Here is a 57,671-nt window from a genome sequence, read left to right as displayed (position 1 = left end):
TCAATACAATGTAAGCTTTATAAGGTTTACTAACCCTTTTTGATTAAACAATTAGCTTAGCTAACGGTCTTGAAGTGATGAATGGCTCAATATTGGATAGATAGTAGACGTTAGTATGGATTTTTAGTGACTTGGAGGCATACTAGATGAATAAGCCAGAAATGAGCCGTTATAAGGCAGTATGTAGAACAAAAGTGTTAGAGGTTCGTAAATGCCAAGTGGTTCTAGCAAGCAGTGGTCTGCCAAAGTAATATCTTTTCTTTTTTTCCTTACGATAGTGAGTGCTATAGAGTTCTTTCACGCCAAGCAATTAACTTTTCTTAAAAATGAATCGTATTCAGAGGCAAAAAAGCAACTATCTATCATCCGTTCTCGTATCGAAGCTGCAATCGTGTCAGATATGTATATCCTCAATAACTTCTCAACCTTAGTGACCATAAACCCCGATGGTGACGTAAAAAATTGGGATAAGATCGCTGAGAATATTATTCAAGATGGCTTCCATATTAGGCTTATTGGATTAGCCAAAGACGACATTCTGAACTTTGTTTACCCTATGGAAGGTAATGAACAGATTCTTGGTATTGATTATCGTGATCACCCAATACAGTGGGAGTCCGTCGAAATCGCCCGTAGTATTGGCAACACGTTTATCGCTGGTCCTTTTGAATTATTTCAAGGAGGCCAAGCTCTCATTACACGAACCCCTATCTTTCGAGACCCGCCTTTTAATCAAAATTACTGGGGGGTTTCCAGTGCCGCGATTGATTTAGATGAGTTGTTTGAAGATGTCGGAATCGGGAAAATCGAGAACAAGTACGAACTCGCGATTCGCGGTGCCAACAGTTCGGGTAAAGATGGTGATGTCTTTTATGGTTCTCAGGATGTGTTTGATAATGCATTTGCGACCGAACAGGTGAGCTTCCCTTACGGCGGCTGGTACCTTGCTCTCTCGGGGAATGAGCATGTATTGATGGACGTACCTTGGTATCGAGTTCAAGTGGTAAGGCTGGTGGGTTACACCATAATGTTAGTGCTTGCGATTGCTTTCATTACTATCTATCGCCTGTACCGCATTGCAGATAGCCGTTCTATGCATGATGAGTTAACGATGTTACCTAATCGTCGATACTTCATGTACAGCCTCAATCAGGCATTTAAAACTACCCAAAAACAGAGAGCGAGAACCTTTGCCGTTGTAAACATCGACCTCGATGGGTTTAAAGCGATTAACGACACGTTTGGTCATGCGGCCGGTGATCAGGTATTGGTCGAATGTGCTAGACGTATTAAGAGGGAGTTACGTGTTTCAGATATCGTCGCAAGGATTGGGGGGGATGAGTTTTTAGTCTTGTTACCGCGTATTATTGACAAACAACATGTTTCTTCGATTGTGGATAAACTTAGAGGTGCGATATGTACCACACCAGTTGTCTATGAGACACACTCGATTTATCTTCGAATTAGCGTTGGTTGGGTGATTCATAATAATAACTACAATGATGTCGATGCACTCTTGAAAGCCGCTGATGAAAAAATGTACGAACAGAAGCGACAAGTTATGTAGGTTGAATTTGAGCTGAGTTTAGAATTTAGTTGCTGAATGTAGGGAAAAGCCTCAGAATACCGCGCTTTGCTCCATATCAATGTATTTAGCGAGCAAAAGCTGAAGCAACGGACTTTTTAACGCGTTGCTCATACTAAATGTTATTCAACTGAGAAAATAATCTATGAGTTTTACCTCCCTTGGCCTTTCTGAACCGATCCTTAAAGCTATTGAAGCACAAGGTTACGATAAGCCATCACCAATACAAGAGAAAGCCGTACCAGCTGTCCTAACGGGCAAAGATGTGATGGCCGCTGCTCAAACAGGTACAGGTAAAACTGCAGGCTTCACGCTACCTATTCTTGAAATGTTATCAAAAGGCTCTCGTGTACGTCAGAACCAAGTTCGTGCGCTAGTGTTAACGCCAACTCGTGAGCTTGCTGCGCAAGTAAATGGCAGTGTAGTTAAGTACGGTATTAACTTACCACTTACTTCTACAGTCGTGTTTGGTGGCGTGAAAATTAACCCTCAGATGCAAAAGCTGCGTAAAGGTAGTGATGTACTGGTGGCAACACCAGGTCGTCTGCTTGACTTATACAACCAAAATGCAGTGCGATTCGATCAACTAGAAATTCTAGTGCTAGATGAAGCGGACCGTATGTTAGATATGGGCTTCATCCGTGACATCCGTAAGATCTTGGCTTTCCTACCGAAGAAGCGTCAGAACCTATTGTTTTCAGCGACGTTCTCTGATGATATCCGTAGCTTAGCAAAAGGCTTGGTGAACAATCCTGTTGAGATCTCGGTAAGTCCTGCAAACTCGACAGCAAAAACGGTTGAGCAAAGCATCTACCCAGTAGATAAAAAGAAAAAGAGCGCAATGCTAGCGAAGCTAATCAAAGATAACGATTGGCGACAAGTCTTGGTATTTAGCAAAACAAAACACGGTGCAAACAAGCTTGCTCGTTTCCTTGAAGAGCAAGACATCACAGCAGCGCCTATCCATGGAAACAAGAGCCAAGGTGCACGTACTAAAGCCTTAGAGAACTTTAAAACAGGTAAGGTACGAGTACTTGTAGCGACTGATATTGCTGCTCGTGGTATTGATATCCCACAACTGCCCCAAGTAGTTAACTTCGATCTTCCGCATGTATCAGAAGACTATGTACACCGTATCGGTCGTACTGGCCGCGCTGGTGAAGTAGGTAAAGCGATTTCACTGGTTTGTGCTGATGAAGTGGGCGAGTTGTTCGGTATTGAACGTCTTATTCAACAAGTACTAGAGCGTCGCGAGCTTGAAGGCTTCTCGCCAGTAAACAAGCTACCAGAATCTCGTTTAGATACACGTCCAATCAAGCCTAAGAAGCCGAAAAAAGCAAAACAGCCACGTGAGCATGCTGATGGTCAACGCTCTGGTGATAACGCTCGTGGACACAAGCCAGCAGGTAAGAATAAGCGTCATGTAGCAGGTAATGGCTCAGCGCCAAAACGTAAGCCAACGTCTGGAAAGAAGCCTACTGAAAACAATTCAGCCGCGACTGGTGAAGATAAATCAGTAAGAAACAACGGCAGTAACTTTAAACGCGGTAATGCGGGCAATAAACCTGCTGCAAATAACGCGGGTTCTCAGAACACTCTGAGCAAGCCAAGCGGTGCGGGTAAATCCAACGGTACAGGTAAGCCTAAGAAGTCTGGTTACGGTGGTAGCTACGGTCCGAGCAAGTCGTCAAATAAGCCGACAGGCAACAAACCGTCACCGTCTAGAAGCCGCTCTAAGCCAGCTCCTCAGAAGTAGAGTCTCTTAGATAGATCATAAAGGTCCAATAACGAGAGTGCTTTTTAGGAGAGTTCTCGTTGATTCGGGACTTTCTGCTATCTAACTCAAATAAGCGTGAATATTGAATTTCAATGTTCGCGTTTTTTTATGGGCGTTGATTTGTAACTCAGGAGAGGTTTATTGCTGTTTAAAGTGATTGAACACAAGGGAAATTCGGCAATTTGGGGAAGGGGAATGAATCTTTAATAATTTATTAATAACAACATAATCACTAGCGTTTTTGTTGTTTTTTGCAATTTGCAATTTCAGTTTGCAAAACAAATAAGTATTTACGACTAATACGTGTCCAGATGCGTAGTAAATACGTGTTTTTAAAGTTGGCACGCATACTGCATTAGTAAAGGTGACCCTTCTTAAGCCGAGGGTCACCTAGCCAACTGACGTTGTTAGTGAACCTTTTTTGTTCACACAAAATATATGACCAATCACCCTTATTGTGATTGGTTTTTTTTTGCCTGGATTCTAGGTTCTACTTGTTGGTTTTACTTTTTATTAATTGTTATTAAGTGCAGCTAACCAAAGCAAAAATAAGCGAGCACGATAATGCACTTATCATGCTCCCACCAGTATTGCTTCTAACACTCACCACACTTCGAGTAACAGCTTGGTTGGCGTGGGCATTCTCCCCCTCTGGAGCAGATAAGCCTAGCCTCTGTCTCTATCCCACGTTCAATCCAATTTATATTTAGAATCTTGGCTATTGTCGTGAGATCTTTCTTGATGTTGCGCGGGATAGCCACAGAGCCACCATTGTTAACACATGATGCTTTTAGCTGCTCTGCTATGTCTCTTGAATTACCGCCTTGAGCATCAATCGCAGGGTTGAGATCTATACCAGCACACAACACACGATTGTTACCCGCAGGATCCGTCATATTGATGGATTCACAGCAGTAGATTCTTGGCTCGTCTCCCACATTTAAAATGGAGATTTGAGCCGAGCTTCCCGCTCGAGGCTCCGATAATCGACGGAACACAGCCCAATGTTGACATGGGTCAGCGACCGTTCTCATATTTCCCCAAGGCAGTGGAATCCCATTCCCGCGGTATACCGCCTTGAGCTTCCCAGGCCCGTAAGCATCAAAGTAGTGCCAGTGAGGATAGGGCGATACTACTGTCATTCGGCGCATTGCAACAGAGGGGGAAACCCCTGCTCTTTTGTGAACGTCGATTTCGTAACCAGTGCGGTCGAGTAACTGTCTAAATGGGACTTTTGGACACAGCAGTGCTCCAGCAAAGAAGCTAGATTCGAAGTCTCGCCATGCTTGAAGAATGTCTTGGGAGTTCAGCTGAGAAGAGCCTGAAACCTGGTTGTCGTCCCATGTATTGTTGTTACCTACCGACAACACACTTTTTAATCCTTCTTTGCTATGCAAAATGCAATGGCCGATATAAACCGAGAGGTCGTATTTCAGGCGAGTTGGATACTCTTTAAGAATCTCGTTTAAGAAGATTGTACCCGGAGGCTCAAAGAATGAAGTAACCAGTTGCTTGGCATTAATACCGAGCTCATCAACTACGTCTTGCGGTGTTCGCGTTACCCAACGGATGTTGATTCCTAGGCTTCTAGCGATGTCTATGAGGTCTTCGACGCTGAGGTTAAGACGTTTTAGACCAACTTCTTCTGCAGCTCGCTCAAGGTCAGGGAAGTGGTTCTGGTTGCTCTCTTGGTGTGCCCGAATCAATAGATGCGCAAACTGGCGACCGGAGATTCCCGTTTGCGAAAGCATCTCAGGAATCGCGATTTGAAGAATGTCGTTGGAGAAAAGGAAGCTCGGTTCAAGTGCCATGCCACTTATTCCCCCCCGATTCCCTTTATCAGGTGCAATGGCTTGTTGTTCCGATTCATCGTCGAGGAACCACGTTGGGTTCTTCTGAAAGACCTGGGCAATCACTTCTAGCATATCGATGCTTGGGACCCGCTTTCCACGTTCAATCATTGAAAGGTAAGAAACGGAAGGTGCGTATTCTGGGTTGATCCTAATACAACGCGCAGACAGGTCTTCCATCGTTAAATGGTTACGTTTTCTAAGGTTACGTATTTTCGTACCTAGGAAATGTGACTGACGAACTAAACTTTTTGACAAGGCCATATTTGTAAAATTCACATTGTAAAATTTTTGTTGTGAAATTGTATGAAAAAAAGCGCTAATCTACAAACTAAGCAATTCACAAAATGACAAATAAATTAAACGTTAGTTTGGAATAATTGCTCTAGGACACATTTTCGCTGTAGAAATCGGTGAGTTTCACCGGACTGGTCAAGAGGGAAAGACTATGAATATGCTGACATTCGATAAAACAGAAATCCAAAAACAATCAAAGCCATTTATCGCTGAAGCTGTCTTTGCCGTGGAGACAATCAGTGCCAACCAACAAACTGAGAAGCAAGTTAAAGCAAAACAGCTGCTTGATCGACTATTCCCACTGGAGAATGGCTCACACCAAGACGTAACCAGCTATGTAGTCGATTACCGTCATATCATGGCTTACTTTAAAGATGGCCAGCATAGTGGCCTAAAGCACCCTAAACAGTTTGTAGCGTACATGGGGGAGAAGAATGACCCAGATTCAATCTTATTCCGAGATGGCAGTGGCAGCCACTTAGAGGTGATGTTTGGCTGCCATAAAGGGACGGGTTGCATCGAGTTGGTGGAGATTGATGATATTCAGTTAGAATCATGCACCACATTCGGCCAATCACCAATGGAAGCTACGACTACAATGCGCGAAGAGACCATTGCAGCAATGCGCCACTGGATCAGTTTGATTCAAGGTGACGCAAAGGGTAAACCAAAGGCATGCAGCGAAGATAAAGAGTTCAGAGCAAAAAGTGGTGAAGACTACTGCCTGAATTACTGCTATCAGCTTTAGTGCCACAAAGTAGGTTTTCGCTCGCTGTAGAGTCTTAACCCTTTAAGTAATAAGTCAATACATATAGCTGACAAAAAAGCCCCCAAGATTAACGTACTAGTTAGTCTTGGGCGCTTTTTGTTGTTCTTTTTAAACGTATGTCGATGAATGCTTCACTGCCTTTAGTTAAGTCGTGTCAGTAATAAAGCTAAAGAGGCATGACTCGATTGCGACCAAGTGATTTTGCTTCGTAAAGCAGTTTATCCGCACGTTCGATCAACGATTGTGCTGATTCGCCGGGTTCAAGTTCAGCAACCCCAAACGATGCGGTGATGCTGCCGACTTGTTCACCACTGCGGCGATCTTTAATTGACAGCTTTTCAAAAGATCGACGATTGGTATCTGCGAGCTGACGGGCAATACGCAAAGACTTGTTTGGCACTATGAGTGCGAACTCCTCACCGCCAAATCGATAAGCAGAGATACCTTCTCGGCAACTTAGCTTCAGCTTACGAGCAATTCCTTTAAGAACCATATCGCCAAACAAGTGGCCATAGGTGTCGTTGAAGTTTTTAAAGTGGTCGATATCGAGAAGAATCAAACACAAAGATTGCTGCGCTTCGCACAAGGTTTCAATATCTCGATCGAAAGAGCGTCGGTTATAGAGTGTCGTAGTGCTATCAAAGAGTGCGTCTTTCTGTACTTCTACCAGCTGGCTTTTAAGCTTGGTGATTTCTGACGTTGCAGAGTTTAGCTGAGAGTTTAAAAACTGAGTGGAGTGACGAATGTGACGTGATTCAGAAACCAGTTGACGAACCAAAGACATGACTTCATCGATCGATAAACTCTCATTATCAACACGAGCTAAATCTTCAAAGCTTTTATCGATCATGTCAGAAAATGCAGAGGTGTCGGTCAGGGTGTCGTTCATCGAATTCGAAACTTCAGAAACTAACAGTTCCAAATTAGCGCGAAGGTCATTGATATTTGTTTCGGATTTACTAGCAACATAATTGTTATATAGCTGCTCACCAACGGCTGGAGGGCAAATACCGTAGTGTTCTAAAACACCGTCCATGTCTTGAGTCAGCTGTGGGATAGCGTTATCGACATAGGTGTACCAAAGTGCGTAATTTGCAGGTGTAGTAGACACCCTGTTTTTCATCATAAGAGGCACCGCTTTTTTTAGATTTGCGGTGGATTTCTGAAATTCGTCTTTGTTCATTATTTTTACTGCAGATACCAAAATAACTAAAGCCACTTGTCGACAAGGTTAGCGGATTTCGCAGGTATTTGCTTTAAAAATTATATGATTAATGGATGAGGATTGGATAAATGACTCATTTTTATTATGAATATCGATTGCGTATTCATATGTAAGAACTAAAGGGTTGTTCTTTAAATATATTTTTGGTTATTCACTTTGTATCATCGATGTAAATATGAACACTAAAGCTTGGCAATGATTTCAGAAAATGACGCTTTAAATTGATGAGTAAAAGTGTAGTTGTTTGAAATAGGGTGGGGCTAGAGATTGAAGAGTGTGGTAGAGGGAGTTATCAACGGAAAGGGAGTATCGAAAACTTTTCGACAGATACAAAAAAGCGCCGATAAAAATCAGCGCTTTAAAATTCTTTTTAGCTAAAAGCTAATTATTGAGCAACAACGTTTGCTGCTTGTAGGCCTTTTTGACCGTTTTCAACTTCGAAAGAAACCTTTTGGCCTTCTTTCAGAGTTTTGAAGCCTTCAGAAGCGATTGCACGGAAGTGTACGAATACGTCAGCACCGCCGTTGTCTTGAGAAATGAAACCGAAACCTTTCTCTTCGTTAAACCATTTTACAGTGCCAGTATTTGTGTTAGACATAATTTGTCCCTTATTCATAAATTTTCTAAATTGTTGATTGCATTACTGCAATGCGCTGATAATTGAATTATTTAATATTGCTAAGAAATAAGGAAAAACTACTTACAAAAACGGGTAACGATTTTACATGTCATTTTTTACTATTCATCTAACTTAAATAACTCCGGCTAACAGAGCGAGTGCATGTTAACACAGTCTTTCCGGTTGTACACTCATTGATTGAGAAATCAGCGAGTTTTTTTGTCATGTTGTGCTGGTTAACAAAAACCACCTAAAATAGCTGATGGTTTTATAAAATCACGCGCCATGACAAACTGAAAAGGAAGCCTAAGCCTCCTTTTCATGATTAGTATAGACGATATTAACGCTTAAAGTTGATATCTTCAGTCTGATCTAAGTTAATTTTTGTTCTAGCTGGTTGAGTCTCTGCAATCACCTTACCGTGACGCACAGAGTACTGCACTGGTACCTGGCGACGTACTGCATCAAAGCCATTGTCAGCAGGAAGAATCAGTAGGCTACCAGGCTTACCTACTTCAATACCGTAGTTGTCTTGGATGTTCAGCGTGCGAGCGGAGTTATTGCTGATCAGATCAAGCGAGTTGTTGATTTGGTCGTAGCCCATCACTTGTGTTACATGCAGCCCCATATGTAGTACCTGAAGCATGTTCGCTGTACCTAGTGGGTACCATGGGTCAAACACATCATCGTGGCCGAAACACACATTGATGTTTGCCGCTAGCATCTCTTTAACTCGTGTTACGCCACGACGTTTTGGGTAATCGTCAAAGCGACCCTGTAAGTGAATGTTCACTAACGGGTTCGCAACAAAGTTGATACCAGACATCTTCAATAGACGGAATAGGCGAGAGGCATAAGCACCGTTGTATGAACCCATCGCAGTAGTGTGGCTAGCGGTGACCTTTTCGCCCATTTCAAATTTATGAGCAAGGGCTGCAAGTGTCTCAACAAAACGAGATTGCTCGTCGTCGATTTCATCACAGTGAACGTCGATCAAGCAGTTGTATTTACGTGCAAGTTCAAATACATAATGCAGCGATTCAACACCGTATTCGCGAGTGAATTCAAAGTGTGGGATAGCGCCAATCACATCAGCTCCGATCTTCACTGCTTCTTCAAGTAACTCTTTGCCATTAGGGTATGAAAGAATGCCTTCTTGAGGGAATGCAACGATCTGAATGTCGACCCACTCCTTCATCTCTTCACGAACTTCAACCATCGCTTTTAATGCAACTAAGGTAGGATCAGACACGTCAACGTGAGTACGAACGTGTTGAACACCATTAGCAATTTGCCATTTCAGTGTTTGCTTCGCACGAGACTTTACGTCTTCAATTGATAGTAGTTCTTTACGCTCAGCCCAACGCTCAATACCTTCAAACAGAGTGCCAGAAATGTTCCAGTTAGGTTCTCCAGCTGTTTGAGTAGTATCTAGGTGGATATGCGGTTCACAGAAAGGAGATACTGCAATGCCACCTTCAGCATCAAGGATGTCACCTTGATGGTTAATTTGTGCGTCATTATCGAGAATGCGAGAAAATTGACCATTTTCAATCAGGATTTGTTTCAAGCCCTCTTGGTCTTGAAGTTTCGCGTTCTTGATTAATAAGGTTGTCATAGTGTGTCCTTAAGCGGCCTGAGATTTCAGAGCTTTTTTATTCAATAGAGGATTTAGCACGAGGTAACTGATTGCACCGCCTAATACTGCGTTTAAAGGAACAACGCCAGGTAGGAAGTGACCAGTGGCTACGCCTGTTGCTACCGCGATAATGCCAGCCCAGTTAACGGTTTGGAACTCTGCATTTGCAAAATCTTTGTAACGTTTACGATTCGCGAAGAAGTCGGCGATGATTACGCCACCAATGGGTGGGATTGCCAGCGAAAGAAAGGTTAACCAACCTACAAAGTTGTTGTATAACCAAAGCGCAAAAATCGTACCGATAATGCCGTTAATGATAGACATTGTAGTACTTGAGCGACCTGTAATGTTAGATAAACCCAGACCTGATGCATAAAGTGCATTTTCATTGGTCGTCCAGATATTCAAGCCAAGCACGATGATAGCTGGAAGAAGTAGACCCTGCGCGATCATGACGTCTGAAATGTCAGCTTGGCCAGTTGCGGCAGCGCCAGCAGCACCAAAGATGAACATCAGTGAGTTACCGATAAAGAATGCGACCATAGTAATCAATACTGCGCTTGCTGGCTTTTTACCAAAGCGAACGAAATCGGCAGTCAACGTACCCGCACTTACAAACGAACCGACAACCATTGCTAGGGCCATAGAGAAGTCCATTGGTGTTTCTGGTTTGATAAGTTGTAGCTGCTCTAAACCGCCAACGCTATCTACTGCTGTTAATACTGAGTAACCACCAAGAATGGCAATGGCAGGAACGGCGACCGCTGAAAGCACCATGAGCGCTTTGATACCGAAGTACACGGTCCCAGTCATTAGTAAGCCAGATACGATAATCAGGGTATTGGTATCAATGCCAGTCGCTTTTTGTACTGGAATCGCGAACATTGCCACACCTACTCCAAACCAACCGACTTGTGTACCGCCAAGTAGAGCAGAAGGGAGCCATGAGCCTTTGGTTCCGAAAGAGAAACGAGCTAGAAGGTGAGTAGAGAGGCCAGTAGATGAGCCGATGTAGCCAAGAAAAGAAGTGTAAATACCGAGAATTAGGTTACCGATGAGAACGGCGAGGAAGAAATCGTTGAATGAAAGGCCTGTCCCGAGTGAACCACCGGTCCACATACTTGCAGAGAAGAAAGTGAGCCCAAGCATTACCATGGTGAGTGAAGCGACTCCTTTCCTAGCCGATGTAGGAACCGGCCCTAGACTGTAGTTATTATCAGCAGCCATTTTTTACCTCCGCAAATGATCAAAATTAAATTTAACGGTCGCCGTATTGCAGGCAAACGTGCGCATTATGGTGATATAAATCACGTAGTCAATGCTAATTTTGTCAATAAAGGTGCTCTAAAATCAGTTATTGCACTAATTGTCTTATATAACATAGGGTTATTTTTTCTATTTATTTCAAAAAAATAAATAGAAAACGTTTTCTATATCGAATTGGGTATCTGCTGCTTAGGGTTGGCTATGAATGTTGATTATTATGCGTTTGAATGGGTGTCTGTATCGAAAGGGGAGCGGTTGACCAAACTGCAGGTAAAAAAATAGCCAATCGCAATAACCGCAATTGGCTTATATATTTCGTGAACAATAATAGGTTCACTAACAACGTCAGTTGGCTAGGTGACCCTCGGCTTAAGAAGGGTCAATAGTTATATTGCAGTTAGTGTGCCAACTCTAATAATCTTGTTTATTGTCTGTTTTATAGCAATTTGGTGCGTATTTGGGCTATTTATTCGCGTTTCAGTACTTCCACTTTGCGTTTTGCAACTGCATTTTGCAATTTGTGGTGGTTTGGTGATGGTTGAAAGAAGAGTTAATTCTTTGGCTATTAGCTATTAGCTTTTCTTTGTGCTTCAAGTCTCTCATTTTAGGTTTAAGTGACGACAAAGCCCGTGTGATACCTGATCACACGGGCTTTGTATTTTTCTACCAATGAAGGTGTTTAGATAGAGTAGAAGAAGTACAACTGAGACTTCATCCGAATGATTATTCCGCGTATTACGTCTAGGAATGCCATAAAACCGATCGGCTTCTCACCGCTTACCCACGCTAACCCGACAGAACCAACTGGAATATCGTAGCCCTCTGTTTCGTCGATTTTTAAACGAACAAAGTGGTGCTTGTTCTGAACGTTTCGACCAGTAGTGACACGTACTTGTTCATCTATACCTAGCAAGCTCGCTTGTGCTTCTCCCGTTGCTTCAACGATACCCTCAACCGTTGCAGAAAATATTTTCCCCGGGTATACCGCTGTTGCAAATTCTGCTGGTTGACCCACCTTAATATTACGAATCGCTTGGTGATTGACTCGCATTAGTACGTACTTTTCTTCGGTATACATCTGAATACGTGGCATTAACGAAACACGCTGTCCTTCACGAAGAATAAAGTTCGTCACAAAGCCGTCAGTTGGTGCAGTGATTTTGGTACTGTTAAGATCCCACTGAGCTTGCGCTAATGTTGCCTTCGCTGAATCGACCTCAGTCTGTTTCTTGTTCACATTGGTTTCAGCTTTGTGGATGTTTAATTTCGCATTCTCGGCATCGACTTCTTTCTTGCTAAGCTGAGATTCTAATGTGGTGACGTTATGTGTCGCTAAGTCTACCTTCGCTGTTTGTTGGTCGATGTCAGTTTCAGTAATCGTATGTTCTACGACACTGTTTTGCTTCTGGTAACGATCAAGCGTCTTTGATTGCAGCACTAAGTCTGTCTTTGCTGATTCTATCTGCGCGACTGAAGCCTTTATGTCTTCAAGTGCCGATTGATAGCTTATTTTAGCAATGCTCACTTCTTGGCGTGCTGTATCGAGCGCAACCTCTGCAGACTCAAGCTGAACGCTAGCTTTGTCTTTTGCGATGACATACTTGGTGTCATCAATTTCATAAATTAGCTGTCCTTCAGTTACATCTTGATTCGGGTGGATGTGGACTTTGGTGGTTTTACCCGACACATTAGTTGAATCTGGACGTAATTGGATATGTGGGGATTGAACGACAGAGCCTCCTGATAAGTCCATCGGAGTGAAGTTGAGTAGGCCAACCCATACAAATAGTAACCACGATGTACCACCGAGATATGCAAATGCCTTGGTGCCTTTATTCCAAGGCATACCAACAAGTCTGAGTAAGTAAATGAACAGTGCCCAAATTGCTAAGCCTTCTAACATGCTTGGCTCTCCTCATCTTGCTTGTCGGAAGTTGCTTTGTCCCTAGGTACTACTGGTGATTTCCAGGTATCTCTTAGATTGATGATGGCTTTTTCCATGTCAACAAAGGCTAAGATAACGGCTAGTACCCATACCCAGTGCCATACAAAACCAATCCATGTTAATGCGGTGATCAAACCGAGTTGTTGATGCTCTTTACTGTGAGCCTTATTGATTGGTAATTCATGCACACGCCAGAAGCCGTAACATGCAGCAGCGATGGTTGCGATTAACACAACGCCTGCCACTACGTGTAGTGCGGTATCTGCGCCGGTTCCGACAAATGGGACACTGACTAAACTCATTGATAAACCCTAGGTTAAATTGAGCGCCGAGTGTGATTGATATCAGATTTAGAGGTTGAAAATTTACCAATTACTTTAATAATGGTGCCAATATGATTTGATCTGTAATGGTGACTTCTAAGTATGGTGGCTAATGAATAATTGTAACTTCTTAAGAGCATTAGGAATTTTGGGTATTTACCAACATGCGATGACCAATAAGCTCGTGAATGTCGAGCAATTAGGCATTCCCAGGTCGGTATTTAATAATCCGATGAATCTTATTCCTGTCAGTGAGGTGGATAAATGGTATGGCTTACTTCAGCACCAAACTGGTGACTCCGATATTATTTTGAAACTCGCTGATAGAGTCGATATTGAAAGGTTAGGTCCTCTTTCTAATTGGTTTTTCTCTGGGCGCGATCTGGCTTCAAGCATACGCCGAGTTAACATTGGACTGCACTGTTTGCAATCTGGCGCCTTTCTCTATGGCACTCAAGTTGGAAAATTTATCAAGTGGTGTTACGACAACCCTGCTTATAACGAGGCGGGCAAAGTCCATGATTCTATTCGAGTCGCCATCTTTATGATGAAGATATTGAGACGTTATTTAGGAGGCGATTTTACCCCGGCAGCTGTGTCTATCGCTGGTTATCGAGAAAACACTCAACTCTATCAAGAGTACTTTGGGTGCAACATTCAATGGGGACAACCACGAACTGAGATTTGGATACCAAGCAATTTGAGATTGTCGATCAACCAATCCCCTTCAGTTGGCAAGATGAGCTTGGCGATGAACTTTCATGACTTAGATCATTACCTTAACATGCCCGATGCCGCTGATGAGCATAAGGTGGCCTATGAGATGATCAATTACAGTCGCCATTTCGGACTCCCAACGCTACATAAAGTATCAAGTTTACTCGGTTTATCTGAGCAGCAATTTCAACGTCGATTACATAAATTAGGTGTCAACTTTTCTACCGTTATGGGGTATGCGTTAAGTAACGTGGCTGTAGAACTTTTGATGTATTCAGTGCCGATAGAAGAAGTCGCGACGAGGCTAGGCTATACCAACGTCGCGAGTTTTAACCGGATGTTTAAGAAATATCGAGGTCTGACGCCTAGACAATATGTGGAGCGCTTGAACAACAGTCTTTGAGTAACAAGGCTTTTCTTAGCCTAAGCGCTCACATTTTTTCTGATCTTGTAGTTTTCGTACCAGTAACCAAGAGTATAGGTACAGATGGTGATGTCTGTAATGGCGAACGGGATGAAACTGGCGTTCAAGTGTGCTGTTTCTGGATTGAAAAAATTCGAAACGAACAGATACACCATAAAGAGCTTTTCGAGAAACGAGTACAGGATGATTGATTCCCTCCAGCGGCGTACGTAGGCTGAAGCTGCAATAAAGAATCCCATTAACCCAACCATGATTCCCCAGTGTCTGAACAAAAACACATAGTTAGAGTCGTAGGGTAGGTTGTTCATATCAAGCAGCGCAGTTTCAGGGTTAATTGCATAAATCCCTGCGTACATTGTAACTAAGCCGCCAATCACAAGGAAAGGTTTGAGAAAACGGTTAAAGAACATATTAAGGCTCCTTTTGGTGATTGATTAATTCAAGGCCAAAATATTGATTTCAACACGGCGATTACAGGCTCGGCCTGCTTTCGTGTCGTTCCCGCAAACAGGGTAACGCTCACCGTAACCTTGTGTTACGACACGACCAGATGCAACTTGCTGACCGATAAGGTAGTGACCAACAGATTGTGCGCGCTGTTCTGAGAGTGTTTGGTTACCTGAGTCGTTGCCTGAACTATCGGTATGTCCTTTGATTTCTAAGCGTGTATCTGGGTATTCACTAAGAACAAGCGCGACACTGTTTAAGGTTGGGTAAATGCCGGATGACAAATGATATGATCCCGAGTCAAAGCCAATGCCATTTTCCATCACCAGCTGAAGCTCTTTGTCGTTGATACGTTTAACCTGTACACCAGAACTTACCAGTTGTTGACGTAGTGCCTGCTCCTGTTTGTCCATGTAGTAGCCTACGCCTCCACCAACAACTCCACCAATAGCAGCGCCTCGTAGTGCGTCAGAGCTATTTCCTGTCGCTGCACCGATTGCCGCACCCGCTAACATGCCGGCTAAAGCACCTTTAGTTGCTGAGTTGGTTTCGGTTTCACCGGTGGTGGCATTTTGTCGTTGAGTTGCCTGGCAGCCCGAAAGCAAAGCCGCGATAGATAGGGTGACGATTACACGTTTCATAGAATTGTTACTCACTAATGGTGGGTGTCTAATTTTATTTATGCCAATGATATAAGCCTTACTGTAGAGCGTAAGATTATGCTCGCTATAATAATTTATATCTGTAAGTCTTATTTTAATGGCGATTAAATAAATACTGTGCAGCAAAAATACTGCACTTAAGAGAGTTTTAAAGGTAATGAGTTTATTTTTCTATGAGTTACATAATTTTAATGAACAATATTATGAGTCTACTACCATTTTATTGACTGTGTGTAATCAGTAAATATACCGAGTGACTATATATTACTCTTAGTCCGTGTTTTTAATATATCTAATTTCTCTTGCAGAGAGTTTCGTACGATGTTGATACAGAATCGGTACAAAGGGTGGTTGTGGTTTCGTTCTAGATAGTAAATAGCATGGCTCATTTGAGCAGGAGCCAGATCGGCTAACCAAATGGGTTGGACGCAATCAATTGTGTTCGGGCACATAGAAGCTGAGAGCGTTTCGGTAATCGCGAGAATGTCTGAGTGCTCAGCGAGGCATGTTAAAACAGACATGCTAGCTGAACGGTATTTGAAATCAAAAAACTCAGGAGATTGGCGTTCAAGTATTGAGTTAAAGTCGGTGAGTCCCGGAACAAGAATTCCACCAGTCGGGTATTTATTGAAATCTTCCAATTTAAAATCACCATCAGACCATGGGTGGTTTTTCCTCATTATAACAATGGGTTCACTTGATGTTAGGGCTATCGTTCGGATCGACTTTGGTGTGTCAATTGGCCCGAAATTCAACCCAATATGGACATCACCATTTTGTATGTCAGTGAGTGTTCGATCTGTCCAGGTAGTGACATTCAGTTTTGCTTTTGGAAATGAGTTAAACACAACGGAGCTCGTTAACTCTGTAGCCATCGCTTCAAGGAATACGCTTGATACTGCGATCGTGAGCTCACCATTGAATTCATTTGGGTCTTCAAAAAGATCGGAAAAAATCCGATTGTCTAGCGCGTCGAGTTGCTCATTTAGGCCTAGCCCTATAGCATCTGCTCTATGGGTTGACTGTAATTTGCCATTGGCTGAGTAAAATAACTTGTCGCCACTATAGTCACGTAATTTCGCTAATGTTTGGCTAACCGCAGATTGGCTAATACCCAATGCCAATGCAGCTAATTTGGTGCTTCTATGAATGTAAATGGCATCAAAAACGCGTAGATAATTTAGGTTCACCTGCTCATTATATTTTTTGTACATAATATTCCTAGCTCTGTTTCGATGATTTATTTCATAAATAGATAGAATAAGCGATGCTTATTTTTTGTATAAGTGGCGTGGAAATAGTCATCTACATATAGTGGCACCATCTTCTTAAGTGTCAGTTTTGGTGTATACAATGGAAAATATTAAGATAGCTTCTCTTTCTTTAATAAGCACAGCATTAGTTTTAGCTTCAACTTCAGTATTTGCAGAGAAAAATTCTGATAAAAACAGTCATGAGTATCATGATGCTGACCCTCGAAACAGCAGCATGAGAGCGGCGGTATTTTCAGATGATGAAGGAGAGCTTAAACTCCTTGCTGGTGGTGGCGCTTCGGGGCTCACTAGCGATATATCTCAGACCGTAGGCTTTGCTGAATATTACACTCAGTCAGAGAATGCTCGATTGAGAGCCGCTCACTTTGATTCTTTTGGTGGTGTTTATGTAGATGTTTACCAACTAAAAGACGCAGCGAACATGTACACAACAGGCTATATGCTGCCGTTAGGTAGTGAAGATGGCACCTTGTTTTTCCCTTCGTTGAACTATACCTATGTCGATGGTGGTGATGCGTACTCAACATTGAACGGATTAGGCGCTCCTCTGCAGGGCAACGAAGAAGCGCATTTGGGTTCTGTTAACATGTACGCATTACACCCTTGGAACGATACTCACTTTTCGGTATTTAATATTAATCTTGGTTCGTCATACGGTGGCGCTGAAATGCAGGTTGCTAACCTAATGTGGCTGCAAGGCATCAAAACCAAAGTAAAAGACAAAGATTTCAACATCATGTTTGAATTTAAATACGATGTGATTTCTGTTCAAAATGAGCGCGGCATTGATGAAACTTCAGAAGAAGTGACCGCCTCGGTTGGTATTGATTACCGCTTCTAATATCGACAACAAAACGCTGAACTTGAGAGTTCAGCGTTTGAAGTTACTGCGGCCAACTTTATAAAGTGATGTTAGCGCCAATAAAGTGAATATGGCCGTCGAATGAACCCGTTACATCAACGTTGGTTCTTTCAACGTTAACAGTGCCTAGGTCAGTAAATTCATAGAACATGTCGATACGAACATCATTCCAGTGCGTGCTAGCGCCCACAGAGTAGCGGTATTGTTCACCAACAGGTAAGTCAACCCATTGCTTGGTTGGGTCATCTTGTGGCGACGTCTCGTAAGAAAAACCTGCTTTTAGAGCCCATTTGGCGTTTAGTTGGTAGTCAGTACCGATGGCGAATTTCCAAACGTCGTCCCAGTCGCGGTCTACAGCTACTGGCGCGCTATCACTGCCGTTGGCATAAAGTGGTGTTTCTGGGTAATCACTCCATTTGTGCCATTGTACTGAGCTTAAAAGCGCTAATTGTGGATTGAGGCTGTAGCTACCACTTAGGTCGACGATAGTTGGAAATATTAGATCAGTACTTAAAGTGTCTAATCTATCTACATCTGAAGTAACATCCACATCAAATTCGTGTTCTAGTTTTGAGCGGTAACTTAAACCTACTGCCCAGTTGTCTTCTTGATACATTGCACCTGCATTAAAGCCCCACGCAAAGTCTCCGTCTAGATCGGTTTCTAGCGTAGAAGTTTTTGCCTCTAGGATACCGTAGTTAAGCTGAGCACCAATGCCCACAGACACTTTCTCGGTAACTCTAAAGCTTAGCGCAGGATTAAACTGTATAGCAGTTACCAAGGCTTCGTCTAAACCAATAGCACCTTCCCACTTGCTTCCATATTTTACGGCTGTACCGCCAATAGAGCCGAACATGAGGCCCAGGTGGACGTGGTCATTGAGTTGAGTTACGTGAAAAACTCCGATTGATGGCATAACGGTGTGTGCACTTCCATCGCCTTGAGCTTTGTCTGTGGCATTTAGAGGGCTGCTATCGTAGGTGTCGGTATAGTCCATATTTAAGTCAAGTACCATGGCATTAACGGTAGTCTTGCTTTGGCCCATATAAGACATAGTTGCCGGGTTCGTATAGCCCGCAGTAGCGGTTTCAGTGTAAACGCCGTCACCGGCACCAGCTGTACCAGCGTTTGCATAAGTCGCTTCTTGCATGAGCGTGCCACTAGCATTGGCTAAGTTTGAAAAGATAAGTAACGCGAGAGCCGTTTTTCTCATGGTGTTTTCCTGCAGGTTAGCCTTAAAAGCTTGGATTAATAAACTGCAGATAGTGTAAGGAAGGAGTAGTTGGAGATATTCAGTATTTTTTCCGTATTGCATAAATTTCAGATGTTCAAACTTCGCGAAAGAATATGAATTAGACACGAGTATTAGCCTAAAGCTCAGCTCGCGTAGTCGGATTTCAGAAGGATGGAAACTCAGCAGCCTATAGGGGAGGCACATCATCCTTGATGTTGCTGAGTTTCCAATATGGTTATATAGCTGTTAGTACACTACTTAGTGCAATGTGAAATGAGGTAAATGAATACTGAAAGTAGAATCAATTGACTCTTTTTTCGATGTGTAATATCTACAAAATCACAAATTTTATGAAATGTATTCATGGCCTTACATGCTATATATGAAGTAAATTTGAGCTTTCATTCGGATGATGATGCCGCGAATGACATTCAAGAAATTCAAGAATGGAATTGGTTTCTCAGCGTTAACCCAAGCTAGTCCAACGGCACCGACTGGAATGTCGTAGCCTTCAGGTTCGGTAATACGCAGACGAACAAAGTGGTGCTTGTTCATCACGTTCTTACCTGTTGTTGCGCGCACGTTGGTTTCACGAGCAAGCAAAGAACCTTGAGACTCACCAGTCGCTTCAACAATTCCTTCTACGTGAGCATTGAATACTTTACCCGGGTAAATGGCGGTAGCAAACTCGGCTTCTTGGCCAACTTTGATGTTTCTAAATGCTTGATGGTTAATTCTCATCAAGACAAACTTCTCATCGCTGTACATTTTTAGTCGAGGCATAGCACCAACAAATTGACCTTCACGAGCCATAAAGTTGGTGACATAACCATTGCTTGGTGCGTAGATCTTTGTTTGTGCCAAATCCCATTCTGATTGAGCGAGAGCTGCTTTCTTGTTTTGAAGATCGGCCTGTTTACTGATCTCGGAAATCTGTGACTTCTCAATTAGGTTTAGGTTTTTATTTGCCGTAATTTCTGACTTCTGATATTGCGACTCAATGATCGTGAGCTGGTTCTTTGCAACTTCAACGGCTGTTCGTTGTTGATCAAGGACGCTTTCTGTAATCGTTTTTTTAACTTTTGCATTCTGGTCGACATAGCGCTTTAGCGTGCGTTGTTTTAGCGTCAGGTCTTGTTTTGCTGCAGATATCTGGTTCTTGATTATCTCAATATCTTCAAGCGAAGCTCGGTAGTTTGTCTTTGCGATATCGATATCTTGTAAAGCTGCTTTATGAGCCATTTCAGCAATCGCTAGTTGCGCTTCTGCTTTGTTAACGGCGATAACGTATGAGTCATCGTCGAGCTCGTAAATCAATTGGCCCTTTTTAATTTCACTGTTCGGTGAGATGTGAAGGGCTTCAATATTGCCCGTTACTCGTGTTGAACCTGGTCGTAATTGAATGTGTGGTGATTGCACAACGGAACCGCCGGATAGATCCATCGGAGCCCACGTAATAAGGCCAACCCATACGAATACAAGCCAGATAGAGCCACCACCATAAGCAAACATTTTAAATGGTTTTGTCCAAGGCACCCCAACAAGGCGAAGTAGATAAATAAACAAAGCCCAAACAGCTAAACCTTCTAACATCGTTATTCTCCTGCCTTTGTAGTTTGAGTTGGTGCGGTGTCATGCCAAATATGACGAATGCGGCGTATGCTCTTTTCCGTGTCGACAAAAGCAATAATAACGGCCAGCACCCAAACCCAGTGCCAGATAAAGCCTATCCAGGTGAGAATGGTGACTAACCCCATTTGACCATGTTTCTTTTTATCTGCGTGATGGATAGGTAGTTCATGGAACTTCCAAAACGCATATAACGCGCCTAAAACAGTACCAACCAGTACCAGTCCTGCTACTACGTGTAAGCCAGTGTCGAATGCAGTGTCGACGAAAGGCATGCTAATTAAACTCATAAAGCTTCCTAAAAGGGGTAATGAAAAAATTAAGCTAGAGCGGGTTCACTCAAGAGTGGTGAACGAGTGGAGAAATGGTACGGAGCTACTAAACAGAGTGAATCAGTAAAAATACGGGTCATGATTTTTAGTCGAGAAAAATATGATCTAGAGCGAATTTAAAGGGTAGGTGAGTGAGTAGAAAGCCAAAAATAAAGCCTGTCGTTTGATGACAGGCTTTCGTTATTCATCGCTTTAAGTCGACGCAGATTCTAGAAGCGTTTAGAAATTACCGCGGTGAGCGCGATAAATGCGATACCCATTAACATGACTTCGCCTTTGCCGCTGTCAAAACCAGCTTTCACGCCCATAAAAGCAACGATTGCGATTGCAAAAGGAATGACGTATTTAACTAAGCCGTACCAAAGGTTAAACAGAGGGAATGAAATTTCACCATTGTTGGTGATCTCATTTTCTAGGTCTTTTTTGTTTAATCTCCAGCCTGCAAAGATACAAATGAACATGCCGCAAACGGCTAAGAATATCTTGTCAGTCAATAGATCGAAGATATCGAACACGCCGGTATCGAATAACTTAGGGCCAATACCTCCCAGCGACAGTGAAGAGAGTACACACATACTGATCATCGTAATGCTGGATACCAGTACCGCTTTAAAGCGTGTCATCTGTTTTTCATCGATTAAGTACGAAACCGCAACCTCTAAAAGAGATACAGAAGAAGTGAGCGCTGCAACACTAAGGCCTACAAAGAAAAGTAGTGCGAATAGTAAGCCGATCACGCCACCCATTTCTGCAAACAGCTGAGGTACAACAACAAAAACTAAGCCAGGGCCAGCAGCAGGCTCCATGCCAAATGCAAACATTGCAGGGAACATTGCGATACCAGCCAGTAGAGCAACGCCACTGTCCATAGCAACGACCATCGCCGTCGTTTGTACTAGGTTCTCTTTTTTCTTTAGGTAGCTACCGTATGTGATCATACAACCTGTTGCTAGGCTTAAAGAGAAGAAGGCTTGTCCGAGTGCTGCAAGCACAACGTTGCTGTCTACTTTAGAAAAGTCAGGGCTAAATAGGAACTTAAGGCCAGCGCTTGAACCCGGTAATGACAATCCTTTTATCGATACGATCACCAAGATCATGAACAACATTGGCATTAGGATCTTACCTGCTTTTTCAATGCCGCCAGAAATACCTTTCATGACGATAAGTACATTCAAAAAGAGATAGACACTCATCCACATTAAAGGCTCTACTGGTGTAGAAATGAAGTCAGTAAAGCTTTCCCCTATTAGTTGGGGAGTGTTGAGTAAGCCTGTGGCAATTTTATAGATGTAAGCGATAGACCAGCCACCGACAACCGGGTAAAACCCCATAATTAGCAGCCCACTTACCACGCTTATTACGCCGGTAAATGTCCAGCGTCGGTCAGTCGCTTTAAATGCACCCACTGCTGATTTTTGTGTATGTCGACCGATAGCAAATTCCGTTAGCATGACACTAAAGCCAATGAAAATGACAAAGGCTAAGTAGATAAGAACGAAGGCGCCGCCACCGCTCTCACCTGCGGTATATGGGAATTTCCAAATATTCCCAAGGCCCACAGCAGAACCTGCCGCTGCCATTACAAAGCCTAGCTTTGATCCCCATGTGTCTCTTGATTGTGAAAGGTTACTCGCCACAACATCTCCGAAAGTGTTCTAAATAAAATGATTGAATTTGATTGCGTTTACTAATGGTCATGAGAGCAATATGCAGTTGTGAACGTTGCACTGCTTCAAACCACCGTGCAGTGTATGGGGCGTGAACGTGAAGCTAAACCGTAGAATTACGGTATAAGTGCGTGTTGGTTTTGCTAAGAGCCAACTTTCTAGAAAAAGGAAAAGAAAAAGACAGGTAAGAGAAATGGAACGGTAGATAACCTTGGGGAGTAGGTTCGAGGATGAATGCGGACATCCGAATATTAGCTGAAGGTAGCTTCATGTTCCCATACAGCTACCAATTTAAGTGTTCAAGCTAAGTGATCAAGTATTATCGAGTCTAAATTGACGTGCGCTTGATCAGTTTTAGAAATATAGAGCCTAGCGCTTTTTCACCGATTACTCGCTGTACGAAAGTCATTAGCTTTGCGTCTAGTGTGGTTTGGTAACTAAGCTTGGGTTTTGAATCAAACCCTGCTTTTAGCATGTGGTTCACAGTTGATTCTGGCGTTGCACCTTTTCTATACGCGTCGTGTAAGAATTGATGAGATTTGTCGACGATCACTTTATAAGCCGAAAGCTGATTGGTTTCTTTCATATCCCGTAGTTGGATTGCATCAAGCTCTGTTTGCACACAACCCGGTTCAATCGTTGAGATTTGAATATTAAAGTCGGCGACTTCTTGAGATAGCCCTTTTGCCATGCCGTTTAATGCATGTTTTGTCGCGGAGTACCAAGAGTTCATGCTGGTGGAGACACGCGCAGCAATAGAGGTAGTAAAAATGATGCGGCCTTGGTTTCTTTCTCGCATGTGAGGTAATACAGCTCTTGCAACACGCGCAGCGCCGTAAACGTTAGTATCGAAGAGGGCGTGTACTTTTTCTATCGGAGTTTCTTCAACAGGTCCTGCAATTGGGTAGCCAGCATTAGAGTAAACAATATCAATATGACCGACTTCTTCAATCATCTTTGCAATGGCTGCATTGATCTGCTCTTCATCTCTAACATCAACTTTTAGAACCGTGGCGCCTAATATTTTTAGATCGAGCATATTATCAACGCGTCTTGCTCCGCAGTAAACAGTATGACCTTCATTGAGAAGTTTAATCACCAGATCTTTACCAATGCCAGACGAAGCACCAGTGACTAATATATTTTTGACGAACATAGACAAACTCCAGATAAATAATCAATAACCAGACCTGAACGGAAATATACATGTGGATACTTGATGGCCTTTATAAAATAGAGCCAATAGCTATAGATATATATTGAAGGGTTCAGTTTGCTGATGTCCTAAATTAAATCCTGTCACCGGCTTTGTAAGCAGTAGTATTACGGCAATAATGCATACCACTATTGCAGTGGTATGCATTATTTTCAGAAAGTAGGCGTGGAACTCATGTGTGTGATGGGACTATTGATCAATTCCAAGGCCGTTGCGTAGTGCAAATTGGATAAGCTCAGTATTATTTTCAAGTTCCAGTATGTCGATCATGCGGTATTTGTGTGACTCGATGGTTCGAGGGCTTAAAAACAACTTTTCTGCACATTGTTTTGCCGTAAAACCTTGTGCAAGTAGAGTCAGAACTGAGCACTGTTTTGGCGACAGTAATAGAAGCTTTTCACTTTCATTCGCATTCGTAGGCTGATCTTGTTTTAAGTTTCTAGACATTGTTGAGTGCTGCCAATAGCAAAGCCAAATGTCACAAATGAGCTTGAGTCGTTTCATGTCTCGATCTGATAGTGGATCTAAGTTGTTGTTAAATCTGGAAAATGACAAAGCACCCCAGTCTTGACCAAATAATTTGAGAGGGATGATGCCATGCCAACGTCCCCCTTCTTTATACAGTGTTCTTATAACTGATATCTTGTGGTCACTCATTTCTTGTTCGTTAAATGTGAGCCAATTTCTTTTGGTCCTTAGCTGTTTTAGATAGTCGAGGTAGTTGCCACTGATAAAACTTTGAGGGTTGAGTTTAGGTACTCCGTCACGAGCGATGGTGACCGTTTTTCCGTCGTTAAGCATAATCATGGAATTGGGAAACAGTGTTACTCTATCTATTTCGAACCAATCCAGTACTGTGTGTGCGATGCTGTGCCAAGTCGCATCAAAGTCTTTAGGTGCCGCTCCAATTAATGCGTTGGACTGCTCTGTCACTAGATCTTCAAAAGACATCTCAACGGTATTTTTCATTGTACACAATCAACCTTATTAACTTAATAGCTACTAATCCTATGTGTAAACTAGCTTTTTATGGGGTTATAAGTCAAATATTTGCCCATATGTCTAGTGGATATCGCTTAGGTTAGATACCTCACTATTATTTAAATCAGTAATACTACTGATTACCCAATTTCTAGTTTCTTAAATAATAGCTCACGGAAAGAAATTACTTTTAAAATTACAAAAGGTCTTGAGCTATGTTCAAAAAGAAAACCTTCCTACAGCTTGCGATGGGTGCTGCACTTGCATCGACTGCAATGGCAAGTTACGCGACCACGGATACGAGCCGCCCTAACATCCTAGCGATCTGGGGTGACGATATTGGTATCGATAATATTTCGGCATACACACGAGGCCAAGCGGGTCACTGGACACCGAATATTGACCGTATCGCGAACGAAGGCGTGCTGTTTACCGATTTTTACGGTGAGAACTCTTGTACAGCGGGTCGTAGTGCATTCATCACAGGTCAACACCCAATGCGTACTGGTTTGACAAAAGTAGGCATGCCAGGTGCTGCTGAAGGTATGCGTCAAGAAGATCCTACAATCGCAACCATGCTCAAGGCTAAAGGTTACATGACAGGTCAGTTCGGTAAGAACCACCTTGGTGACCGCGACGAGCATCTACCAACGGCTAACGGTTTTGATGAGTTCATGGGTAGCCTTTACCATCTGAACGCTGAAGAAGAACCAGAGCATCCAGATTACCCGCAAGCGCCAGGCTTTAAGAAAAGATTTGGCCCGCGTGGTGTTATCCATTCATATGCCGATGGTCGCATTGAAGATACGGGTGCCCTAACGATTAAACGTATGGAAACGGTTGATGAAGAGTTCCTAGAAGGCGCATTAGACTTTATCGATCGTGCTCATAAAGAGAAAAAGCCATTTTTCGTTTGGTTCAACTCAACACGTATGCATGTTTGGACTCACCTGAAAGAAGAATCCAAAGGCCTGTCAAAGCGTGGTGGTTTATACGGTGATGGTCTGGTTGAGCACGACAACATGGTCGGTCAACTACTTGATAAGCTGGACGAACTGAAGATCGCTGATAACACCATCGTTTCGTACACCACTGATAACGGCGCAGAGAAATGGTCTTGGCCAGACGGCGCGACATCTCGTTACTACGGTGAGAAGAACTCAACGTGGGAAGGCGGTTTCCGTGTACCAGCAATGATGCGCTGGCCGAATAAGATTCCAGCAGGTTCTGTTGCAAATGAGATTGCGGCGCACAATGATTGGGCTCCAACATTTCTAGGTGCTGCTGGCGAGAAAAACATTGTCGCTGACCTGAAGAAAGGCAAAAAACTTAACGGTAAAGAGTACAAAGTTCATCTAGATGGCTTTGACTTAATGCCGGCACTTAAGAAAGGCAATAACACAACAGCAGATAATTCTGTTGAGTGGCCTCGTAAAGGTTTCGTTTATGCAGCCGATGATGGTCATATTTCAGCCGTTCGTATGGGCGACTGGAAAGTGATGTTCACTGTGAACGAGTGTCATGGTGTTGAAACTTGGCAGTGTCAGTTTGAAGAGCTGCGTTTCCCTTACATTTTTAATTTGCGTCAAGACCCTTATGAAAATGCACATAAAGATGGTGTAGGCTACCAACAATGGCGTGTAGAGCATCTACCGTACATGTACTTAGGTGCGGCTTACACATTCCAATTCTTGAAAACATTCCAAGAATTCCCACCGCGCCAAGTTCCAGGTTCGTTCTCTATCGACAAGATCGCAGATAAGATGCAAATCTGGCAGCGAGCTCAATACCAATAGTACTAAGCAACAAGCTAATCATATTGAGTAATAAACTCATCTTGTTTGGCTCAGAGGCGAGTTAAATAAGCCTCCGCTAAAAAGCTGACGAACGACTTAAAAGAGCGATCCTTGTGATCGCTCTTTTTGTTTTCGCTTTTTTGATTTCAAGAGCTCTTTTGTTTGCAGCCGCTCTTTGGTTCCCATGATCAATGAATAGAATCCGTAATACTACTGATTACGGCTGACAAGTGCTGTTGAATAATGGCATTAGATAACCGTTATCGGTTTCCATCTTAGGGAAGTAATCGCACAGTGAATGTGAGTGAACGAGAAGAGGAATAACAATGACCCAATCAGCTCAACACAACACCATTATGTTGCCAAAAGCAGCACCCGCGAAACGTATGAATATTATGACCAAGCCTATTGGATCAGCATGTAATATTGATTGCACTTACTGTTACTACCTAAGTAAAGAAGAGTTGCTAGGCCATGAGCGTGGCTGCGCGACTCAAATGAGCGAAGAGATGCTCGACACCTACATCAAAACCTATATTGAGCAGCAAAATTTTCCTGAGATAGTTTTCCATTGGCAAGGCGGAGAACCGACGCTATTAGGCGTGAACTTTTTTCGTGACGTAGTTCGCCTGCAAAAGAAATACTGCCCGAAAGGCGTGAAAATTGAGAACAACCTGCAGACTAACGGGACGTTACTTAATGATGATTGGGGCAAGTTTTTAAGTAAAAACAATTTCATGGTCGGCTTGAGCATTGATGGACCTGAAATGATCCACAACGCTTACCGAACCAACCGCTCGGGGCGAGGCACGTTTAAGCAAACTATGAAAGGTGTTGCCGTTCTTCATAAACACAACGTCAATTTTGCAACGCTGACTTGTGTAAACAACCTCACTGGTTCAAACCCACTCGAAGTCTACCGCTTTCTACGCGATGAGATTCGTTCGCCACAGATGCAATTCATCCCTATCGTCGAACCGAAATCATTCCGAGATACAGCACCACAGAAATGGTCTGAAGAAGAGGTTCTTTTTCAAGGCATGCCCGAAACTGAGCCTAGCCACCCGAACTCAATTGTAGAGTCTTGGTGCGTTTCTGCCCATCAATGGGGGGAGTTCTTATGCACCATTTTCGACGAATGGTTAGAGAACGACATCGGCAAAGTAAATGTGCCGTATTTTGAATCTTGCGTTGAAACTTGGATGGGGCGAGTTAACCCACTTTGTACACTTGCACCTATGTGTGGTAAAGGATTAGCTATTGAGCACAACGGCGATGTATTCGCGTGTGACCACTATGTTTACCCAGAATACAAGCTCGGCAACATCAATAATGCCAAGCTTGAAGACCTGCAATTTTCAAAAGGCCAAGAAGAATTTGGTCGAGCAAAAGAGTCAACGTTACCTAAACAGTGCCGAGAGTGTACTTATCAGTTTGCTTGTTTTGGTGAGTGCCCGAAAAATCGCTTTATCAAAACCCTCGATGGTGAAACAGGGCTGAACTATTTGTGTGCAGGCTGGAAACAGTTCTTCTCACATATTGATCCTTATATCTCAATGGTTGTTGCGACTATGGGCTACCCAGTGAACAAAGGCATCAATAGCGATGCAATGAAGATCAATTTTAAATAGAGGCGTTATCTGATGAAACTAAAAACTGTTGTGTTGCTTGTTGTTGCACTAATTAGCCAAACGGTTATCGCTCAAACCAAAGCGGTATCACCGACAGACACTCTATTTAATCAAGCATCGGTAAAAGTGGTGATTGATATGGCTTTCCAAACTAAAAGCGAACGATATACCGAATTTGCTTCGCTCTTTAATCTTTGTCAGAAGCGCCCTAGTAACCCTCAATGTGGTGAAAAGTACGAACTAAAGCGCACAAACTACGAGATAGCTAAAGCGAATTACGACGTACTTTTAATGACTAATGAGCCGCAATTTATCACTTTGATGATGCCTCCGATTAACTATGATGAGTTGGTTTTAGCTTTAAAAACATTGGGTTATTTAAGCGGAAAGCAAGAAAAGGTCGATCATGCACAAACACTCGATGCTTTGAATGAGTGGCTAGTACTCCATAGCTTTGCAAAAACAGAAGAGATTTACTTTATACATGCGCAAATGGTGCGGGCTGAAGAGTTATCTCAACAACTGTATATCGAGCGCCATCCAATATGAAACATCGGTTAGTTAATTGCTCTGCAGCACTGCGCATTATTGTTGGAATGCTACTTAGCTTTTATTCTTGTGTCACTCTGGCGAATAGTGTTCAACCTTTAGGTAATGTAAGTGTTAGCAAAGGTGTAACTGTTGCGGAACAACGTGAACAGCTTCTAGCTGAGTACTCTCAAAATGAAGCTCTACCCATAGACCAACGTGCTGCAGCGACCGTGAATTTGGGGATGTATTATGGCCCAAACTCGATCATTGCGGTCGCTAGAGCGTCGCGTTCTGAACATCCACAAATGCGTTTGGCAGCAATACAAGCCGCAGAACAGTGGCAGGGTAAAGCAAAGTGGGATGTTGTCTCCCCAATGCTAGATGATGTTGACCGCGATGTTGAAGCTCAGGCTGTCCGAACTTTGATTGTTCTTTGGCCGAAGTTATCCGGTGAGTATCTCGACCGCTTGGCTCCGGCAATCGATAGGCACCTAACCTTACTCTCCAACGATCTTGATGGTGATTTAGAGCGAGCTTGGGTCTACACCTTACAAAGCAAATTTCAACAGGCCGAGCTGATCTACTTAGATCGATATGAAAATCATCAAGAGCCTAGGGTTGCCATTGCTTACGCAGAGTATTTAAAAGGCATTGATGACGATGAACACGCTCAGTCTATTTTAAAGCAAACGTTGATAGAGTTTCCTGAATCGGCGGCATTGCATTATAGCCTTGGCCTGTCTTACTTGCGAATAGGAGAAAGAGTGAAGGCGCTACGTCGCCTGAGAAATGCATATGAACTTGAATCGATGAACGGTTCTTATGGATACACTTACGCGACTTTAGCGCGAGAACATGATGCTGAGGCTGCGATTACTGTCTATCGGGCTATCTATCAAGATCATGAGCAACCAGCCTATCTATACGCTTTGTGCGACACCTTATTAGTTGCAGGACAAGATGCGAACCAGTGCCTTGCTGAACTTGAATCTGTCGCACCTCAAGATGTTGTATCAAAACTAAAAAAACTCTACCAGCCAAATTAAATCAACGCTGATATACCTATTCAGGTACTACAGCTTATTTAGGTAGCCTTACAAGGTAACGTTATGTCTACAGATACTCGTGCAGCCATTTGTCAGTTAATTGAACAGACGAACCAATCCATTATCGGTCAAGCTCATGTCACACAATCAATGATGATTGCGTTGCTGTCGGGTGGGCATATTTTATTGGAAGGGCTTCCTGGCACGGCAAAAACTCGTGCTGCAAAAATATTGGCGGAACAATTGAATATGGCTTTTAGCCGTGTGCAATTCACTCCCGATCTGCTTCCTTCTGATGTAACTGGTACTCAGATTTATCATCAAGAGCAGTCGAAGCTGACGTTCCAACCTGGGCCTATTTTCAGTTCTATGGTGCTGGCTGATGAAATTAACAGAGCACCAGCCAAAGTTCAGGCCGCTCTTTTAGAAGCGATGGCTGAAGGTACAGTGACGGTTGCGGGTGAAACCATGCCACTGCCAGAACCCTTTTTAGTGATAGCAACGCAAAATCCCGTTGAACAAGAGGGCACATACCCGCTACCAGAGGCGCAGATGGATCGCTTCATGATGAAAGTGAATGTTGGCTATCCAGAGCGAGACTCGGAAATGTTGATTATTGATTTGGTGCGTCAGGAAGAACTCGCAGCAATGGATGAGGAAGTGAATAAGAGTATGGATTCAGGAACGCTACAACAAGAACAAAATGAATTGCTAGCTGCGGCATTTGAAGGCGGTGTTGAGCACATTGCAGCTGGTAAGGAGGCGGTAAAGCGTATCCATACCTCGCAGCCCATTAAGCAATATATTGTGGATCTTGTGATGGCAACGCGCTTCCCACACTTGTACCCGGATTCAAATTTAGACAAGTGGATTGATGTTGGCGTAAGTCCTCGCGCATCGATCGCACTAGACAAATGCAGCCGTGCTCATGCTTGGTTAGCGGGGCGTGATTATGTGACTCCAGATGACGTGAGAACGGTCGTGGGCTCGGTATTGGGTCACCGTATTACTCCAAGTTTTGATGCATTGTCGGACTCGGTGACCGCAGAACAGATTGTTGATGAGCTATTGCTCAATGTGCCTCTCTCTTAGGGAACGTTGTTATGAATGTATCTGATGACGTAAGGGTTGTTAGCTCGTTTGAATCTCTGATGGCGACAAAATTGAAGTCGACAGGTTTCTCGTTGCCACCTATAGCTAAAAGCCGTTCTCGACAAGCGGGTAACCATTTATCTCGCTACCGTGGTCGAGGGCTTAATTTTGAAGAGTTTCGTCACTATCAAATGGGCGATGATATTCGTAGTATTGACTGGAATGTCACACAGAGAATGCTTGAACCTCATGTCAGGGTTCAAAGTGAAGAAAAAGATCTGCCCGTGGTGTTGCTCGTCGATCAACGCAGTAGCATGTTCTTTTCATCGGTTGATACCATGAAATCTGTGGCAGCAGCTCAAGTTGCAGCTTGCTGTGCTTGGAAAGTATTAAAAGACAGTGATCGCATTGGAGCGTTAATCTTTTCAAATGAGCAGCTGTACTGGCACAAACCACAACGTCATTCTGCACATGTTGCACGAATTCTTCAGTCTCTGGCGGTTGCGAATCAAGGTTTGTCTCGTAAAGAACAGAAAACTAAAGAGGTTGCAGGTTCTGGGTTATCAGACGCTTTGACTAAGTTAACGCAGCAGAAATTAAAGGGTTGTTTGATCGTGATGATTAGCGACTTCAATGACGCGACAGAACAAGATATCCAACGAATCAAATGGCTAAAGCAACACAATGATTTGATGGGGATTGCAGTGAATGACCCCATGGAACTTGAGCTTCAATTTTCTCAACCGATTCGTATCAGTGATGGTGAGTGGCAGTTATTGGCTGATACTTCATTGAACGAGAAACTTCATCGATACAACCAAGTCACTCAGCAGATCTACCAAGATATCCATCAGTTATTGAGTGCTGGTGGGGTTGATGTGGTTAGATTAGACACGTCTGGAAACCACATCACTGACTTTATTCAAAAAATGAGTGGGGGCTACCGTGTCCGATAATCGAGTTTTACTCAAAGGTTTTATCGATCCCGCTTCTGATATTGATGTCAGTTGGTTGCCAACAACAATTGGTTGGAAAGTCATTTTTATTCTAATTATGGTGTGGGTGGGCTGGAAGTCGTTCCATCTTTTGCATACCTATAAAGCGAACAAATATCGTCGTGTGGCAATAAAAGCGATCAGCAGAAGTGAGCAAGGCGCCATTGATAGTCAGCGCTTACAACAAGAGTTGCGTAGGATAAACAGCGTGTTGAAACAGGTGGCTTGTTGCTCGTTTCCTGGAAGTAAGGTTGCGATGCTCAGCGGCAATGAGTGGAGTGAGTTCCTCACTGTTTCTTCTCCGACCCCCATTTTTGACCGAAAACTCTTGTTGCAATGGCAGCAAGATATCTACAAGCACACATCAGATTATAACTGGACCGAAAGTGAATTAAGTCAGATTCGTTTAAGTGCTATTGCGTGGGTAAAAGGCCATGTGAGGGGAGCTGATGATCGAGTTTGAATACCTTTGGGCTCTTGCCTTATTGCCTCTGCCGATTCTTATTTACTGTTTTGTGCCGAGTCATCAAACTCCACAAATTGCCTTGAAAGTGCCTTTCTTTGATGCATTTGCATCAAGTTTAGGTCTGAATACTGAGAAAGGCTCAAACCAGATCAAGGCGGGTATTTGGCAGCGTTCTTCACTGATTTTAGGTTGGTTTTTAGTCGTACTGGCAGCTGCGAAACCTGTTTGGTTAGGACCTGAAGAGACTAGAGAGCTAGCTGGCCGTGATGTAATGATTGTTCTGGATCTGTCGGGCTCTATGGCGACGGACGATTTCTCGAATCGTGCTGGTAATCAAGTGACTCGTTTGGCGGCTTCAAAAGAGGTGTTGGACACGTTCAGTCAAAAGCGAAGTGGCGATCGATTGGGTCTCATCGTATTTGGTGATTCTGCTTTTTTACAATCGCCATTTACGGCTGATCACGCGGCATGGTTAGCGCTGCTGAATGAAACCGAGCCTGCAATGGCTGGGCAAAGTACCCATTTGGGTGATGCAATTGGACTCGGTATTAAGACATTTCTTTCCGAGAATCACAAAGACAAGCAGGAGCAGTCATCCGACTTACATAGCGCTCAACCTGATCAGCTTTCTTCTGAAAACCTTGCTCCTGAAAAGCATGAGCACGAACACCTTACTCGCGAATATCCTAGCCGAGAGCACTTGATTATAGTGCTTACTGATGGCAATGATACAGACAGTTTAGTGCCACCGATTGATGCCGCGAAAGTTGCTGCTGCACACAATATTAAAATTCATCTTGTGGCAATGGGGAGCCCTAACACTTCAGGTGAGCAAGCGATTGATATGGAAGTCATTGATGCTGTTGCCAAGTTAACGGGGGGGCAGAGCTTTCTAGCGATGTCACCAACTGAGCTAGATAACGTATACGACACCATCAATGAACTCGAACCTAGTGTGTTTGAAAGTTATCGTTATCAGCCGAAACAAAGTCTTCATTATGTGCCTTTACTTATCGCCTTCATCTATCATCTACTGTTTATGGTAGTTCGATCCATTTTGCGATTTCGTATCAAGCCAGAGACTCTTAAAGCGAGGGCTTTATGATGGGAAACTTTCATTTTATTCGCCCCGAATGGCTGCTATTAATCGTGCCACTTGCTGGGGTGCTGACCATGAACTGGCGCCGAAGTCAAAAGCAGGATTCGTGGGTAACCCATTTGCCCAAGCACTTGTCGGATGCTTTGCGTGTTGGTGAGTCGTCTCGAGTGAAGCACCTTCCGATCATTCTACTCAGCGTAATTTGTTTGGCCGTGATAGTGATTGCTTCTGGGCCAAGTTGGTATCGTCAGTCTTCGCCTTTTGCAGAAGACACAACGCCTTTAGTGATTGTGCTTGATGTCTCTGAGTCAATGTTGCAAAAGGATGTTGCGCCAAGTCGTCTGTTTAGAGCGAAACAGAAAATAGCGGAGCTCATCGATCTGCAAGGCAAAGGGAAAACAGCGTTAGTCGTCTACTCGGGTACTGCTCATTTAGCAATGCCTTTAACGCAAGACGTTGCGGTGTTTAAGCCTTTATTAGAGGCTATTCAACCGGGAGTAATGCCAAGAGAGGGTAAGTTTGCGGAATATACCCTTCCTATCATCAACAAACTGGTACCTGAAACGGACAATGCAACGGTATTGCTGGTGACCGATGCCGTTAACCAATTGGCTCACCGTGAGTATCAAGGTTATTTCAAGGAAAAAGGCTACCAACTGCTGATTTATGGTGTGGGCAATCAAGACGTTCCATCCCCTTTACCTATGGAAATTGAGAGTTTGTCGAAACTCGCTAATTCGGTGCATGGTGATTTTGTTGTTTTTACTCAAGATAACCAAGATATACAAAACCTTAGTGGGAAAATAACGTCTTTTGCTGAGCTTTCAGCAGACCAAGCTGAGCCTTGGTTTGATGCGAGTTACCCTTTGGTTTGGGTGGTGCTGGTGCCGTATTTATTATGGTTTAGAAAAGGTTGGCTAGTTCAGTGGTGCGTTGTGGTTTCTCTGTTTTATAGCGCGACTTACAGCTCTAATTTATACGCAGCAGAGTTTTCGTTGGTCGATATTTGGCTGACTAAAGATCAGCAGGGCGCTCTGTATTATCAAGATCAAGAATACCAACAAGCGGCGCAAGTGTTTTCCAATGAGTATTGGAAAGCAACGGCCTATTACCAAGCTGGCGAATACGAAGTAGCGCAACAATTCTACATGCGCAGTGATACCTTACAGGGTCAATTAGGTGCGGCGGCTTCATTGGTGAATCAAAAAGAGTTTGTTGCGGCAAGGTCATTGTATCGAGAGATCTTGGAGCAGTACCCTGATAACCAAGAAGCACTTCATAACTTAAAGATTGTTGAAGATGTGATTGCTTATATTGATAGCTTTACGAAAGAACAATCGAAAAGCAATGAACGTCAGGTGAGCCGAGAAAATGGAGATAAGCCGAAACGCTCGGATGGCGTAAAGCAGCAAGTAGAACAAGATCAAGTGATTCAAGAAGTCTTATCCGCTGAACAAATCTTGAGTGATCCAGGCGCCAACGAAAAATGGATGAAGCGAGTTCAGAGTGACCTATCAAGCTTTATCTCAACCAAGTTTGCATTGCAGTATCAGCAAGGGGTGGCTAACCAAACGGAGTGGAAAGATGAAGTTAAGTAGGTTATTCCAGCTTTTGTGTTTGGTTATTAGCTTAATGAGTCATTTTGCTTTCAGTCAGTCTCATGTTCACAGTCAAAAGCTAACCTCGCTCTATGATCAAGGCAGTGTAAAATTGAATGCCTGGCTGAGTCATGCCAGTTCGGATATTGCCGTGCATGAGCAGATCACTCTCAATATTGAAGTGATGACAGACACCTGGTTCACCAAAGGCACCAAGGTGCACCGTGTCGAGGTTGATAATGCGGTCGTGTTGCCTACGAGTTCTTTTGCTGTGAACTCCACAGAGCGTATTGATGGGAAAGTCTATTCCAAGCAACTCTGGGAAATTGTGCTTTACCCATTACAGAGTGGAGAGTATCAAATCCCTCCTGTCGCGCTTGAGATTGGCGTAAAGCAGGGCAGTAATAATGTTGTTGGGGTGGTGATGACGAAGGCTTTGTCTTTCAATGCGCATAAGCTTTCTGCCAATATGATGTCTAATCAGAAATGGTTAACAGGTACTGAAGCTAACCTAAAAGAAAAGTGGAGGCTTGTCTCTCAAAATGAAAGCTCAGAGGGTTTAGAAAAGCAGCTCAGTGTGGGCGACGCGATTACTCGTGAAATTACGTTATCTGCACACGACACCATCAGCGCACTTTTGCCGGAAATCACGACACTCCCAGATACCTTAACGAGTCAATTTTTGGTATATCCTGAGTTAACTCAGTATCGAGATGATGAGCAAAGGGGTGTGCGTCAGGCTCAAAGGTTAGAAAGGGTGACTTATATAGTGAACAACGCTGGCCGGGTTACGCTTCCTGCGGTTAGCATCTTTTGGTGGGATTCAGAGTTTCAACAGCAAAGAATTCTTGTCTTGCCTGAGCGAAGTTGGCAAGTGTCGCACACCTTCGCTTCTTTTGTGGAGCAGTACAAGGTGCTATTGGGCGGGTCCGCTGTTATCGTTGTTGCTGTGATCTTGAGTACAGCACTGTTGTATCGTCACTTTAAAACAAGGCCTAAAAGCAAATGGCTTTGTTTAGCTCAAGCTATCTATAAGAAAGATATACCTTTGTTCGAGAGTTCGATTTATCTGGTTTTACTGGAGCATTTTCAATCTAGAGTGCTGGTTCCCAGGGTAGAAACGGTCGAAGGTCTTGAGATGATATGGCAAAGATATAAGGAAAGCCCTGAGCATGAAAAACTACGAGAGAGTGAATCTTCCCGATTAGTCTTGTTCAAAGTGCTGGTAGCCTTTCTCTTGTATGCTAAATCGGATGGATTAAACCGTTAACTGTTAACGCGACTGCGTTTCATCAATCTAGACAGATAGACAACTCCCCAAGTACTCAAAATGAAAGGGCCGGTGAGAGGCAGTAGTGATAGTTCATGAAAGCCAAGTGTAATCAGGCTGCTTGCAACAATGCCTAAAACAATCAATGGCCAAGTAACTCCTTTATAGAGAAGTAATGCTAGGGTCACTAGCACGGCATTATAACCATAGAGGCCTTGTTCAACTAATGCGTCAGAAACGCCGATCGCATTGCTAAAATTAGTGCTGATAACAACCGAAGCAACGACCCACAGAGCATGCTTTAGATTGTTTAGTGCGATAGCGACTAAGATAACTATCCCTGACAACGCATTTTCGATAAAGCTGACTTGGCTGATTCCTTTGAGTAGCGGATCGAGAATACTCGGTATGTGAAGCCACTCATCTAAATTAATCCAGTCGCCGATATTCACGTTGATAAGCGGGAAAGGCACAGAAGGTTCAGCGTTAAATGATGACCAATTGAGCGTTGTGTAAAGTGAGTAAATTAGCCAAGAAACCAGTATGAAAGCGCTCGTGTATCCACGATAGGTTTTGAATTGAAACACAATATGCGCAATGGGTACCGTAAGCAGAGCCCCAACAATAGCCAGTAAGGTGAGTACAGGTGTTACACCAAAGATATTGCCAATAAATAGAGCAACTAATGCACCATTCAAGGCATACAATCCGTTTTCAATATCTTGACTAGGCTTGTGGCTATAGCACGCCAGTAAGTGGCTACTTGCTGCTCCAATCAAAGTCATGAATGAAAGCCAAAGTGACTCAATTGAAATTGAGAGAAGAAGTAGGAGTGATGTTGTGGCTGACTGCGTGAAATAGACTTGCCCAATACCATTGAGCAAGCCTTGAAGTGGAAGAATATCCTTATTCGTTCTCATCGTCTGACCACATTAATTTTTCATGTTAAATTTTTGTAAGTCAGATTGTATACAGTTTTATTAAGTTAACCATCTTCGTGTGTTAATTCTGATACCAGCGTTCACCATAGGCTTGTTGGTAATCTGGTGTTTCAATGATGCCTTCTTGCTCTGGAACTGTCTCCAATGGCCCTACGACCGTTCGATAAGGTAATACGCCAGCCCAGACAGGGATATCCATATCAGCCTTATCATCATTCACTCCATGTTTACCAATTTTCACGGATGCTTCGGTTAAAGGGATCGCCAATAGCTCGGTTGCGGTGAGCTCTTTTTCATTACTGAGCCTGACTTCATCGGTTCTTCCCGGTGCGATTTGCTCAATAAAGATATTCAACAAGCGATCCTTTTCTTGATTGTCATCGATGACTGAAAATGAACCCAATACAACAGCAGAACGATAATGCGCACTGTGATGAAATGCCGAACGAGCCAACACCCAACCATCGAATAAAGTGAACGTTAAACAGGTTGGGTCTCCCTTTTTTAGCCCTTTTAGTAGGCGACTGTTTTTGGCCCCATGAATGTAGACCATGTTATCCACTCGCCACGCGAGCATCGGGATAACCATTGGGCCTTGTTCGCCTTGCAATGCAATGTGTGCGATTAAGCTCTCATCAATAATTTGGTGCAATTTCTCTTGTTCAAATACGGCTTTGTGAGCCCCTTTTTTAATCGTGGTTCTTTTCGTGTTAGATAACATAATCGCTCCTTAATCATTGCCTTTTGATTAATGTAGCGATTAACTGGTCTATTAAATAGAGCCACTTTTAAACACTATTTGGATCCAGTTATGCAGCCTATCGATGTCGGTGACCTACAGTTAGACGAACAACACGACACGCGTCAAACCGCCTTGTTTCATGCGATCCGAGAGAAGATCGTCCAAGGTTTATGGAGTAAAGGCAGTAAGTTACCTTCAACACGCAAGCTGGCAGTAGAGCTGACAGTAAGTCGAAATACAGTGATCTATGCGTATGAACAGTTAGTTACGGAAGGCTACATAGAGAGCAGGCAAGGCTCGGGTTTTTACGTGTCGGTTGAACAGCCGGAGCATTTTCTCAGTTTGTCTCAGCCGAAGAGCGTTCAGGATACACAGGTCAAGCTCATACTAAGTAATCCGAGCACAAATATAGCGACACCTAACGACATTAACCGCAGCTTTGCCCCAGGAGTCCCTGACTTAGATGCGTTCCCTTTTGCTAAGTGGCAGAGGCTGTTGCAACGCCACTCTACACGTCAGAACATTGCGGGCAATCAAGAGGTTCAGGGAAGCTTGGCCTTGAGGGAAGCGTTGACCGGGTATCTTGCAAGCAGTCGTTCAGTTCATTGTAGTGCCGATAGAATCATCATTACTGCTGGTGCGCAGCAAGCCATCTCAATTGGTTTGATGGCGACGTTGGCGATGGGCGACAAAATCCTGGTGGAAGAGCCCGGTTATCGACAAGTGCATAAAATTATCGATCTGTTGAGGCTAGAGTTAGATGGCGTAAGTGTCCGAGAAAAGGTCGGTATTGATATTAAAAAAGTGCTCTCCAGTAATGCTAAGGCTCTGTATGTCACGCCGAGTAACCAATACCCAATGGGCACAACACTTAATACCGAGCAACGCCTCAAGCTAATCGATTGGGCCAACAAAAATCAGTCTTGGATTATTGAAGATGACTACGACAGTGAGTTTCAGTTTGCACATAGGCCTTACACCAGTATGCAAGGCTTAGCGGGTAAACTCGGGTTTGATGACCGAATCATTTATGTTGGTTCGCTGAGTAAAGTCATGTTCAACGGACTCCGCTTAGGCTACTTAGTGGTGCCAGAAAGTCTGGTGGCGAAGTGTCTTGAGATTAAAGATGCGCTCACTGGAGACACGGCGTCTCATACACAAGAAGCTTTGGCGGATTTTGTTCGAGAAGGCGACTTGCTGCGTCATATTAGAAAGATGCGTCGTTCATACAAACTCAAGTATGAAGCTATGATAGAAGCGATTGAAAGCGAGTTTAACGGTGATCTTGAAGTGATCAGTCAGGCGGCAGGACTACATGTAACGGTGAAGTGGTACAACGGAATATCTGAACATGAGTGGAGCCGCAGAGCAGAGCTTGAAAATATCATCATTCGTCCGTTTGATTTTTATGAATACGGTTCGAGTGATGCTCGTGATTGGAGTGGGGCGGTGCTGGGTTTTGGAAATATACGTTTGGCTGAGGTAAAGCCGAAGATCAAACAGATCGCTCGGCTTTTTTATCAGTGATATTGGTAGAGTTTGCTTACAACTTGTCTATAGAAACAGTGGGTTTACCCAACCATTTTCGCCAAGGGAGTGACAATGTCACAAAAATAGTCACGGCATAGAGCATCGACCAACTTAAACAGATAAACACTAAGGTACAGATGACCAATGAGAGCATTGCTGTGTATCTAGATGCGCCTGTCAGTAATCGGCAAGCGGCTAACATCGCAAGCAGATAAACCAGAACAAAAATACCGTTGGCGAGCTTGAGAAAGAACTCAAGGTCCAAATTAGATAGTTCACCAATCACACAAGAGAGCAGTGCGACAAAGCCAATTGCTAAGGTTGGGTAAAGTGGTACACCGTGACTGTTCAGTTGAGCCATTCTACTCGTAGGAGCATGTTGGCGAGCTTGAGCCCAGATCATCCGAGACAAGCTTTGCGTATAAAGATTTAGGCTAGCAAAGCAAGCAAAGAAACCTAGCACACTGATGACGGTCTTGAAGCCATTACCAAACAGTTGTTCTGTTACCCACGGGATGGACGCGGCATCAAATTCAGGTGAGCCGTAAGCCCCCAGTTTAAGAATCACCACTGAACAAGCCCAGTACACTAACCCCGCAACAAAACATCCTGCAATGATGGCGATTGGGAAGTCACGTTGTGGATTTTTGAACTCCTCTCCCATGTGAGCAAAAGCTTCTATTCCGACAAAGCACCAAAACATAACAGCCAAAGCAGCGCCGATAGACCATATCGAATCGGACGAGATAGCAGGAAGAGTAACATCGGCTATCGTGATATCGGCTTTCCAAACAAAAGCGCTAACCAAGGCGAAAATCGACAACGCGATTACGGTTTGTAGGCGGCCAGAAGATTTACTGCCCATTAAGTTGACGGCAATCAGCAGGGCTACGGTAAAGGACTGAGCACCAAGCGGTGTGTCGAGAGGTGCGGGTAACAATTGTTGAGCAAAGCCGCCCGCTAATGCAATCGCAGCTGGAATACCGACAGGAATAACACTCACAAACAGCCAAGCGACACTCGTTTCTAAACGCTCGCTGAACGCCTGACGCACAAAGTAAGCAGTACCACCTGCATTCGGGTAGCGTTTTCCTAAGGCAGCAAAGGTCAGGGCGATCGGGCAAATAGCGATAAACAGGATTAACCAAGCGAGCAGTGACAGCTGCCCAGCGATGCCTGCTGCGATCGCAGGGATCATAAATAATCCAGTGCCTAACAAGGTCGTCGAGAGTTGTCCGATTCCTGAAATAAGCGTGATTTCTTGTTTGAGTTGTGTCATTCGCTCTCCTAGCTATTGGCTTATCATATCAGCCTTATTGTGCCTGTCGTTTGATGTTCGGGTGATGCTATGAATGAGAGCATACATTGTCGACATCAATAATACAGCTAGCGAAACGTCGTAAGACACCGTCATTTTAACGGTATTAATCCGATTCTACGTGAAAGTGTCGGCTGTCAGAATGGCTGTTATAAGTCGGAAAGTTGTGTCAAATTAGGCGTTATAAATAGAACAATAAATGGAAAGAATCAGAAGCATGGATAAATTTGATCGCCAGATTTTGGATATTCTAAAAACCAATGCACGATGCTCAGTGAGCGATATCGCCCGAGATGTCAGCCTCTCGCGCTCGGCAGTGAACGCCAGAATCAAGAAACTGGAAAGCGACAAAGTGATTACGGGCTACTGCGCTCAAGTGGCAGAACCCAACCAAACGAAGAATGTGTGCGCTTATATCTTGTTGAAGTTCGACATGTCGAGTAGTGACCATAGCTGTGAGTCTTACGCGAAACAAATCCAGAGTATCGATGAGGTGCAATGGTGCCACTCGATTAGCGGTGAGACAGATATGATGTTGTACGTGGAAGTGGAAAGCATGGAGAGCTTGAACCGAGTTCGCGATCAGCTGCAAAGTTACCCAGATCTTCGCCACTTAATGACTCATACGGTTTTGACCGAGTTTTTCAACAAACAGAATGCGACGGTGCATTCATGTTAGGCAATATCAACTTAAACCTGCTGCGTTCATTGCATGTACTTCTTGAAGAGTGTCATGTAAGCCGCGCCGCTCAACGTCTACATATCACACAATCCGCGGTGAGCCGTCAGCTCAGCCAGTTACGAGATTTGTGTGGTGACCCTTTGCTGGTCCGTGACGGCAATAAACTGGTGCCGACCAACCGTGCATTGCTACTCAAAGACAAACTAGACGATCTACTTGGCGAGTTTGACCACCTGTTAGATGATAAGCCCTTCGAGCCTCAAGACTGGCAAGGTGAATTAGTGTTGTCTTCGAGTGATTATGTGGCTCAGTATATTCTTCCTGTGATTGTTGCAGAGGTGTCCGCTGAAGCACCGAATATCAATTTGGCTTATCGCCTGTGGCAGCCAAACTACCTTGAAGCACTGAACGAGTCGGGTATTCACTTGGCTTCCAGCATGTTTCCCACGAAACCTGAACATGTTTCAAGCATCAAACTTGGCGAAGATAAGTCGGTGTGTTTGATGCGCAAGTCGCACCCATTGGCTCAACAAGCGGTTTTGAGTGCAGAAGATATTGTTCACTACTCTCACATCAAAGTGACGGGTGGTGGAGATAAAGACAGCTACGCGGACATAGCATTGAAGAAGCAAGGGCTGAAGCGAAGAGTGGCTTTACAGGTTCCGTTCTTTTCATCCGCTGGCACTGTGCTAATGCAAGACGACTACTTGATGATCGTGCCAGAACATATCGCTTACAACCTAGGTCGACACCTCGATACTACCTACTTTTCGTTGCCATTTGATACGGAAATGCATACCTATTGGTTAATGTGGCACCCTAAATATGACAACGACTCTGCCCACAAATGGGCGCGAGAAAAAGCATTCCAAGCCATGCAAAAGTCGAGTTACAATATCAGTATGACTTGAAATCATAGGTGTGATGATAATCTTTGATTTCAAATAATACCCCCTGCGAATTATGGTAAGTGCCAAGTATTGAGTATTAAGCGTAGAGCGTTCAACTGGAACGCTTTATTTATTAGGAATGGAATGATGACAGTAACAATTTGGTTTTCTTTATTAGCGATTTGCTTGTTGGGGGCTATGTCTCCAGGCCCAAGTTTGGCGATGATCGCTAAACACAGTTTGGCTGGTGGCCGTATGAACGGGCTTATCGCAGCTTGGTCACATGCCGCTGGTATTGGTATTTATGCCTTCGCAACCATCGTGGGTTTGGCGGTGTTACTAGAACAATCGCCAATGCTATTTAAAGGGATCAGCTTGGCGGGTGCCGCGTATCTGCTTTATCTCGGGGTGAATGCATTGCGTTCGAAAGGCGGGGTAGCGGCGAAATTAGAAGCGGGTGAACAGATGAGCTACATGCAGTCTGCTCGTGAGGCTTTCTTGATCTCTATCTTGAGCCCTAAGATCGCGCTGTTCTTTATCGCTCTATTTAGCCAATTTGTGGCGTTAGGTAACGAACTGAGCAATCAAGTGATTATTGTCTCAACGCCACTGATTGTTGATGGCCTTTGGTATACCTTTATTACTCTGGTGCTCTCTAGCCCGTTGATCGTAGAGCGTATTCGAGCAAAAGCGCAGTTGATTGATCGATTGTCTGGCGTGGTGCTGATTCTGCTTGCTGTGCGTGTGGTGTGGACGATATAGCGATAGTCCAATACTGGTCATTAAAAAGGCTCACTAGACGTTATCTAGTGAGCCTTTTTGATTTCTATGGATTGGCTTTGAAAGACTTGAGCTTGTTAACCTTCAGAGTTCAGCACGGCATCTAACTTCGCCATCGAGTCTGAGAAGTAGGGATTGTAGGTCAAACGCGCATGGTTCTTCCCTTCTTCACGATAGCCCCAAGCTGAGTACCAAACCTCACTGGTTGCATTACATTGTTCTTCAAACCCTTCAGCCTGACCATTGGAGCAGATCTTCTCGCTACCATTGATTCCGTAGTAAGGGTTATTTGGTGAGAACAGTAAGCCCATGTGAGAGCCATTCGAGATACGTTGCTCTGGAATTTTCATGCTGTACTGAACAGCGCGAGGATCCTCGAAAGTCGTTTCTCCTTGCCAAACCAACACATTGTTTGGATTGGGCATAGATTCAGTAAAGGCTTGCTGAGCGTAGTTGGTGTCAATCACGCTGTCGCCTTCACTCATCATAATAAACACTGGTTTGTCGAAGTGCTTATCTTGTAAGTCATCACGTACGACTTCTGATGTCTCGTAGTAAACCGAGGCACCGTTCATAGGCAATGAGTTATAACGCAAAACATTGTCTTCAGGATCTTGATCAGCCCAAGTGACAAAGTAGCTTGCTAGCCCTGCGTATTGAACTGCAGATGAGCTCGGTTGAAACGCAGGTGAGAACAGCAGTAACCCAGAGATCTTTGGATCGTTCATCGCCTGTGAAGTCACGAGGTTCGCGCCGGTCGAATAGCCGCCTAGCCAAACAGAATCATACTCTTGCTCAAGTAACTTAGTATGATGAGCCACCACACCTTGCCAATCTTCTAGGCTCGGCTGCATTAAATCACCCACGCGACTGCCGTGACCTGGAAGTAATACGGTTCTCACTAAGTAACCTTGCTCTGCCAAATGGGTAGCGATGTCTTTAAATGAGTAAGGTGAGTCGCCTAATCCATGAACCAATAACACCGCCTTACCGTTTGGCGAGGTTGGTTGATACTCGGTTGGTGAATTGAGTTGGATCTCGAGTTGCTTGTCTTCCGTCATGAACACACGGTTTTTCAATAGCCAATCTTGGGTGTCATTAACGTAGGCATCGAAGCTGTCTTGCTGATAGTCAGGCAAGTCTGGAGAAGTTTCGTAAGCGGGTATCGTTGTCTCGTTGGAACAACCAACGAGACTTAAAGTCGTTAAGGCCAGCAGTGCTAGGAGGGGCTTTCTTTGCATTATGTAATCTTGTCTCTGTTGTGCTTTCACTATGTCTGAAACTAAAGTTTAGGTTACTTTTTGCTTGAAAGGTCTTCGTATTCACCTTCAATAACACCGGCATCATTGGTTGATGACTGACGAGTGTTCATATGAGCTGCGAAACCTTGTTTCTTCATTTGATTCTGAATGCGCTTGCCAGTAATTAAAGCTGCAATAGCTAAAGGAATAGCAAGGATCAAGCTTGTGAATAACGCCAAAAGGCCAGTAAACAATGCAACAATCGTAACTAATATATTTTTCATATTCATTCCTCTTTTTCTATGTTGTTACTTTATCGCTTCTATTCTGAACGAAACATGAACGCCGTTAATAAATCTCTGAGAGTCACTATGACACGGATGTGTGCTGTTAGGGAGTTTATATGTAGTCATAATCACGCACTAAAAATATGGAATAAAACTAAGTTTAATAAAATCAATAAGTTAAAAGTTGGCACGCTTGATGCTCTATAGGGTTTGGAATAAGTCACTGTAAGCAAAGTACTTACAGTTAATAAAAATTACTGGAGCCCTTATATGTTCTGTATTCAATGTGAACAAACAATTCAAACCCCAACCGTAAAAGGCTGTTCTTTCGCACAAGGTATGTGTGGTAAAACTTCGGAAGTATCCGATCTTCAAGACGTGTTGGTGCATTCTCTTCAAGGTGTTTCTTTTTGGGCCAATTTGGGCCGTGCTTGTGATGTTATTGATACTGAAATCGACGAGTGGGCGCCAAAAGCGTTTTTCGCAACATTAACCAACGTTAACTTCGATCCTGCTCGTATCATTGAATTTGCACAGCAATCTCATGAATTTAAGCAGCGCTTAGAACAACAGGTTCGCGCGGCAGCGACATTGATTGGTTTTGAGATCCCTGCGCTTTCTGCTGCTGCTCAATTCGACCTTCCAACGGACTCTTCAGAGCTATTGGCGCTTGCCCCTCAAGCGGCGGTAAACCGTGGTCACGACTCTCAACACGAAGATGTGATTGGCCTTCGCCTTCTTTGCCTATACGGGCTAAAAGGTGCGGCAGCATACATGGAGCACGCACGTGTTCTTGGTCAAACTGACAATGCTATCTTTGCTGAATATCATGAAATCATGGCGTTCCTAGGTACAGATCCATCAGACCTAAAACAACTGTTAGATACGTCTATGCAGATTGGCTTGATGAACTACAAAGTCATGGAAATGCTGGATAAAGGCGAGACAGATACATTTGGTCACCCTCAACCAACAACCGTGAATGTGAAGACGAAGCAAGGTCACTGTATCCTTGTTTCTGGTCACGACTTGCATGATCTAGAAAAGATCCTTCAACAAACGGAAGGCAAGGGCATTAACGTTTACACCAACGGTGAGATGCTACCTGCACACGGTTACCCTGAACTAAACAAGTACCCACACCTTGCGGGTAACTACGGCAGCGCTTGGCAGAACCAGCAAAAAGAATTTGCGAACTTCCCTGGTGCGATCGTAATGACATCTAACTGTCTGCTTAACCCTGATGTGGGCTCGTACGCTGACCGCCTATTTACGCGTAGCATCGTAGGCTGGCCGGGTGTTGCTCACCTTGAAGGTGACGATTTCAGTGCAGTGATTGATTGTGCTCTTGCGCAAGAAGGCTTTAAGCATGACGAGATCGAGCAAATGATCACTGTCGGTTTTGGTCGTAACGCCTTGATGGAAGCAGCGCCTGCGGTTGTTGAACAAGTGAAAGAAGGCAACATCAAGCACTTCTTCCTAGTGGGTGGTTGTGACGGCGACAAATCTGAGCGTAGCTACTACACAGATTTCACAGCGCAAGCGCCAGAAGATTCAGTAATCCTGACATTGGCATGTGGTAAATTCCGTTTCAACAAAAACCAATTCGGCGACATTAACGGTATTCCACGTCTGCTCGATGTTGGCCAATGTAATGATGCATACTCTGCAATTCAGCTTGCTATCGCACTGTCTCAAGAGTTTGATTGTGGCATCAACGAACTACCACTAACACTTGTTCTTTCTTGGTTCGAGCAAAAAGCGATCGTTATCCTACTTACTCTGTTTGCTCTTGGTGTGAAAGGCATCTACACCGGCCCAACAGCTCCCGCTTTCCTAACAGAGAACCTACTAAAGATTATTCAAGACGAGTTCGACATGCGTTCTATCTCAACGCCAGAGCAAGATCTTAAAACAATCTTAGCGGCTTAATCTAAGCCCACTCTCAAGCCCCGTTGTTGCTGTTCTCTAGGAACGTGCAGCGGCGGGGCTTTCTAGATTTAATTCTTTAGTATCAGTAAGGTGTGTGAACTATGTATGCATGGTCGGATAGCGATTCAATCAATTTAGTGTGTTTAAAGAAATGGCACGAGACGCCAGATACGGTCAGCTTTGAGCTTGGCTGTATTCCACAAGACTTACATTTCAATTTTAAGCCCGGTCAGTTCATCACCTTGGGTTTAAATATGCCAACGAAAACGGATTACCGTGCCTATTCAGTGGCTTCTTGCCCAGAAGATAACCGCCTGAAGTTAACGGTCAAGCGTGTGGAAGGTGGCTTGGTTTCGAACTTTATTGTTGATGAGCTTGATGAAGGTGACGAGGTTTCTGTGTTGAAGCCGGCAGGCTCGTTTAACTGTATTGATTGCATGCCAACGGCAACAAAGAAAGTAACGCTAGTGAGTGCTGGCTGTGGCATTACACCAGTCATGGCGATGGTAAAATATTGGTTGTCTCAAGGCAGTGACATCGAGATTGATTTCGTCCACATGGCACGCAACAAGCTTGAGACTATCTACTTTCAAGAACTTCATCAGCTCGATGAATCACATGCGAATTTCAACTTAAAACTGCTGTTAAAAGACAACGAAGGAACAACCGCCCCTCAAGGTCGTTTAGATAAAAACTGGTTGGTGAAACTGAGCCCAGATATCTTAGACAGAACGGTTTACCTGTGTGGGCCTGTCGGATTCATGCAAGATATTGAGAGTTATCTGAAAGAACTTGAGTTCAACATGGATAACTTCTATCAAGAAAGCTTTACTCCTGCTACTCAGAATGCTCAATCAGAAGCGTCAAACGCCGAAGTTGCTGACGATAGGAATAGTGCAGTTAAGGTATTTGTGCCAGCGTTCGGCGCTGAAGTTGAAGCGGAAACTGGAACACCATTGGCGGATTCATTAGAAAAAGCAGGCGTTCCAATTATTATCGCTTGTCGTAGTGGGATTTGTGGTTCGTGTAAGTGCAAAGTGACCAAAGGATCTGTGGAATCAAGCAGCCAAGAGACATTGACGCCAGAACAGATTGAGCAGGGGTACGTGCTTGCATGTTCAAGCTCGATTCAGTCAGATGTTGAGGTTGAGTTATAATAGACGTGAAGCTGTGCAAGAGTGATGAAGACAAGGTCTTGTCATAGCGATAAAAGTTAGGGCGCTAGATGTAAAAAGGCCACCTAGATCAGTTAGAGAGAGCAGATCTAAGTGGCAACCCTCTTGTTTATACGGGGGAGTAAAACAAAAGGGTTTGCGAAGCCCATACAGACTTCGCAGATATAGTTATTATGTTGTGGAGCTTTTTGCGATGGACGTATCTACAAGAGCGAAGTTGATTAAACTTCAGGGTATGTCTTGTAGCGTACACCCATCATCTGTTCCATACAGTGAACAACCTGACAGCTGTAGCCAAACTCGTTGTCGTACCAAATGTACAGCACGGCACGGTTGTCTTGTGCGATAGTCGCCACACCGTCAACCACACCTGGGTGACGAGAGCCAACCAAGTCCGTAGATACAATCTCAGTCGAGTCTGTGTAATCGATTTGTGCAGACAAAGCAGAAGACAGCGCCATTTCACGTAGGTACTCGTTCAACTCTTCTTTGTTTGTGCCTTTCTCAAGGTTTAGGTTAGCTACAGCCATTGAAACGTTTGGCGTAGGTACGCGAATCGCATTACCTGTTAGCTTCCCTTCCATTTCTGGCATCGCTTTTGATACCGCTTTAGCTGCGCCAGTCGATGTCAGAACCATGTTTAATGAAGCAGCACGACCACGACGATCACCTGAGTGGAAGTTGTCGATTAGGTTTTGATCATTGGTAAATGAGTGAACTGTTTCGATGTGACCAGACAGTACACCAAACTTGTCGTGAACCGCTTTCAATACTGGCGTGATTGCGTTGGTTGTACAGCTTGCTGCAGAGATGATGGTGTCTTCTGGCTGAATAACATTTTCATTCACACCAAATACCACGTTCTTGATGTCGCCTTTGCCTGGCGCAGTCAGTAGAACTTTCTTCGCACCGTTACACGCAACGTGTTGGCTTAGGCCTTCCGCGTCACGCCATACGCCTGTGTTATCAACCACAAGTGCGTTTTCAATACCGTAAGTCGTGTAATCCACTTCTTCTGGTTTGTTTGCGTAGATAACTTGGATGAAGTTGCCGTTAACGATGATGGCTTTGCGTTCTTGGTCTACAACAATGCTGCCATTGAATTGGCCGTGTACAGAGTCACGACGAAGCAGGCTTGCTCGCTTTTCTAGGTCGCCATCTTTGCCGCCACGTACAACGATGGCACGTAAACGCAGTGGGTAACCCGGACCACTTTTCTCGATCAACAGGCGAGTGAGCAGTCGGCCAATACGACCAAAACCGTACAATACAACGTCACGAGGTTCTGTCATCGCATCGCCTTCAAGCGATTCAATGAGCGCAGTTTGTAGGAAATCACCCAACCCGTGTGTGTCTTCGCGATCTTGCCAGAATGAATGCGCAAGGCGACCAACATCGATACGACATGGAGACAAGTCCATAGAGAGAAGGTGTTGAATGATAGGTTGAGTCTGTTCTGCTGTAAGAGGAGAACCAGTGTAACGTTTTGCGATGCGGTGAGCTTTGATGATGTCGATAGTTGTCGCGTTAACTAAGGTCTTACCAAAGAGGATAACTTCTACGCCTTTTTGACGGTATAACTGACCTAAAGTTGGAGCGATGGATTCAGCAATGGTTTGACTAGTTTGCCAATCTAGGAGGTGCTTTTCGGGACTCATCTTTACTCGGGACCTTTCACGTTAAGTTTCTGCATTCATGGCGGTTGTAGGGAAGCCAATCAGCATAGGGGATTTGAGGCATCAGGCTGTGGTCTTTATTGCCACTTGAATGTGCTGATATACCTTGTGTGTAACTTGTAATTTTTATGTGGCAGGATTGTAAGGTATGACGGGTTATTCTGCTAGGAAAAATAAATGCAGACAAAATATCTGTAAATTGGCTTTATATTAGCCATTAATCAAGATTTGAACGTCAATAAAGACTATTGACTTTAACAATCTGTAGCACTTATTTTTCGTCAAAAAATACTCAATTCAAAAGATAATATGTAATGCAGGTCATAATTAACATTAAAGGTGTGATCACTAACTCAAGTTACACGTAAACAGTAAACGACAAATAAGGGAATCAACCAGTATTGTTGTTCGACCTTTGAATAAGCCTAGCTTGAGCGTGAAAAGTACATCACGCAAACGATTGGATGTCACAATTTTACCCTAACTATCCGCTTTGTTAGCGCGCAGAGTCATTATTCACAGTCTAGTTGAGCCTCTAAATGTGGCCGTTCACTTGTTATGTGGGTGATAATAACTTGAGAAAACGTCTTTTGTTTACATTTTACTCAATTAAACCTCGCTTTTCTAAACTTCACTTAGCAAAAGCACGCCTCTCCGCTTTAAAGCCCTGCTCTGGATGTCTGTTGATTCGAATTTTTCGTTCTTGGTTCAGAGTATCGTTTGTTCATATCCAATTTGATCAATAACCCTCTGTTAATGTCCTATTCTTAACTTGGGCTAGGTAAAATTACTTTCGGGAAGGGAGTTGTTATAAAAATGATAAATATGTCAATTAGATGGCGTCTTATATTTCTTTCCACGGTTTCTGTATTCATCATGTTTGGTTTTACAGTAAATGAAGTGCTTAAGAACGATAAGAAGATGAATCACCTCGAAACAACACGCATCAAAGTTGAAGCGCTTCAATCTTTTAATACGGTTTCAAGTGATGCTTATCGATGGTTAGTTTTGTCTAATGACTCCCTTGAAAAAGGTCAGCTGCTTTTAAAGCTGCATACGGAATTGGATAGACTCACTCAGTATGAGGCGCAACTGCAACAGCTAGACAGTAACTGGAGTGTTGAATCACAATTGGTTGAGCTTAAGGAGGTTTTAGCAAACTTAGCTAGTGCGACCTCGAATATTAATAACAGCGCATCATTGATCACTGACAACAACGCACAGCTAACTGAGCAGGCCTTTGACTTATTGAAAGACGTGTTAATGGAGCTATCTGAATATCGTCTTAACATAGTGGATGAAAAGATCGGTCAAGCTGATGCGATGTTTGTCAATCTTACGCACTATGTGTTCTGGACTCAGCGAGAAGCGTGGTTGAGTTATCACTTGTATCGTGCTCCAGAGCTGATAGAACAATATTTATTGAGTTATGTTGGTGCTTTAGAAAGGCAGCAGCAGTTATTAGATACGTTTTTCCGATCAGGAAGCCGTTCGCCTGAAATTAGAAAGTTATTAAGTACGTTTTCTAAAGATGAATTTCAAAACCGTTTTACAGCTCGAATCCTTAAAGGAGATTTCTCGTCACCTGAAATATATGACCATGTGCAAGGCTTAGAACGGAAGAAACTGGCGATTTCAAATGCGGTTGGTGCTTATACTAAGCAATTACAGTTTGACCTGACGAGAAACATTGCGCTGCAAAAAAGACAAACCTTGATCATGACAGTTCTGATTCTTGCTGTATCTGGTGTTTTATTATGGCTAGGTGTTGCGACGTCTCTTCGCCTAAATAGAAACCTATCGATTATCTTGAAAGGAGTCTCTGAATGCGCAGATAGCTACGGCAAGCCAAAGGTCATTCATATTCAAGGGAATGATGAACTTGCCGAGTTCACTGAAACTCTAAATCGAGTGATGGAGCGCAACTATCAACATAACAAAGAGCTAGTACAAGCAAAAGAAGATGCGATCTCGGCTAACAAGGCCAAGAGCGCATTTTTAGCCAACATGTCCCATGAGATACGTACGCCACTCAACGGGATTATTGGGATGGCTGAGATCTTATCTCAAAGCCAACTGAGCGTGAATCAACAAGAAGTGTTAGGAGATATTGAATCGTCTTCTCACTCATTGCTGGTTCTGCTTAATGATATCCTTGATCTGTCCAAAATTGAGTCGGGTAACTTAATGCTATCGCCACACAATGCTGATCTGAGAGAGGCGGTATACGACTCAGTAAGTGTGATTTTATCCAAAGCGATAAGTAAGGATATCGAGCTCGACATCAATATTGATTCTCAAACGCCGCCACAATTGTTTTTCGATGAGTACCGCGTGAGGCAGGTACTGACTAACCTGTTATCTAATGCCATCAAGTTTACGTCCAAGGGTACAATTACAACAGACATTGCTTATACACCCATGTCTATGGGGAGAGGCAAGCTGGAATGCAGTGTGTCTGATACCGGTATTGGAATTGAGCCAGAGAAGTTAGAGTCTATTTTTGAACCTTTCACTCAAGAAGATGGCAGTATTACTCGCCAATTCGGTGGAACAGGACTAGGGCTTGCGATTTGTCGACAGCTTGTTGATTTGATGGGCGGCTATATTACCGCGCGCTCAGTTAAAGGGGAGGGCTCTACATTCACATTTTGTCTGTATGTAGACACTGTCGAAGTTCACGTTCAAACCTTCAACAACCTAAGCCGTGCGACGATCATCTCGAATTCTTTCAATTACCTCGATCAACTGGTCAAAGAATGCGAACGCTTAAACGTTCGACCTAGTGTCGAGTCATCCATTTCGGATCTTGATGAGAGTCTGAAAGAAAGCGACTTCATACTTTATTGTCATACGCTGCATCACTCCATGGAGAAAGATCTTGCTACGTTGAAGGAAGTATTCCCTTTGACTCGAGTTATCGTTTGTCAGCATCACCTATTTAAAACCAACCTAATCACAGAGACGGTCCACTCGACTCATACCTTGCCATTTTTGGGTCGACGGTTCTTAAACAGCTTACAATCGCTTGATGTCGGTGAAGAGCAAGTGCCGGCGGTGGAAGTAAAAGAAGAAGAGGTTCGCTCTCTGAATCGACGTATTCTGATTGTTGAAGACAACCTGATGAATCAGAAAATAGCGAGCTTCTTCCTTGAGCAAGCGGGTTATGAATATTTGATTGCCAGTAATGGCCAAGAAGCGGTGGACGTGATTACTCAAGGTGCTCAGTTTGATGCGATCTTAATGGACTGTATGATGCCTGTTATGGATGGGATAACGGCGACTCGTGCGATTCGCCAGTGGGAAACCGCTCAACAAGCCGTACCATTACCCATCATTGCTTTAACCGCCAGTGTTTTGGAGGAAGACATTAAAGATTGCTTTGAAGCGGGCATGAATGCCTATTTACCAAAACCTTATAAGTCTCACCAACTGTATGATCTTTTCAGTAGCCTTGATATTGTCTAACTGCTTCATTATCAGGCTAGCGATGTCAAACTAACGAACTTCTAATCCAAGATTGTATTGTGCAAGGCAACGACCTACATAACTAATCTTTAGTAATGCAGCCACCAAGATAGTGCTGATGTGTGCCATGATTTGAATTGGCAGTGAGAAGTGATCGGCCATCGGATAAGCAACAATAATGCTGAGTAGCATAAGCAAGGCGGTGATAGCTAAACTGAAGTTTGAAACAGAAAGTAGAGTTTGAGAGCGTTGAGTCATCGTCTTCATATTGAATTCCTAATTGCTATTAATAATTATGATACTTGTTATTAATAGCAATTAGCGTTCCATTTTATTTTCTCTTTTAATTCAGGCTGTTAAATTATTACCGCTCATTATGTGAGTCTTAATGACTTGATGTTGTAGTTGGTCTTTGTGACTCTGTCATGTGTTTTTCACCATTGCCTAAATCCACAAGTATCAATGTGAAATCGAACACCAGAGTATAACCCCAGCCCAACGTTGTTTTTTTGCCCAAATTCAGCATGAACCTTTTTAAGCTTCACGTGTAGATCTTCACGAGTAATATCATTGGCGGGAACCAAGTCCAACGCGCAAAATTCCAAGTGTTTACTTCGCAGTGCACCGCCAGCTTGCTGATTGTAGATATCGGTTCGCTCTCCAGATACTGGTATAACAACACCGATTTCAGGCTCAATATATTGTTGTATGTACTTAAGGGTGTTGATCATGTTTGGCACATGTTTCTCATTTGGGAGGGTAAACAAGGTTGTATTACTCATTGCCCAATCCGTCCCTTGCAGCAAGACTAAATGCAGAGGCATGCTTTGAGTGATGCCATTGTCCTTGAGTTGTTGTCCGATTGCTTTGACTTGGTCTTGAGCGTGGTTGAGGAGCATCCAACCTCGAAATGCTGAGCGGGTTGGAACCTTGTAGCCATGAACATCGACCACGAGATCATCATAAGTGATTTCTGTATCTTCGGTATAAAGCTTCTCAAACTCTTCAGGGTAGGGTTGTGCAGTTGATAGCGCTAAGGTTATCAGAATACTTGCGTACATAAGGTCTCTCCATAGCTGATGTTCACTCGTTATTTTGTTTCATACTGCTGTTGAGTTATATATCGTTACTTACGTACGCTTAAGTATAGACACTAGAATTTAGGCACAAAAAAACCCACTACAAAGAGTGGGTTAGTAACATTATTACAAGTTAATCAACGAGGTTAGATTACTTCTTACCCTGGATTTGCTTGTCTTCTTCTGTTAGTTCACGAATGCGGCGGCTGATGTCGCGACGAGCTTTAGAGATCTCTGCACTTTTGATGATGTGATCGTCAACACGGTCTTCGTAGTCAGCCTTCATGTTTTTGATAATGCCTAGGATCTCGTCGTGAGTCATCTCTGGCTTGATGTAATCAAGTAGGTTATCCAGAAGGTCGACACGCTTACGGTTGTCGCGAACTTTCTTTTCGTTGTCTAAAAGTTCACGCTTAAGTTTGTTCTTACGTCGTGCTTGGCTAACAATTTCAAATACGCTGCTCATAGATTCCTTTTCCTAATCTTCAAATACATTGTCTGGATCTGATTAAAGCACATCAATTGATGATGTAACAGTCTTTAGATCAAAGCAAAAGTAAGGTTGTTTAATTATTCGTCACTCTCGCTGATGTGTGATTGTTTTTATCTCTCCGTTCAAGTTAGTATCCTATATAGATACTGCATTGATACGAAATGTGAAATGAATCAACAACAATTAGAAACAGAAGATTTGGGTGACGATGTTACTGAATCTTCGGCAGAGCAAAACAAGCTTCGTGATGCGTATGTACAAGAGCGTACTTATTTGGAAGTCGTGGAAATAGAGCTAAACCGTTCTAAGATCATAATGATTGATGAGCAAGGCAGAAAGAAACGAGTACCGATTTTGTCTGAGCACTAGTCTTCATTGACTGCATTGTTAGGTGTTGAGATGGAATTATCAAAATAATAAAAAGGAAAAACGATGAACACAGTACTTTCCCCAATTGAAGCGAGAATTATCGGTTGCTTGATCGAGAAAGAAGTCACTACTCCCGATCACTACCCACTGACACTGAATAGCTTAACAACGGCTTGTAATCAAAAGAGTAACCGTGAGCCAGTTCTCTCTCTTTCTGAGTCAGACGTTTTAGATGCGGTTGATGGTTTGATCGGACGTCGCATGGTGAGCGATGAAAGCAGCTTCAACAGCCGTGTTAATAAGTATCAGCATCGTTTCTGCAACACTGAGTTCGGTGATTTGCAATTTACAGAGCAAGAGCGTGCAATCATCTGTTGCATGCTGCTTCGCGGCGCGCAAACACCCGGTGAACTTCGTACTCGAACGGGGCGCCTCGCAAACTTTAGTGATGTGAAAGAAGTAGAAGCAATACTAGAGAAGCTCGCTGCAAGAGAAGCCGGCGCGCTAGTGGTCAAGCTACCACGCGAAGCGGGTAAACGTGAATCACGCTACCAGCACTTATTGAGCGGTGACGTGGATGTTGAAGCGTTTGCGACGGCATCAGTAAGCATGGCTGCCCCCTCAGCAACGAGTGAAAAGTTTGAAGAGCTTGAATCTGAAGTAGCAAGCCTACGAGCAGAAGTGGCAGAGCTTAAGGCTCTGGTTGAATCGCTGCTTTAAATGTCAGACGTTGATAAAAATGCGGATTGGGTCGTGTACTTGATCCGCAATCGTCACAATGCCCTTTATTGTGGCGTGACGAATAATTTGGAACGTCGGTTTGAACAACACCAAACGGGAAAAGGTGCAAAAGCACTAAAAGGAAAAGGACCGCTGACGTTGGTTTGGAGTTTTGGGGTTGGGTCAAAAAGTGAGGCGTTGAAAACCGAATACGCCATAAAACAATTACCAAAATCTCGCAAAGAAAAACTGGCATCACGCAAATTAATTATTGAGTGGCAAAAAGACAAAATTCAATATATCGATGTCTCATAATTCATAGCCAAATTGTTCGTTATTGATAAAATCTCAATAAGGTTAAATCTTATGTATAATTGACTTAACTTGTTGATTATATAGGGTCGTGAGGTTTTATTTGAACGGTCTTATTTTATCGCGGAACTCGTGATTCCTAGTCGCTCCCCTCAATTAATATGTTACTCATTTAGAATGTCGTTCTAATTACTGTTAGACGCTATCATTTCTCATCGTTGTCCTACATAATATCTTTCAGCCATACAAAGAGATGGTGTCATGCTAGGTTAAAAAATGAGCCAAAGTAGTTCATATAAAACGAGAAAAATATGAAACGTTTACTGATGTTGTTTGGGCTTACAGTCTTTTCTGTGTCCGCTTTCTCCCACGGTACCCATGTCCTTAATGGATATTGGGAGTACCAAGAATATCTCTCCAAGTTTCCAGAGCAAAAAGCATTGACCGACAAAATGGTCGAAGCGGTAAAAAGTCCATCTGTACCATTGAGTCGAGTTCAAAATAGGCCTATTACGATTTCAGTCGTGTATCCGGGTCAGCAGATCTCTGACTATTGGGTTCGTAATATTCAAGCTTTTGAAAAACGCCTTGATAAATTGAGAATTAACTATCAAATAAATCAGGTGTTTACTCGTGTTAATGCAGACCTAACGCAACAAAGCATTTCACTACAAGAAGCGATCGAGAACAAAACGGATTATTTGGTTTTTACATTAGATACGACGCGACATCGTAAGTTTATTGAGCACGTATTGAGCTCTACGGAGACTAAACTTATCCTGCAAAATATCACAACGCCCGTGCGTGCGTGGGCTGATAGACAGCCGTTTATGTATGTGGGTTTTGATCATGCGACAGGCAGTCTAAAATTAGCGGATTACTTTAAAGAAGTAAGTCAACCTGAAAGTAAATATTCTGTGTTATACCGCTCAGAAGGCTATATCAGTGATGCTCGTGGAGATACCTTTATCCATGATGTGAATACTGATACGAACTTTGCCCTTAAGTCTTCTTTTTACACAAAATCAGACAAAGAAAGTGGTTACCAAGCCGCTAAAATCAGCATGGCGAACGATAAGGATCTAGACTTTATCTATGCATGTGCAACTGATGTCGCTCTGGGCGCCGCACAAGCTATTCGTGAGTCTGGCCGAGATATCTTAGTTAATGGCTGGGGCGGCGGCTCTGCTGAACTTGAAGCCATTGCTAGAGGCGACCTAGATGTGACAGTCATGCGTATGAATGATGATACTGGTATCGCGATGGCTGAGGCGATCAAATGGGATTTAGCCGGAGAGGAGGTTCCTACCGTTTATTCGGGTGACTTTGAGATAGTAACCAAGGAAGATTCCCCAGAACGCATTTCAAAACTTAAGCAGCGAGCATTTAGGTACTCAGGTCAATAATGAAGAAAAGCTACGCCAGTACACCAAGGAACACCTTAGCAAAACTCATTACACGTATCATTATTTTAGTGATAGGCGTGATGGCACTTGGCGTGCTTATTCATAATTATGAAACTAGCAGTAGCATCGTCAAACAAGAGACTAATCGAACGGTTCAGCAAACCTCTAGCCTGATCCAAAATATGTTTGATTATCGTTTGTCGGTGTTGCAAATCCACCAAGATAGTAGTTCACACAGTGAGACGCTACGGGAGTATTTTGATACCAACGATGCAGATGCTCTGAGCTACTTTTTCTTTGGAGTTGACCAACGTGAGCCTGATCATGCTCCAGATTTACGCTTTGTCTCTACTCATGATGGTTTGG

General features: G+C 43.5%; 52 protein-coding genes (1 of these 52 cut by a window edge). 27 read left to right on the top strand and 25 right to left on the bottom strand.

Going from position 1 to position 57,671, the window contains the following annotated elements; genetic code table 11:
* Positions 1-211: 211 nt before the first annotated feature.
* Both ATB74_RS07320 and ATB74_RS07315 read left to right on the top strand, forming a co-directional pair.
* Positions 212-1,567, top strand: coding sequence for a diguanylate cyclase (locus ATB74_RS07320; RefSeq protein ID WP_060981657.1), 1,356 nt, complete (start codon positions 212-214; stop codon positions 1,565-1,567).
* Positions 1,568-1,730: 163 nt separating this feature from the next.
* Positions 1,731-3,341, top strand: coding sequence for a DEAD/DEAH box helicase (locus ATB74_RS07315; RefSeq protein WP_061017596.1), 1,611 nt, complete (start codon positions 1,731-1,733; stop codon positions 3,339-3,341).
* Between the two features lie 617 nt (positions 3,342-3,958).
* Here ATB74_RS07315 and ATB74_RS07310 read toward each other — a convergent pair.
* Positions 3,959-5,491 (bottom strand): DUF3612 domain-containing protein, encoded by a 1,533-nt coding sequence (locus ATB74_RS07310; RefSeq protein ID WP_081090077.1) that lies wholly within the window; start codon positions 5,489-5,491, stop codon positions 3,959-3,961.
* 169 nt (positions 5,492-5,660) lie between these two features.
* Between ATB74_RS07310 and ATB74_RS07305 the strand changes: the two genes are divergently transcribed.
* Positions 5,661-6,257, top strand: coding sequence for a malate synthase (locus tag ATB74_RS07305; RefSeq protein WP_017076609.1), 597 nt, complete (start codon positions 5,661-5,663; stop codon positions 6,255-6,257).
* Between the two features lie 187 nt (positions 6,258-6,444).
* Here the strand turns inward: ATB74_RS07305 and ATB74_RS07300 are convergent, their stop codons facing one another.
* From ATB74_RS07300 to ATB74_RS07275, 6 genes are all read right to left on the bottom strand, one after another.
* Positions 6,445-7,461, bottom strand: coding sequence for a GGDEF domain-containing protein (locus tag ATB74_RS07300; protein WP_061017594.1), 1,017 nt, complete (start codon positions 7,459-7,461; stop codon positions 6,445-6,447).
* Positions 7,462-7,888: 427 nt separating this feature from the next.
* Positions 7,889-8,101 (bottom strand): transcription antiterminator/RNA stability regulator CspE, encoded by a 213-nt coding sequence (gene cspE / locus ATB74_RS07295; RefSeq protein WP_004730009.1) that lies wholly within the window; start codon positions 8,099-8,101, stop codon positions 7,889-7,891.
* A 361-nt stretch (positions 8,102-8,462) separates the two neighbouring features.
* Positions 8,463-9,740, bottom strand: a complete 1,278-nt coding sequence (locus ATB74_RS07290; protein WP_061017591.1) for a cytosine deaminase — start codon at positions 9,738-9,740, stop codon at positions 8,463-8,465.
* Positions 9,741-9,749: 9 nt separating this feature from the next.
* Positions 9,750-10,988 (bottom strand): cytosine permease, encoded by a 1,239-nt coding sequence (codB, locus tag ATB74_RS07285; protein ID WP_061017590.1) that lies wholly within the window; start codon positions 10,986-10,988, stop codon positions 9,750-9,752.
* A gap of 718 nt (positions 10,989-11,706) precedes the next feature.
* Positions 11,707-12,930 (bottom strand): HlyD family secretion protein, encoded by a 1,224-nt coding sequence (locus ATB74_RS07280; RefSeq protein WP_061017588.1) that lies wholly within the window; start codon positions 12,928-12,930, stop codon positions 11,707-11,709.
* A complete protein-coding gene (locus ATB74_RS07275) occupies positions 12,924-13,274 on the bottom strand; it encodes an MFS transporter (protein ID WP_061017585.1) in 351 nt (116 codons plus the stop codon). Before ATB74_RS07275 ends, ATB74_RS07280 begins: the two co-directional genes overlap by 7 nt.
* A gap of 133 nt (positions 13,275-13,407) precedes the next feature.
* On the opposite strand from ATB74_RS07275, the gene ATB74_RS07270 reads away from it, so the two are divergent.
* Positions 13,408-14,415, top strand: coding sequence for an AraC family transcriptional regulator (locus tag ATB74_RS07270; RefSeq protein WP_061017584.1), 1,008 nt, complete (start codon positions 13,408-13,410; stop codon positions 14,413-14,415).
* A 20-nt stretch (positions 14,416-14,435) separates the two neighbouring features.
* Here the strand turns inward: ATB74_RS07270 and ATB74_RS07265 are convergent, their stop codons facing one another.
* The 3 genes from ATB74_RS07265 to ATB74_RS07255 form a co-directional block, all read right to left on the bottom strand.
* Positions 14,436-14,846 carry a hypothetical protein gene (locus ATB74_RS07265; protein ID WP_060981647.1) on the bottom strand — a complete coding sequence of 137 codons (411 nt, stop codon included), beginning with the start codon at positions 14,844-14,846 and terminating at the stop codon, positions 14,436-14,438.
* 24 nt (positions 14,847-14,870) lie between these two features.
* The gene (locus ATB74_RS07260) at positions 14,871-15,524 is read right to left on the bottom strand and encodes an OmpA family protein (RefSeq protein WP_061017582.1); all 654 of its coding nucleotides are present in this window, start codon (positions 15,522-15,524) and stop codon (positions 14,871-14,873) included.
* 278 nt (positions 15,525-15,802) lie between these two features.
* The gene (locus ATB74_RS07255; protein WP_061017580.1) at positions 15,803-16,759 is read right to left on the bottom strand and encodes a LysR family transcriptional regulator; all 957 of its coding nucleotides are present in this window, start codon (positions 16,757-16,759) and stop codon (positions 15,803-15,805) included.
* Between the two features lie 139 nt (positions 16,760-16,898).
* Here ATB74_RS07255 and ATB74_RS07250 point away from each other — a divergent pair, with 139 nt between their 5' ends.
* Positions 16,899-17,660 (top strand): hypothetical protein, encoded by a 762-nt coding sequence (locus tag ATB74_RS07250; protein WP_061017578.1) that lies wholly within the window; start codon positions 16,899-16,901, stop codon positions 17,658-17,660.
* A 58-nt stretch (positions 17,661-17,718) separates the two neighbouring features.
* Here ATB74_RS07250 and ATB74_RS07245 read toward each other — a convergent pair whose 3' ends face one another.
* The 6 genes from ATB74_RS07245 to ATB74_RS07220 form a co-directional block, all read right to left on the bottom strand.
* Complete coding sequence (locus tag ATB74_RS07245; protein WP_061017576.1) at positions 17,719-18,894, bottom strand: OmpP1/FadL family transporter; 1,176 nt, start codon at positions 18,892-18,894, stop codon at positions 17,719-17,721.
* A gap of 390 nt (positions 18,895-19,284) precedes the next feature.
* Positions 19,285-20,508 carry an HlyD family secretion protein gene (locus tag ATB74_RS07240; RefSeq protein ID WP_061017574.1) on the bottom strand — a complete coding sequence of 408 codons (1,224 nt, stop codon included), beginning with the start codon at positions 20,506-20,508 and terminating at the stop codon, positions 19,285-19,287.
* Positions 20,509-20,510: 2 nt separating this feature from the next.
* Positions 20,511-20,834, bottom strand: coding sequence for an MFS transporter (locus ATB74_RS07235; protein ID WP_061017572.1), 324 nt, complete (start codon positions 20,832-20,834; stop codon positions 20,511-20,513).
* A gap of 251 nt (positions 20,835-21,085) precedes the next feature.
* Positions 21,086-22,513, bottom strand: a complete 1,428-nt coding sequence (locus ATB74_RS07230; protein WP_081090076.1) for a sodium-dependent transporter — start codon at positions 22,511-22,513, stop codon at positions 21,086-21,088.
* Between the two features lie 358 nt (positions 22,514-22,871).
* Positions 22,872-23,699 (bottom strand): SDR family oxidoreductase, encoded by an 828-nt coding sequence (locus ATB74_RS07225; protein WP_061017571.1) that lies wholly within the window; start codon positions 23,697-23,699, stop codon positions 22,872-22,874.
* Positions 23,700-23,948: 249 nt separating this feature from the next.
* Complete coding sequence (locus tag ATB74_RS07220; RefSeq protein ID WP_061017569.1) at positions 23,949-24,728, bottom strand: response regulator transcription factor; 780 nt, start codon at positions 24,726-24,728, stop codon at positions 23,949-23,951.
* Between the two features lie 227 nt (positions 24,729-24,955).
* Between ATB74_RS07220 and ATB74_RS07215 the strand changes: the two genes are divergently transcribed.
* The 10 genes from ATB74_RS07215 (at position 24,956) to ATB74_RS07170 (ending at position 36,264) form a co-directional block, all read left to right on the top strand.
* Positions 24,956-26,536 (top strand): arylsulfatase, encoded by a 1,581-nt coding sequence (locus ATB74_RS07215; RefSeq protein WP_061017566.1) that lies wholly within the window; start codon positions 24,956-24,958, stop codon positions 26,534-26,536.
* Positions 26,537-26,856: 320 nt separating this feature from the next.
* Positions 26,857-28,167: an anaerobic sulfatase maturase gene (locus ATB74_RS07210; protein WP_432215316.1), complete on the top strand. Its 1,311-nt coding sequence runs from the start codon at positions 26,857-26,859 to the stop codon at positions 28,165-28,167.
* Between the two features lie 12 nt (positions 28,168-28,179).
* Positions 28,180-28,716 (top strand): hypothetical protein, encoded by a 537-nt coding sequence (locus tag ATB74_RS07205; protein ID WP_060981636.1) that lies wholly within the window; start codon positions 28,180-28,182, stop codon positions 28,714-28,716.
* Positions 28,713-29,744: a hypothetical protein gene (locus tag ATB74_RS07200; protein ID WP_061017564.1), complete on the top strand. Its 1,032-nt coding sequence runs from the start codon at positions 28,713-28,715 to the stop codon at positions 29,742-29,744. Before ATB74_RS07205 ends, ATB74_RS07200 begins: the two co-directional genes overlap by 4 nt.
* Before the next feature lie 63 nt (positions 29,745-29,807).
* Positions 29,808-30,836 (top strand): AAA family ATPase, encoded by a 1,029-nt coding sequence (locus ATB74_RS07195; RefSeq protein WP_061017562.1) that lies wholly within the window; start codon positions 29,808-29,810, stop codon positions 30,834-30,836.
* 11 nt (positions 30,837-30,847) lie between these two features.
* Positions 30,848-31,792 (top strand): DUF58 domain-containing protein, encoded by a 945-nt coding sequence (locus ATB74_RS07190; protein ID WP_061017560.1) that lies wholly within the window; start codon positions 30,848-30,850, stop codon positions 31,790-31,792.
* Entirely contained in the window at positions 31,782-32,294 is a 513-nt protein-coding gene (locus ATB74_RS07185) for a DUF4381 domain-containing protein (protein ID WP_061017559.1), read from the top strand. Before ATB74_RS07190 ends, ATB74_RS07185 begins: the two co-directional genes overlap by 11 nt.
* Positions 32,281-33,402: a VWA domain-containing protein gene (locus ATB74_RS07180; protein ID WP_061017557.1), complete on the top strand. Its 1,122-nt coding sequence runs from the start codon at positions 32,281-32,283 to the stop codon at positions 33,400-33,402. Before ATB74_RS07185 ends, ATB74_RS07180 begins: the two co-directional genes overlap by 14 nt.
* Positions 33,399-34,994, top strand: coding sequence for a vWA domain-containing protein (locus ATB74_RS07175; protein ID WP_244270908.1), 1,596 nt, complete (start codon positions 33,399-33,401; stop codon positions 34,992-34,994). The genes ATB74_RS07180 and ATB74_RS07175 overlap by 4 nt, the downstream gene beginning before the upstream one ends.
* Before the next feature lie 34 nt (positions 34,995-35,028).
* Complete coding sequence (locus ATB74_RS07170) at positions 35,029-36,264, top strand: BatD family protein (protein ID WP_244270907.1); 1,236 nt, start codon at positions 35,029-35,031, stop codon at positions 36,262-36,264.
* Here the strand turns inward: ATB74_RS07170 and ATB74_RS07165 are convergent.
* Together ATB74_RS07165 and ATB74_RS07160 are read right to left on the bottom strand one after the other, a co-directional pair.
* On the bottom strand, positions 36,261-37,184 hold the full coding sequence (locus tag ATB74_RS07165) for an urea transporter (RefSeq protein ID WP_061017553.1): 924 nt from the start codon (positions 37,182-37,184) through the stop codon (positions 36,261-36,263). The two genes, ATB74_RS07170 and ATB74_RS07165, sit on opposite strands and share 4 nt — an antisense overlap.
* 82 nt (positions 37,185-37,266) lie before the next feature.
* Positions 37,267-37,926 carry a pyridoxamine 5'-phosphate oxidase family protein gene (locus tag ATB74_RS07160; protein WP_061017551.1) on the bottom strand — a complete coding sequence of 220 codons (660 nt, stop codon included), beginning with the start codon at positions 37,924-37,926 and terminating at the stop codon, positions 37,267-37,269.
* Positions 37,927-38,016: 90 nt separating this feature from the next.
* Here ATB74_RS07160 and ATB74_RS07155 point away from each other — a divergent pair, with 90 nt between their 5' ends.
* Complete coding sequence (locus ATB74_RS07155; RefSeq protein WP_061017550.1) at positions 38,017-39,474, top strand: PLP-dependent aminotransferase family protein; 1,458 nt, start codon at positions 38,017-38,019, stop codon at positions 39,472-39,474.
* A 16-nt stretch (positions 39,475-39,490) separates the two neighbouring features.
* Here ATB74_RS07155 and yjeH read toward each other — a convergent pair whose 3' ends face one another.
* A complete protein-coding gene (gene yjeH, locus ATB74_RS07150; protein ID WP_061017548.1) occupies positions 39,491-40,756 on the bottom strand; it encodes an L-methionine/branched-chain amino acid transporter in 1,266 nt (421 codons plus the stop codon).
* A 256-nt stretch (positions 40,757-41,012) separates the two neighbouring features.
* On the opposite strand from yjeH, the gene ATB74_RS07145 reads away from it, so the two are divergent.
* The 3 genes from ATB74_RS07145 to ATB74_RS07135 all read left to right on the top strand — a co-directional run bounded on the left by ATB74_RS07145 (position 41,013) and on the right by ATB74_RS07135 (position 43,129).
* Positions 41,013-41,474 carry an Lrp/AsnC family transcriptional regulator gene (locus tag ATB74_RS07145; RefSeq protein ID WP_017061781.1) on the top strand — a complete coding sequence of 154 codons (462 nt, stop codon included), beginning with the start codon at positions 41,013-41,015 and terminating at the stop codon, positions 41,472-41,474.
* Positions 41,468-42,388 carry a LysR family transcriptional regulator gene (locus ATB74_RS07140; RefSeq protein ID WP_061017546.1) on the top strand — a complete coding sequence of 307 codons (921 nt, stop codon included), beginning with the start codon at positions 41,468-41,470 and terminating at the stop codon, positions 42,386-42,388. The genes ATB74_RS07145 and ATB74_RS07140 overlap by 7 nt, the downstream gene beginning before the upstream one ends.
* Before the next feature lie 126 nt (positions 42,389-42,514).
* Positions 42,515-43,129, top strand: coding sequence for a LysE family translocator (locus tag ATB74_RS07135; protein ID WP_061017544.1), 615 nt, complete (start codon positions 42,515-42,517; stop codon positions 43,127-43,129).
* Positions 43,130-43,224: 95 nt separating this feature from the next.
* On the opposite strand, the gene ATB74_RS07130 is transcribed toward ATB74_RS07135, so the two are convergent.
* Positions 43,225-44,388, bottom strand: a complete 1,164-nt coding sequence (locus ATB74_RS07130; RefSeq protein ID WP_061017542.1) for an alpha/beta hydrolase — start codon at positions 44,386-44,388, stop codon at positions 43,225-43,227.
* 53 nt (positions 44,389-44,441) lie between these two features.
* Positions 44,442-44,672 (bottom strand): hypothetical protein, encoded by a 231-nt coding sequence (locus tag ATB74_RS07125; RefSeq protein ID WP_017061777.1) that lies wholly within the window; start codon positions 44,670-44,672, stop codon positions 44,442-44,444.
* A gap of 273 nt (positions 44,673-44,945) precedes the next feature.
* Here ATB74_RS07125 and hcp point away from each other — a divergent pair, with 273 nt between their 5' ends.
* Positions 44,946-46,607 carry a hydroxylamine reductase gene (gene hcp / locus ATB74_RS07120; RefSeq protein ID WP_048612892.1) on the top strand — a complete coding sequence of 554 codons (1,662 nt, stop codon included), beginning with the start codon at positions 44,946-44,948 and terminating at the stop codon, positions 46,605-46,607.
* A gap of 101 nt (positions 46,608-46,708) precedes the next feature.
* Entirely contained in the window at positions 46,709-47,764 is a 1,056-nt protein-coding gene (locus ATB74_RS07115) for a hybrid-cluster NAD(P)-dependent oxidoreductase (protein ID WP_061017540.1), read from the top strand.
* Between the two features lie 239 nt (positions 47,765-48,003).
* On the opposite strand, the gene ATB74_RS07110 is transcribed toward ATB74_RS07115, so the two are convergent.
* Positions 48,004-49,440, bottom strand: coding sequence for a glyceraldehyde-3-phosphate dehydrogenase (locus tag ATB74_RS07110; RefSeq protein WP_060981621.1), 1,437 nt, complete (start codon positions 49,438-49,440; stop codon positions 48,004-48,006).
* 894 nt (positions 49,441-50,334) lie between these two features.
* Between ATB74_RS07110 and ATB74_RS07105 the strand changes: the two genes are divergently transcribed.
* The gene (locus ATB74_RS07105) at positions 50,335-52,926 is read left to right on the top strand and encodes an ATP-binding protein (RefSeq protein WP_060981620.1); all 2,592 of its coding nucleotides are present in this window, start codon (positions 50,335-50,337) and stop codon (positions 52,924-52,926) included.
* A 30-nt stretch (positions 52,927-52,956) separates the two neighbouring features.
* On the opposite strand, the gene ATB74_RS07100 is transcribed toward ATB74_RS07105, so the two are convergent.
* From ATB74_RS07100 to ATB74_RS07090, 3 genes are all read right to left on the bottom strand, one after another.
* A complete protein-coding gene (locus ATB74_RS07100; RefSeq protein ID WP_061017538.1) occupies positions 52,957-53,193 on the bottom strand; it encodes a hypothetical protein in 237 nt (78 codons plus the stop codon).
* Between the two features lie 167 nt (positions 53,194-53,360).
* Positions 53,361-53,987, bottom strand: coding sequence for a D-Ala-D-Ala carboxypeptidase family metallohydrolase (locus ATB74_RS07095; RefSeq protein WP_061017536.1), 627 nt, complete (start codon positions 53,985-53,987; stop codon positions 53,361-53,363).
* 169 nt (positions 53,988-54,156) lie between these two features.
* Positions 54,157-54,471 carry a DUF496 family protein gene (locus tag ATB74_RS07090; protein WP_060981617.1) on the bottom strand — a complete coding sequence of 105 codons (315 nt, stop codon included), beginning with the start codon at positions 54,469-54,471 and terminating at the stop codon, positions 54,157-54,159.
* A 195-nt stretch (positions 54,472-54,666) separates the two neighbouring features.
* Between ATB74_RS07090 and ATB74_RS07085 the strand changes: the two genes are divergently transcribed.
* The 5 genes from ATB74_RS07085 to luxQ all read left to right on the top strand — a co-directional run.
* Complete coding sequence (locus ATB74_RS07085) at positions 54,667-54,867, top strand: hypothetical protein (protein ID WP_048659067.1); 201 nt, start codon at positions 54,667-54,669, stop codon at positions 54,865-54,867.
* 63 nt (positions 54,868-54,930) lie between these two features.
* Positions 54,931-55,587 carry a YceH family protein gene (locus ATB74_RS07080; RefSeq protein ID WP_061017534.1) on the top strand — a complete coding sequence of 219 codons (657 nt, stop codon included), beginning with the start codon at positions 54,931-54,933 and terminating at the stop codon, positions 55,585-55,587.
* Entirely contained in the window at positions 55,588-55,902 is a 315-nt protein-coding gene (locus ATB74_RS07075; protein WP_060981615.1) for a GIY-YIG nuclease family protein, read from the top strand. It begins immediately after the preceding gene.
* Positions 55,903-56,210: 308 nt separating this feature from the next.
* Positions 56,211-57,305: an autoinducer 2-binding periplasmic protein LuxP gene (locus ATB74_RS07070; protein ID WP_061017533.1), complete on the top strand. Its 1,095-nt coding sequence runs from the start codon at positions 56,211-56,213 to the stop codon at positions 57,303-57,305.
* A protein-coding gene (gene luxQ, locus ATB74_RS07065; RefSeq protein ID WP_061017531.1) for a quorum-sensing autoinducer 2 sensor kinase/phosphatase LuxQ crosses the window boundary here: on the top strand, positions 57,305-57,671 show its 5' end (the start). Its footprint extends 2,204 nt past the window's final position; 367 of the gene's 2,571 nt are visible here — the first part of the coding sequence; the start codon lies at positions 57,305-57,307; the stop codon falls past the right edge of the window. Before ATB74_RS07070 ends, luxQ begins: the two co-directional genes overlap by 1 nt.

The organism is Vibrio splendidus (assembly GCF_001557875.1).
GTDB classification, from domain to species: Bacteria; Pseudomonadota; Gammaproteobacteria; order Enterobacterales; family Vibrionaceae; genus Vibrio; species Vibrio splendidus_F.
Note: the sequence above shows the minus strand (reverse complement) of the source record. Positions and strands in the feature narration are given on the sequence as shown.

What these genes read in the sequence shown, in the direction of transcription:
- ATB74_RS07280 (WP_061017588.1), bottom strand. Translation starts at nt 12,930, where the DNA reads ATGTTAGAAGGCTTAGCAATTTGGGCACTGTTCATTTACTTACTCAGA.
- ATB74_RS07260 (WP_061017582.1), bottom strand. Translation starts at nt 15,524, where the DNA reads ATGAAACGTGTAATCGTCACCCTATCTATCGCGGCTTTGCTTTCGGGC.
- ATB74_RS07085 (WP_048659067.1), top strand. Translation starts at nt 54,667, where the DNA reads ATGAATCAACAACAATTAGAAACAGAAGATTTGGGTGACGATGTTACT.
- ATB74_RS07305 (WP_017076609.1), top strand. Translation starts at nt 5,661, where the DNA reads ATGAATATGCTGACATTCGATAAAACAGAAATCCAAAAACAATCAAAG.
- ATB74_RS07090 (WP_060981617.1), bottom strand. Translation starts at nt 54,471, where the DNA reads ATGAGCAGCGTATTTGAAATTGTTAGCCAAGCACGACGTAAGAACAAA.
- ATB74_RS07215 (WP_061017566.1), top strand. Translation starts at nt 24,956, where the DNA reads ATGTTCAAAAAGAAAACCTTCCTACAGCTTGCGATGGGTGCTGCACTT.
- ATB74_RS07145 (WP_017061781.1), top strand. Translation starts at nt 41,013, where the DNA reads ATGGATAAATTTGATCGCCAGATTTTGGATATTCTAAAAACCAATGCA.
- ATB74_RS07105 (WP_060981620.1), top strand. Translation starts at nt 50,335, where the DNA reads ATGTTTGGTTTTACAGTAAATGAAGTGCTTAAGAACGATAAGAAGATG.
- ATB74_RS07300 (WP_061017594.1), bottom strand. Translation starts at nt 7,461, where the DNA reads ATGAACAAAGACGAATTTCAGAAATCCACCGCAAATCTAAAAAAAGCG.
- ATB74_RS07315 (WP_061017596.1), top strand. Translation starts at nt 1,731, where the DNA reads ATGAGTTTTACCTCCCTTGGCCTTTCTGAACCGATCCTTAAAGCTATT.
- ATB74_RS07245 (WP_061017576.1), bottom strand. Translation starts at nt 18,894, where the DNA reads ATGAGAAAAACGGCTCTCGCGTTACTTATCTTTTCAAACTTAGCCAAT.
- ATB74_RS07240 (WP_061017574.1), bottom strand. Translation starts at nt 20,508, where the DNA reads ATGTTAGAAGGTTTAGCTGTTTGGGCTTTGTTTATTTATCTACTTCGC.
- ATB74_RS07130 (WP_061017542.1), bottom strand. Translation starts at nt 44,388, where the DNA reads ATGCAAAGAAAGCCCCTCCTAGCACTGCTGGCCTTAACGACTTTAAGT.
- ATB74_RS07205 (WP_060981636.1), top strand. Translation starts at nt 28,180, where the DNA reads ATGAAACTAAAAACTGTTGTGTTGCTTGTTGTTGCACTAATTAGCCAA.
- ATB74_RS07235 (WP_061017572.1), bottom strand. Translation starts at nt 20,834, where the DNA reads ATGAGTTTAATTAGCATGCCTTTCGTCGACACTGCATTCGACACTGGC.
- ATB74_RS07290 (WP_061017591.1), bottom strand. Translation starts at nt 9,740, where the DNA reads ATGACAACCTTATTAATCAAGAACGCGAAACTTCAAGACCAAGAGGGC.
- ATB74_RS07115 (WP_061017540.1), top strand. Translation starts at nt 46,709, where the DNA reads ATGTATGCATGGTCGGATAGCGATTCAATCAATTTAGTGTGTTTAAAG.
- ATB74_RS07155 (WP_061017550.1), top strand. Translation starts at nt 38,017, where the DNA reads ATGCAGCCTATCGATGTCGGTGACCTACAGTTAGACGAACAACACGAC.
- ATB74_RS07180 (WP_061017557.1), top strand. Translation starts at nt 32,281, where the DNA reads ATGATCGAGTTTGAATACCTTTGGGCTCTTGCCTTATTGCCTCTGCCG.
- ATB74_RS07195 (WP_061017562.1), top strand. Translation starts at nt 29,808, where the DNA reads ATGTCTACAGATACTCGTGCAGCCATTTGTCAGTTAATTGAACAGACG.
- ATB74_RS07175 (WP_244270908.1), top strand. Translation starts at nt 33,399, where the DNA reads ATGATGGGAAACTTTCATTTTATTCGCCCCGAATGGCTGCTATTAATC.
- ATB74_RS07320 (WP_060981657.1), top strand. Translation starts at nt 212, where the DNA reads ATGCCAAGTGGTTCTAGCAAGCAGTGGTCTGCCAAAGTAATATCTTTT.
- ATB74_RS07220 (WP_061017569.1), bottom strand. Translation starts at nt 24,728, where the DNA reads ATGAAAAATACCGTTGAGATGTCTTTTGAAGATCTAGTGACAGAGCAG.
- ATB74_RS07275 (WP_061017585.1), bottom strand. Translation starts at nt 13,274, where the DNA reads ATGAGTTTAGTCAGTGTCCCATTTGTCGGAACCGGCGCAGATACCGCA.
- ATB74_RS07110 (WP_060981621.1), bottom strand. Translation starts at nt 49,440, where the DNA reads ATGAGTCCCGAAAAGCACCTCCTAGATTGGCAAACTAGTCAAACCATT.
- hcp (WP_048612892.1), top strand. Translation starts at nt 44,946, where the DNA reads ATGTTCTGTATTCAATGTGAACAAACAATTCAAACCCCAACCGTAAAA.
- ATB74_RS07270 (WP_061017584.1), top strand. Translation starts at nt 13,408, where the DNA reads ATGAATAATTGTAACTTCTTAAGAGCATTAGGAATTTTGGGTATTTAC.
- codB (WP_061017590.1), bottom strand. Translation starts at nt 10,988, where the DNA reads ATGGCTGCTGATAATAACTACAGTCTAGGGCCGGTTCCTACATCGGCT.
- ATB74_RS07190 (WP_061017560.1), top strand. Translation starts at nt 30,848, where the DNA reads ATGAATGTATCTGATGACGTAAGGGTTGTTAGCTCGTTTGAATCTCTG.
- ATB74_RS07160 (WP_061017551.1), bottom strand. Translation starts at nt 37,926, where the DNA reads ATGTTATCTAACACGAAAAGAACCACGATTAAAAAAGGGGCTCACAAA.
- ATB74_RS07080 (WP_061017534.1), top strand. Translation starts at nt 54,931, where the DNA reads ATGAACACAGTACTTTCCCCAATTGAAGCGAGAATTATCGGTTGCTTG.
- ATB74_RS07225 (WP_061017571.1), bottom strand. Translation starts at nt 23,699, where the DNA reads ATGTTCGTCAAAAATATATTAGTCACTGGTGCTTCGTCTGGCATTGGT.
- ATB74_RS07075 (WP_060981615.1), top strand. Translation starts at nt 55,588, where the DNA reads ATGTCAGACGTTGATAAAAATGCGGATTGGGTCGTGTACTTGATCCGC.
- ATB74_RS07250 (WP_061017578.1), top strand. Translation starts at nt 16,899, where the DNA reads ATGGAAAATATTAAGATAGCTTCTCTTTCTTTAATAAGCACAGCATTA.
- ATB74_RS07165 (WP_061017553.1), bottom strand. Translation starts at nt 37,184, where the DNA reads ATGAGAACGAATAAGGATATTCTTCCACTTCAAGGCTTGCTCAATGGT.
- ATB74_RS07265 (WP_060981647.1), bottom strand. Translation starts at nt 14,846, where the DNA reads ATGTTCTTTAACCGTTTTCTCAAACCTTTCCTTGTGATTGGCGGCTTA.
- ATB74_RS07100 (WP_061017538.1), bottom strand. Translation starts at nt 53,193, where the DNA reads ATGAAGACGATGACTCAACGCTCTCAAACTCTACTTTCTGTTTCAAAC.
- ATB74_RS07140 (WP_061017546.1), top strand. Translation starts at nt 41,468, where the DNA reads ATGTTAGGCAATATCAACTTAAACCTGCTGCGTTCATTGCATGTACTT.
- ATB74_RS07255 (WP_061017580.1), bottom strand. Translation starts at nt 16,759, where the DNA reads ATGTACAAAAAATATAATGAGCAGGTGAACCTAAATTATCTACGCGTT.
- yjeH (WP_061017548.1), bottom strand. Translation starts at nt 40,756, where the DNA reads ATGACACAACTCAAACAAGAAATCACGCTTATTTCAGGAATCGGACAA.
- ATB74_RS07070 (WP_061017533.1), top strand. Translation starts at nt 56,211, where the DNA reads ATGAAACGTTTACTGATGTTGTTTGGGCTTACAGTCTTTTCTGTGTCC.
- ATB74_RS07125 (WP_017061777.1), bottom strand. Translation starts at nt 44,672, where the DNA reads ATGAAAAATATATTAGTTACGATTGTTGCATTGTTTACTGGCCTTTTG.
- ATB74_RS07170 (WP_244270907.1), top strand. Translation starts at nt 35,029, where the DNA reads ATGAGTCATTTTGCTTTCAGTCAGTCTCATGTTCACAGTCAAAAGCTA.
- cspE (WP_004730009.1), bottom strand. Translation starts at nt 8,101, where the DNA reads ATGTCTAACACAAATACTGGCACTGTAAAATGGTTTAACGAAGAGAAA.
- ATB74_RS07200 (WP_061017564.1), top strand. Translation starts at nt 28,713, where the DNA reads ATGAAACATCGGTTAGTTAATTGCTCTGCAGCACTGCGCATTATTGTT.
- ATB74_RS07135 (WP_061017544.1), top strand. Translation starts at nt 42,515, where the DNA reads ATGACAGTAACAATTTGGTTTTCTTTATTAGCGATTTGCTTGTTGGGG.
- ATB74_RS07095 (WP_061017536.1), bottom strand. Translation starts at nt 53,987, where the DNA reads ATGTACGCAAGTATTCTGATAACCTTAGCGCTATCAACTGCACAACCC.